We start from the raw sequence: 55,211 nt of genomic DNA on the forward strand, positions 1-55,211 counted from the left end.
AATTGTTCTACACTTAGGCAAGGCAGTAGCTTGGAGAGGACTCCGCACCTGCCGGTCTTTGCGCTCAGTGGTGGGCGTTTTGAAGGGATAGAGCCATGACAAATCACAAGCACCCCCAGGAAGAAGAGGAATCTCTGTCGATGGACAAGCTCGAACAGGCCTTTCTCGACAAAGTCGATTGGCTGCATGTTCAGGAGACAGTAAAACTGCTGCTGCTTTCTATGGCGCAGATTGAATTGACCCTCACCGATGGCGACTACAATGTCACCGGCCTTGGGCAGCAATTTACCGACATGGCGTCGCATCTTCGGCAGGTGAATCTGCATCTGGCCAATCAGCCCGACACCCCCAAAGACATCATCAAACACGGCATTATGCTCGAAACCGAAATTGATAAGGGTGTGGTGGCATTTCAGTTTTACGACCGCCTGAGTCAGCGCTTACAGCACGTGGTTACCGGGCTTGCGCTAACTGAAGAGCTGCTGTGCGATGAGCACAAACGCCTCGATGGTGAGGAATGGCTCAAAATCCAAAAGCAGATTAAATCCACATACTCACTTGATTGCGAACGTAAAATGTTTGATCTTGTGCTCCAGGGAATGCCTCTTCACCAAGCCTTGGCGCTGTATCGGGATGAACATCTTTACCGTAAAGACGATATCGAACTCTTTTAAATACCTGCTGCTGGCATGGTCGCTGCTGCTGCCTGCGGCGGCGACAGAGATGCCCTTTGCCGACTGGTGCCACGCCCTTGCGGGCAACTGGCAGGGCAGCGGCGCCCGCAGCGGCGAACTTCCCAAAGCCATTACCACCCAAGCCATCTGCAGCGCCGATGGCGCGCAGCTGATTATCAGTGTCAGTCAGGGCGTGCGTTATGCCAGCAGCGAAACCTGGTGGTTTCGCCGTCAGGGCGACAAGGTAATGCTGACCTTTTTTGATGGCGTGACCGAAGACAAGGGCCGCGAGTTCAGTCTGTATCGCCGTGGCGACAGCTATTCGCTGCTCGGTGAGGGCGTGATAACCGACAGACCTGCCCTTATCCAATTGCTGTTTGAGCCCAAAGACGGCGGCTGGCAATGGCTGCAGCAGTCACAGTTTTTGGACGACGAAGTCGAGCGTTATCAGCTTTATCGGGGCATGTCGCTGCTGCCGCTGAATGGCGGCGGATAATCCTCCTCAGCGGGCGCCGGCAAAGCCCTGCTGGCGCCAGGCTTCGTAGCTGATAATGGCTACCGCGTTGGATAGATTCAGGCTGCGGCTCGATTCCACCATGGGAATACGCAGGCGCTGCTCGGTCGGCACCGAGTTGATAATCTCCATCGGCAATCCACGGCTCTCGGGGCCAAACAAAAGCACGTCATCGGGGGCAAATTCAAGCTCAGTATGGGGGCGGCTGCCCTTGGTGGTGCAGGCGAGAATGCGCCGTCCAGCCATGGCTTCAAGAAAGCTCGGGTAGTCTTTATGGCGGGTCACACGGGTCATATCGCTGTAATCCAGCCCGGCGCGGCGCAGCTTTTTCTCTTCCAAATCAAACCCCAGCGGCTCAATCAGGTGCAGTTCGCAGCCATTGTTGGCGCACAGGCGAATAATATTGCCCGTGTTGGGGGCGATTTCGGGTTCATAGAGGGCGATATGGAACATAAAGCGCTTGTGGTTGTCCAAAAGAGCGACGAGTATAGCAAAACTCGGATTAATCAATCATTAGAATGGATTTTGATAATGAAAGCTCCCCTGTTGTTATTGGTGGTTCTGCTTCAAGGATGTAGCTCTGCGGGCTGGGTAGATCTGCCCAAAAGCTATGAGGATGAAAGAGATGGCAAGGCATCGGCCGCCGAGATTGCGGTGAATGTGCCCCGCGCCGTTGCCGGTGCCGATCCCTGTAAAAACGGCCACCCTGATGATATCGCCAAGTGCCGCGCCGAACGTCAGGCCGAGACCGATGCGCTGAACGAGAGTATTCGTAACCGCACCCAAAAGTAAGTTCTCTGGTGCGTCAAATTAAGCGAGGCGGTAAAGTGACAATCACTTTTCCGCCTCTTGTTTTTTGTGCTCAGCCGCCGCTTAAATTTTAAGATGCTTCGACAGCGGAAGGTCGCGGTAGCGCTTGCCGCCAGCGGCCACAATGGCGTTGGCAAGGGCCGGGGCGACCGGCGGCACGCCCGGTTCACCCACACCGCCCGGTACTGCGCTGGAGGCGATGATCTCAGTCGCAATGGGCGGACACTGCGGCAGCCTGAGCAGCGGGTAGTCGTGGAAGTTTGATTGGGTCACTGCGCCCTTATCGAAATCGATTTCACCAAAGAGTGCGAGGCTTAAGCCAAACATCACCGCGCCTTCCATCTGCGCGGCGACCCGGTCGGGGTTGACCACAGTGCCGGCGTCCATCAGCGCGATGGCATCCACCACAGTAAGCTTGTCACCGTCTAGCCGCACCTTGATGGCCACGGCGGCATAGGCAACAAAACTGCGGTGAATCGCAAAGCCCCAACCTTCGTTTTTACCCGCTGGTTTTTGTGCCATCAAGGCCTCGGCGCGGTCAATCAGCTTAAGGTAGCGGCCCACATCCACCGGATGACGGCTCTGATCTTCACCATAGTTGCCATATTCAAAGCCTTGATTGGCAAAGTTTTCAACCCGCGCCTTGCCGAGCAGTTCCCGCCACTGGGCGGTGCAGGATTTACCGTTGGCAATGGCGAGCTCATCCACAAAACTGCCGACGCCAAAGCCGTGCTGAATGTTGCTCACCGACCTTAACCAGCCGATGCGGGTATGGCTTTCGGCCTTGACGGCTTCGCAGCGCACCGCGCTGATATCCCAGGGAATATCGGTAAAGCCCAGGTCCAGCTCAAACGGCTGCGGGGTATCCACGGAACTGTCGAAGGTGCTGCCGATGGAGGGGAAGGCGGAGCGCGACAATATCGCCTGCACCTTGCCTTTATCATCGATGCATGCCTGATAGTACTGGGCGCTGATGGCGTGCAGGTAGCCGTTTCTCAGCTCGTCTTCCCGGCTCCATTGCAGCAGCACAGGTTTGTTGATTTTACTGGAAATAAACGCCACTTCGACACTGAAATCCGGCTTGGATTTCCGGCCGAAACCGCCGCCGAGCAGGGTCACGTTCACCTTGACCTTGCTCTCATCTATCCCAAGCATACCGGCCACATTTTCCTGGGTGCTTTGGGGCGTTTGGGTGCTGGCCCACAGCTCGCAGCCATTTTTATCGACGCTGGCAATCACCGCCGGAGGCTCCATCGGCGCATGGGCAAGGTAAGGCACGGTATAAGTGGCGCTGATAATTTTATCCTGCGGCCAATTTTGTGGCTGGCTGCCAAGCTCCCGGGCGACCTTACCGGGCTCCTGCACCCGTTGTTTGAGGGTGCCTAGGTACGTTTTGCTGTTATGGCTGTCGTTGGCGCTTTTGCTCCAGCTGAGCTTGAGCGCTTTTCGCCCTTCGAGCGCACTCCAGGTATTAGTGGCCACCACGGCAACGCCGCCAAGCGGCTGAAACGCCGGCGCGCCCTTGGGAATTGGCAGGGTGACAATATCCAGCACGCCTGCCACCTTGCGGGCGGCGCTGTCGTCGATGGACTCAAGTGCACTGCCAAACACAGGCGGACGGGCAATCACCGCGTACACCAAGCCTTCGGGGCGGTTGTCGGCGCCATAAATAGCGCGGCCGCCGAGCATATCGTCCATATCGACTATGGTGTGGCCCTTGCCGATTTGGGTGAATTGGTCAGGGGTTTTGAGGGTGAGGGTTTTTGCGTCCGGCAGCGGCAGTTTGGCGGCGGCCATGGCGAGTTCACCATAGCTTAAGCGCTTGTCGCCGCCTTTGTGATGCACCGCGTGGGCCTTGGCATAGACCTCAGTCACTGGCACCTGCCAGCGCTCGGCCGCGGCTTGCTCCAGCATCTGTCTTGCCATCGCGCCCATCTCGCGCATCTTGTCATAATCCTTGCGGATACTGCGGCTGCCGTCGGTGTTCTGGCTGCCGTAGCGCTTGTCGGCAAGGCCCTGCATCACCACCACTTTGTCCCAGTCGGCTTCGAGTTCGTCGGCCAGCACCTGCGGAATGCCGGTGCGTATGCCCTGGCCCATTTCCGAGCGGTGGCAGGTGAGGTAAACCTTGTTGTCTTCACCAATGGCGACAAAAAGATTGAGGCGCTGCTCTTCGCCAAAGGCGGCGGTTTGCGCGGCGAGCATGGGGCTCCAGCCGAGGCCTGAGGCGCCCAGCATCAGCGCGCCGCCCGAGGCGCCAAAGAGTTTGAGCACATCGCGGCGGCTGAAGTTTTCAACGGCGGTAAACTTGCTCATGACTTGGCCTCCTGCTTGCCCTGATAGTCCTTGATGGCGGCGCGGATGCGGGTGTAGGTGCCGCAGCGGCAAATGTTGCCCGCCATGGCTTCATCAATCTGGCTGTCGCTGGGCGCGGGATGCTTGCTCACCAGTGCTGCCGCCGACATAAGCTGGCCCGCCTGACAAAAACCGCACTGGGGCACCTTGTGGCGGCGCCAACTGTCTTTAAGCTTGTCGTCTGCAAGGCCTTCGATGGTGGTCACTGACTTGCCTTCGAGGCTTTGGATGCTGGTGAGGCAGGCGCGCATTGGCTCGCCGTCAACATGTACTGTGCAGGCACCGCAAAGCCCCGCGCCACAGCCATATTTGGTGCCGGTTAAGCCCATCAGATCCCTAAGTGCCCACAACAGTGGCATCCTGGGGTCGGCGTCCAGCGTAAACAAACGGCCGTTGATTTTAAGTGATGTCATGGGTCACTCGCTCCTTGTGCTCACAAAGCGCCCGAAATCGGCGCGGGTGTCTATATCGATGCTGGCGCCGGGCAGCGCCATCCATCCCAGTTGTTGTTGTTTTTGCAATGATTTCAAAAGCCCCTTGGCACCTTTGTCGCCGCTGAGGCGAGCCAGCTCACCAAAGTCGGCGCGATTGAAAATGGCCGGTGCGCCGGGGGCATCCAGATACCAGGCGGCGGTGGTTTTGCCCGACTCCTGCCAGCTTTGAATAAGGGATTCATAGTCTTGCGTGCAGAGCAGCGCATGATCCGCAAGCGCAAGCAGCAGGGCGTCGGCATCTGTGCTCTGCGCTGCGCTCGCGGCGGCGGCAATGCTGTGGCCAAGCCCCAGATGCCAATCGGGCGAAGGAATAATGGCGGTGCCTTTGGGCAGCAGCGGTTTTAAGGTGTCTGCATGGCCGCCAAGGCAAACCCTTAGCGGCAGAAGTTGGGTGTCGCAGCTGCCGCGCACTTTACTTAACGCATCGACACTGCGCCCAAGCAAGGTGTTGCCGCCCGGCAGCGGCATGGCGAGCTTAACCCCTTCGAAGCGGCGCGAGCCGCCTGCGGCCAGGAGCACGGGCAAGAGTTTCATTTAAGACCTCCGCTGCCGGGCATGAGAGCGGACGGCGTGAGCCTGCCATGCAGGCTTGCCTGGCAGGCGGCAAGGATAGACAGAGCTATGTCGGCGGGCAGCTCGCCGCCTAAATCGATTCCGGCTGGGCTTGCCGGTGGGCAGTAAAAATCGTCCCAACCCATACCGGTTGTGTTTAGCAGCTTCTCGCCCCGGTGACGCGGCCCAAGCAGTGCCAGATACTTAAGCGGCAATTGGCCAAGTTTGGGCAGAATGGCTGCATCGAGCTCGAGGCTGTGGTGCATTACCACCGCCATGTCGATGCTGGCAAGAAAGTCAGGCGTAAGCGTATCGGCCGGGGTTTTGATAAGCTCGCAGCCGTCAAAGTCGCAGGGGCGGGCATAGCTGGTGCGCGGGTCGACAATGGAGATTCGCCACTCAAGCTGGCGCGCCATGTGCGCCAGCGGCCGGGCATCCATGCCACCACCGAAAATCGCCAGATGTGGCCTCGGGCGCACCGGCACCACCAGCAGCTCAGATTGCTGACTGCCGCTTTGCGAATTGGGCGCAAAACGGCCGGGTCGGCTGAAATCAGCGGCAGGAAAGGGCGCTTCGGACTCAAGATAAAAATGAGCTGAGATGCTATCGGCAGCTGCGCGGTTTTGCGGCAGCTCCAGGCACCAAAAGCCGGGCTTGCCGCTGGCGATAGCCTCTGCCATGGCAGCAAACTGCAGGCGCTGATTGGCTGCAGTTAATGGCAGCAGCAGAATATCTACCAGGCCGCCGCAGCCTAAGCGGTAGCTGGCGTCGGTTTCGTCTCTGGCATCGTAGCGGCCATGCACGGCGCAGCCTTCGGCGAGCGCCTTTTGCGCCTGACGGCGAAGGTCAGCCTCAAGGCAGCCGCCGCTTAACATACCAAGGCTTGGTCCGGAGGGGTGAAACAGCATCATGGCGCCGGATTTGCGGTAGGCGCTGCCTTCTACCGAGGCTATCACCGCCAGCACCCAGTCGGCGCTGTCATCGCGCCGCCACGCATCCAGAAGTGAATCCAAACGGTTGACCATTTTTCCCTGCATCCTGTTGGGCTAAAAAAATAACCTAGCAAATGCGGCTGCAATTCAGAAAGAGCTTAAGTTTTGCCAAATGTTTCGCGAAATGAAAACCCCGGCCGCAGCCGGGGTGAGAGGGCGGGTTAAGATTAGAAGAAGCCGAGCGGATTGGTGTCGAAGCTTACCAGCAGGTTTTTGGTGTTCTGGTAATGGGACAGCATCATCTTGTGGGTTTCACGGCCGATGCCTGACTTTTTATAGCCTCCAAAGGCGGCGTGGGCAGGGTAGGCGTGGTAGCAGTTAATCCACACCCGCCCGGCCTGAATGCCACGACCCATGCGCTGGGCAAGGTTCATGTCGCGGGTCCAGACACCGGCACCGAGGCCATACTGGGTGTCGTTGGCGATGGCCAATGCTTCGGCTTCATCCTTGAAGGTGGTGACAGATACCACGGGGCCAAATATTTCTTCCTGGAACACCCGCATCTTGTTGTGGCCCTTGAGGATGGTTGGCTGGATGTAATAGCCGCCTTTTTCGCGCCCATCCTGCAGGCTGATTTGGCCGCCCATCAGCACCTTGGCGCCTTCGGTGCGGCCGATTTCAAGGTAGCCCAGAATCTTGTCGTATTGCTCACGGGATGCCTGGGCGCCAACCTGAGTGTCGGTGTCGAGCGGATTGCCCTGGCGTATGGTTTTGGCCCGTGCAATCACCTTTTCGATAAAGGCGTCGTAAATGGATTCCTGCACCAGCACCCGGCTTGGGCAGGTGCACACCTCGCCCTGATTGAAGAACGCCAGCAGCAGGCCTTCGACCGCCTTGTCGAGGTAGTTGTCTTCATGATTCATCACGTCGGCAAAGTAGATGTTGGGCGACTTGCCGCCAAGCTCGACAGTGGACGGGATAAGGTTTTCGGCGGCGCATTTGAGAATATGGTTACCCACTTCGGTGGAGCCGGTGAAGGCGAGTTTGGCGATGCGTTTGCTGGTGGCAAGGGCGGCGCCTGCCTCGGTGCCAAAACCATTGACCACGTTGAGTACGCCGGGTGGCAGCAAGTCTTCGATGGTCTCTAGCAGCACCATGATGGACGCCGGAGTTTGTTCGGCAGGTTTGAGCACAATGCAGTTACCCGCCGCCAGCGCCGGGGCGATTTTCCAGGCCGCCATCAGCAGCGGAAAGTTCCAGGGGATGATTTGGCCGACCACGCCCAAAGGCTCGGGGAAATGGTAACTCACGGTATTGGCATCAAGGTCTGCGGCGCTGCCTTCCTGGGCGCGGATACAACCGGCGAAATAACGGAAATGATCGACAAACAGCGGCAGATCGGCGTTCAGGGTTTCGCGCACCGCTTTGCCGTTTTCCCAGGTTTCGACCACGGCGAGGCGCTCGAGATGCTGCTCGACCCGGTCGGCGATTTTCAAAAGCAGATTACTGCGCTCGGTGACCGAGGTTTTGCCCCAGCTGTCTTTGGCGGCATGGGCGGCATCGAGGGCCCGTTCGATGTCGCGGTAGTCAGAGCGGGCGGCCTGACAAAACACCTGTCCATCCACCGGCGAGACGTTATCAAAGTACTCACCGCCCACAGGGGGCACCCATTTGCCGCCGATAAAGTTGTCGTATCTGACCTTGAATGAGGCGATGGCACCTGCGGTGCCCGGAGCGCTGTAGATCATCTGCTTGTCCTTTTTGCGATTGAGAATGTCTTGTTGATGCTGTTGTTGTTGCGACAGTTTTTTTGCCTGCCGCTGGAGGTGCTCTATCGCAAAGGGCGCGCCAGAATTGTTCAACTTGTCGCCACTTCGAGCTAACAGTATGATGAAAATCTTATTTTCGAATATACGCAGCTGCGGGTTGGCCGAGGGATTGGCGTGGCGACCCAGATAGTGCTGTTGCGTCCCGGCACAGTTGTTGTCTGGCTTGTGCCGAAACGGAACACAGGAGCACACAGATGAAATCTGCTATTCAGCCCTGGCTTGCCGATTCGTGGCGGCGCAGTGAAGGCGCCGGTCTTTGCGAAGCACGTCCCGGCTATGAGCTGAAACTGAGTCCGGTCGAGCTGGAAGAGCGCTGTGAGCGTCATCGGCAGCTTATCGCACTGGTTGAATCCGAAGCCCTGCCGCTGTTTACCCGTCTGATGGCCCACACCGAAAGCCGGCTGATTTTGTCTGATGCCGAGGGTTTTGTGCTGCGCCACTGGGGGCTGTCACGCTATTCCGACCGGCTCGCCAATGTGGCGCTGGACTGCGGCGTGAATTGGCTGGAAGAGCACAAGGGCACAAATGCCATAGGCACCGCGCTCAAGGCCAAAGAAGCCTTGTCGGTGGTGGGCGAGCAGCATTTTTGCCGTCCGCACCGCTTTATGAGCTGTACCGCCAGCCCGATTTTTTCGCCATCCGGCGAGCTGATTGGCGCGCTCGATATCACCTCCGAGCGGCTCAGGCACAACCAACAAACCTTATTGCTTATCTCCAGTTTGGCGCAGCAGGTGGAAACCGCACTCTTGTGCGCGCTGCCGGGCGGCCGTTTTCGGGTGGATGTGGCGGCGAGCCGCCAGCTATTGTGCTCCGGCTGGCAGGGCATTTTGATTGCCGATGATGATGGTCGGCTGCTTGGGCTTAACCCGATGGCGCGCCAGTATCTTGGGGCGGCAGCACCCGGCATGAAAGTGGGCGAGCTGTTGGGTGACGACTGGCAGGCGCAGCAGGCGCTTTGCTCCCGTGGTGAGCTGCATCTGTCAACCTGTGCAATCGGCACGATTACGCCGTCGCAAGCCGCTAAAAGCACAAATGCAGCCAGAGCGCCTGATGCCTCTAAAGCCTCGAATTCCCCTAAAACCCAAAGTGTCACCAGCACCTGGGGCGCGCATGGCATCAAGCCGTTGCACTTTCACGATCCGCAGCTCGAATCTGCCTGGCAGCAGGCGCGTAAGGTGATAAGCCGCAAGATCCCGCTGTTGGTGCAGGGCGAAACCGGCGTCGGTAAAGAGCACTTTGTGCGCCAGTTGTTTCAGGAAAGCCGCCTCAGCGGCGAGTTGGTGGCGGTCAACTGTGCCGCCTTGCCCGCCGAACTGATTGAAGCGGAACTCTTTGGCTATCAGGGCGGCGCCTTTACCGGTGCGGCGCGCCAGGGACACCTTGGCAAGGTGCGTCAGGCCGATGGCGGCTTTTTGTTTTTGGATGAAATCGGTGAGCTGCCATTGGCGGCTCAGGGCAGATTGCTACGGGTGCTGCAGGAGCGGGAAGTCACCCCAGTAGGCGGCCTAAAAAGCCACAGGGTGGATATTCAGGTGGTGGCGGCAACCCATATGGATTTGGCACACATGGTGCGCGATGGCCGCTTTCGTGAAGACTTGTATTTTCGCCTCAACGGCTTGCAGGTGGGCCTGCCGCCGCTAAGGCAGCGCGCCGACAGGTCGCGGCTCATTCACAAATTGCACCGGCAGTACCGGCTGAATGCCCCCGGGGATGAGCAGCAGCTGTGTCCGCAGCTTTTGAGCTTGCTTGAGGCTTATGGCTGGCCCGGCAATTTGCGCGAGCTGGATAATCTGATGCAGGTGGCCTGTCTGATGGCAGAAGGCGAGCGCGAGCTTGGTCTGACGCACCTGAGTGACGCGCACCGGCGGGCGCTGATGCAGGCCTGTGCGGTGCAATCAGCTTCTGAGCCGAGCCTTAAGGCCGGGCTTGATGGCCGTATTCAGGCAACGCTCGCCGAGTGCGACGGCAATATCAGTGAAGCGGCCCGCCGCCTTGGGGTAAGCCGCAACCTGATTTACCGCAGCCTTAAGCGCACGGTCAGCTAACGGAGCGCCGCTTGCAAAAATGGCAAGTCACTCACGCGGCAAACAAATGGTCACACACAGGCCGCCGCCGGTCTGGTTGCTGGCGCTGATGCTGCCACCCTGGGTCTCAATCGCCGCTGCTGTGATGGCAAGCCCTAAACCCCAGCCGCCGCTTTCGCGCTCGCGGGACTTATCGGTGCGATAAAAAGGCCTGAAGATGGCTTCAAGCTCGGCCTCATCGACGCCGGGGCCGTCGTCGCAAATGCGGATTTCCACCGAATCCGGCGTATCGGCGACCTTGAGGCTGAGCGCGCTATTGGCGTAACGGATGGCGTTTCGCAGCAAATTTTCCACCGCACGGGCCAGCAGTTTTGGGCTGTGACTCAGCCTTAAATGGTCGTCCATTTCAATGGTCAGGTGTTTGCCACACTGACTGGCTTCAAATTCGGCATCATCCAGCACCTGCCCCAAACTTTCGGCAAGCTCGCAGTCAATCCTGGCCTCGGTGGCGCCCATGGTCACCCGCGAGAGCGTCAACAGCTCGGCGATGAGCGCATCGAGCTGCCCTGCCTCATGGGCGATGCGACTTAGCTCGTTGCTGTCCTGACCGCGCTTGCGTGCCAGCGCCAGCGCCAGTTGCAGCCGGGTAAGCGGCGTGCGCAGCTCATGGCTGATATCGCCCATCAGTCGTTGCTGATTATTCACTTGCAGTTCAATAGCCTCGGCCATGGCGTTAAAGGCATGACCCAATTGCCCCAGCTCATCGCGCCGGTTAAGCGTCGCGGCATCGACCCGGCTGCCAAGGTGGCCCCGCGCAAGCGCATCGGCGCTTTGCTTGAGCATCTTGAGCGGCCGGCCAAGGTGCCAGGCAAGCAGGCCGCACAACAGCCCCGACACCAGCACCGCCAGGCCTAAGGTCAGCAGTTTGTGCTCGATAAAAAACAGGAACAGCGGCCTTGGGTGATGGCCGGGCAGGCGGCCGTAAATCCGATATTCTTCATGGCCTACGCGGAACTTGTAAGGGCCGAACACGGCTTCATCTTCAAACTGTTGCAGAATAGGGCGCTCGGCTTCTTCGGCCAGCAGGATGAATTTGCGCAGGGTGCGCGGCGCCCGGCCACCGAGAATACGGCCATCGTCGTTGGCGATAAAAAGCCGCATTGGCCGGTCGCTCTGGCGGGCGCGCTCGAAGCGGCGCAGGTGCTCGGGTTCGAGTAATTTCGGGTCTTTGACAATGGCGTCGGCGGCGGTGCTCAGCACCGTGATAAGCTCCGGCGGCACTGCGGCTTGCTCCTGACGTTTTTGCAGCAGTGGCAGGCTGCCTACGGCAACCAACACCAGCGAGCTGCACAGCCAAAAGCCGAGCAGCAACTTGATAAAGAGTCGATTTGGCAGGCTGGTGGTATTCATGTGAGCCAGATGTACCCCTTGCCACGAATGGTTTTGACCCGGGGGCGGCCGTCGCTGCGCTCAGGCAGTTTTTTACGCAGGTTTGACAGGTGCATGTCGAGGCTGCGATCGAAGGGCATCAGGCGCTTGCCGAGCACGGTTTCGCTCAAACTGTCTTTGCTGACGAGTTCACCCGCCTTGCCCGCCAGTTGCAGCAGCAGCGCAAATTCGGTGCCGGTCAGGCTTATCAGCTGCTCGTTGCACCAGGCTTCCTGACGGCTGGGGTCGAGGCGCAAATCGCCAAGATTCACCATGTCGCCGGGTGCCGATGGGCTGGCGGCAAGCTGGCTGCGGCGCAAAATGGCGCGGATGCGGGCAATCAGCTCGCGATCGTTAAATGGCTTGGGCAGATAGTCGTCGGCACCGATTTCGAGCCCGACCACGCGGTCTATGTCATCGCCGCGCGCGGTCAGCATCAGTACCGGGGTTTGTTTGCTGGTGCGCAGGTTTTTAAGTACCTCAAAACCGTTCATTTTCGGCAGCATTACGTCGAGCAGAATCAAATCAAACTCGCCCTGTTTGGCTTTGGCAAGGCCGTCGACGCCATCGTGGGCCAGCGTCAGGCGAAAGCCTTCGAGCTCCAGCAATTCTTTGAGTAATTCCGACAGACCCGGGTCGTCATCGACCAACAGCAAATGATTCATGCAACCTCCAGCTTAACTTTCCCCAGTATACCCGCGCGCGCGTCAAGCTGAGGCATGGCTTTGTAAGTCTGTGTAAAGATGGGCCTTAGCTCGATCTTTACACTTTTTTACCCGCCTTGCATCCTCCTTGACGTTGACATCTCTACACTGGAAAACGTCGAAACAGCGAGTTCCCATTTTTCACAGCGAGGTGAGTTATGAACAAATTTACACAACGTGGTTTGATTGCCCTGATGGTGTCCGGCGCCCTGTTCAGTGGCGTTGCCAGTGCCCAATCCCATGATGAAGGTCGCCATGGCGGGCGTCACGACGGCGGCCCCATGATGATGGAAAACATGCGCCACATGTTTAAAGACTTAAACCTGAGCGACGAGCAAAAAGTGCAGCTGCGTGAGCTGATGAAGGCTCATAAAGATGCCCGCAAAGCCGAGCGTGATGCCGATGGCGCTGAGCGTGACGCCAGCCGCGCCGCCCACCACGAAAAAATGCAGGCACTGATGAATGCGCCGACCTTTGATGAGGCTGCCGCCAAGGCGCTTATCGCCGAGCGTCAGGCCCGGGGTGAGGAGCGGGCACTGGAAGCGATGAAGCTGCAGCATCAGATGTTCCAGTTGCTGACGCCTGAGCAAAAAACGCAGCTGCAAGCCAAGATGGAGCAGAAGCGTCAGGAGCGTGAAGCCAAGCGTGCCGAGCGCGAAGAGCGCCGCAAAGAGCGGGCAGATGCCCTGTAATGGGGTTATCGCCATGGCAGGCATAGTGCCTGCCAAAGGTTGATTTACATTGGGTTTTCGGGCCACTTGCAGGCGTAAATACGAAAAGTTTGATATAAAAGAACCACCCGTGCCGAGTGGTTCTTTTTTTATGCAAAAGCCTGAGCAATCTGACTCTATCCGTGATGCGCATAGCCGTAATCAGCATAGCCGCGATGCTGAAGGCGGTGCCGTTGCTGAACGCGATTATGCCTTTTGGGTCAAAGCGGCGAGCCGCGCCGCCGTTGCCACGGCGTTTACCCTGATTTTGATTAAACTGGCCGCCTGGCTCTGGTCCGGCTCGGCCAGTATGCTCGCATCCCTTACCGACTCCTTTGCCGATGCGCTTGCCTCCATTATCAATTTTATCGCCATCCGCTATGCGCTGATGCCCGCCGACGATGAGCACAGACATGGTCACGGCAAGGCAGAGCCGCTGGCGTCGCTGGCGCAGTCTGCCTTTATTCTCGGCTCGGCCTTTTTGCTGCTGTTCCATGGCGGCGACAGGCTGCTTAATCCTGAGCCGCTGACCCACGCGGCGGTGGGCATTTGGGTATCGGCCATCGCCATAGTGCTGACCCTGGCGCTGGTGATGCTGCAAAAGCGGGCGCTGGCCGCCACCGGCAGCACTGTGGTCGAGGCCGACTCGCTGCACTATAAATCGGATTTATTCCTTAACGGCGCTGTGCTGCTGGCGCTGGTGCTGGCCCAGTATGGCCTGTGGTGGGCCGATGGCTTGTTTGCGCTCTTGATTGCGCTTTATATCGGGCAGCAGGCGTTTGGTCTTGGGTATCGCTCAATTCAGTCGCTGCTCGACCGAGAGCTGGACGAGCCGACCCGTGAGGCGATAGTGACACTCGCCACAGAAGATAAGCGGGTGCGCGGCGTGCACGACCTCAAGACCCGCCAGGCAGGCCAGACCATTTTTATCCAGCTGCATCTGGAGCTTGATGGCACCTTGCCGCTTCGGGATGCGCACACCCTGTCGGATGCCACCGCGGCCCGTATTCGCGCCGCCTTCCCTGAGTCGCAAATCATCATTCACCAGGACCCGGTATAGGCTTGAAAAAGGGGCGACCAAGCACAGCGCACGCAGCGCTATCGCTGCCCCCCCACCTTAGACGGCAAGGCTTGCGGCCATCCTGAGCCTCAAGTGGTAAACAGTTGATACATTCAGCCATTGTTCAGTGTGATTGGCACATAGTGCTCGGGTCGAAACAGCTTGCCTCTTTGTAAGGAACTCAGGATGAACAAATTGAAATTCGCGGCGCTGGCAGCGGTACTCGTCAGTGGCTCGGCGCTGGCGGAAGTGGATAAAACCGGTTTTTACGTTGGTGGCTCACTCAGCCAGGTAAAGGCTTCAGGTGACGGCGACGGTTCAAGCGACGGCGCGGGTTTTGGCGCCTATGGCGGCTACAACTTCAATGAATGGTTTGGTTTGGAATCCATCATGTTTGTCAGCGGCGATTTGGGTGAGGATGGTGTAGATGTGGGCGCCGGCGCGCTGACCTTTACCCCTAAATTTACCTATCATTTCAACGACACTTTCTCGGCCTATGCCAAGGTGGGTGTGGCGTCCATGGCGCTGGTCGTTGACTATGGCTCGTTTGATCAGGACTTTACCGGTGTAGGTCTGGCATGGGGCGTGGGTATCAACGCGGCACTGACTGAAAACCTGAACCTGCGTCTGAGCTACGATGAGACCCGCGGCGATCTGGACGAAGACAGCTTCTGGTTTGATAACGAGTACTACAATGGTGAAATCGACAACGTGAAGATTTCCCAGGTGGCTCTGGGTCTGCACTACCAGTTCTGATCCTGTTGATGCAGTACATGGCGCCACAGCGCCAATCGAGGGACGCCATGGCGTCCCTTGTTGTTTTTATGGCATAAAATATTGCAACTTTGGTTTCATCCCGCTGGCAACTGGCGTTAAGATAGCCGGACAAATTCAGGGATGTAGCAAGCAATTCAATGGTTTTTGACCCATGTAATGGGCCCTCTGCCAGCGGCTGCTTAGCCCCCAATCAATAAGGGAAGATGATGAAACGCAAAGCCATACTTTTTGCCGCGCTGCTTGCCAGCGTTGCTGCCCCCACATTCGCCGCCAAGGATCTTGGCTTTTACGCTGGCGGTTATGTTGCCAACACCAATCTGGATGACAAAATCGGCGACTTCAACGAGTCTGCCATCGGCCTTGGCGCTTATGGCGGTTACAACTTCAATCCAAGTTTTGGCCTTGAAGTCAGCGCCTTTGGCACCGACAGCTTTATCGACGAAGTGGATTTGCAGGTAGCGGGCTTCACCTTTGCCCCCACAGTGCGCCATGCCTTTACCGATGCGGTGACTGTATATCTCAAGGGCGGCGTGGTGTATCAGGTTATCAGCAGCGATGCCGGCCTTGATGACGATTATCAGGGCACCGGCTATCTGCTCGGCACCGGCGTGGATGTGACCCTGACCGAAAACCTGGCACTGCGGGTATTTTACGAGTTCAGCGAAATCGAGCCTGAGCACGATGAAATGACCAACTACTTCGCCAACACCCGTATGGATCATTACGGCGTGGGTCTGCACTGGCGCTTCTGAGCCAGTTTTTGCAGTAAAAAAGGACGCATGCAGCGTCCTTTTTAATGCCCAAATGGACTAGTCCATCTCCAGCTCTTTTAGCTTGCGGGTTAGAGTATTGCGGCCCCAGCCGAGGCGGCGGGCGGCTTCCTGTTTGTGGCCCTGGGTGTGTTTGAGGGCCACTTCCAGCATGATGCGCTCGAAGGTGGGCTGCATATCGGCGAGCAAATCCGACTCGCCTTCACCGAGGCGCCGGTCGACTATGTCTCTGAGTGCCGATTCCCAATCGCCATCTCCTGTGCTGACGGCGTGATTTATCACGGCGCTGGGTTCTTTCAGCAGCTCTGGCGGCAGATCCTGGGGCAGGATTTCCTGGCCTGAGGCCATCACAGTGAGCCAGCGGCAGGTGTTTTCGAGCTGACGCACGTTACCCGGCCAGGGCAGCTGCGCAAGCTTGATGGCGGTTTCTTTGGCAAGAATTTTGGCTTCGACGCCCATTTCCCGCGCGGCGGCGGCGAGAAAATGGCGCGCCAGTTGGGGGATGTCTTCGCGCCGCTCTTTCAGTGGCGGCAAATGTACCCTAATCACGTTGAGGCGATGGAACAGGTCTTCACGGAACTGGCCCAGCTGCACCAGCCGCTCCAGATCCTGATGGGTGGCGGCGATAATGCGCACATCCACCTGCACCGGCGAGTGGCCGCCCACCCGGTAAAACTGACCATCGGCCAGTACACGCAACAGGCGGGTTTGCACATCCAGCGGCATGTCGCCGATTTCATCCAAAAACAGGGTGCCGCCGTTGGCCTGCTCGAAGCGGCCCTGACGCACGTTGGCCGCGCCGGTAAAGGCGCCTTTTTCGTGGCCAAAGAGTTCGGATTCAATCAGATCCTTGGGGATGGCGGCCATGTTGAGCGCAATAAAAGGTTTGCCTTTGCGCGGGCTGTGTTTGTGCAGAGCGCCGGCGACCAGCTCTTTACCTGTGCCTGACTGGCCGTTGATGAGCACGCTGATGGACGAGCGCGACAGACGGCCGATGGCGCGAAATACTTCCTGCATCGCCGGGGCTTCGCCGATGATTTCCGGCGTTTTTACCGGCTCAGTGCTTGAGGCCTTGGGCGACTGCTCGCTGGCGTGGGCGAGGGAGCGCTCCACCAGTGCTATGGCTTCGTCTATGTCGAAGGGCTTGGGCAGATACTCAAAAGCGCCTGACTGATAGGCGGCCACGGCGCTGTCGAGATCCGAGTGCGCCGTCATGATGATCACCGGAATATGCGGATAGTGGGCGCCGATGCGCTCGAGCAGCGTCAGGCCGTCGGTGCCCGGCATGCGGATGTCGGACACTATCACCTGCGGCTGGCTCAGCTCCAGTGCCTGCCACAGCGACTCGGCAGCGGCAAAGCTGGCGCTGGTGATGTTGGCACTCTTGAGCGCCTTTTCCAGCACCCAGCGGATGGAGCTGTCATCATCGAGGATCCAGACCTGTTCGATATGGTTCATGCTGTCTCCTTCGCCTGTTTATCGGTGCGCAGTGGCAGGGTTATCACAAATTGGGTGTGGCCGGGGGCCGAGTCGCAGTCGATGCGACCGCCGTGCAGCCGGGCAATGTTGTGGGCAATAGACAGCCCAAGCCCAGAACCATGCTCGCGGCCGGTGACCATGGGGTAAAACAGGGTATCCATCAGCTCGGGCGGAATGCCGGGGCCATCGTCGGTGACCGACAGCAGCAGCACCAGCTTGTGGCGCTGGGAGCCAATAGTGACCTGATGGTCGGTGCGGGTGCGCACCGTGATGGTGCCGCCCCGCGGCTCAAGCGCCTGCACCGCGTTTTGCACTATGTTGAGCAGCGCCTGCTGCAGCTGATCCGCGTCCATGTCGATATCGGGGATGGACGGGTCATAATCGCGGCGGATACGGATATTGTCTGGTGTGGATAACTCCACCAGTTTCAGTACCTTCTGGGCGATTTCATGGATGTTGTGCGGCAGATGGGCGGTGGGTTTTTGCGGCCCCAGCAGTTTATCGACCAGCGAGCGCATCCGGTCGGCCTGCTCGATAATCAGGTTGGTAAATTCCTTGAGTGACGGGTCGTCGAGCTCGCGGGCTAGCAGCTGCGCCGCGCCGCGAAGACCGCCCAGGGGATTTTTGATTTCGTGGGCCAGGTTTCGCACCAGAAATTGCGCCGCCTGCTGCTGCGCATCCTGACTGAGCTGCTGGTGAATGCGGCGCTGCTGATCCACCTGGCGCAGTTCGAGCAGGCTCTGGCCCGGGGTATCTTCGAGCGGCACCAGGGTTAAATCCACCGTGTGCTGCTGGCCATCAAACACGATAAGCGTTGCGGTGTTTACCGTCAGGCCGTGGCCTTCGCGCACCGCGTGACTAAGGACATTGGCCGACACTTCCTGCAACTGAAACAGCTCGGTGAGTGGCTGTTCGGTCAGGCGATGGCTGCCCGTGCCAAGCAGCTGTTCGGCGGCGGCATTGGCAAAGCAGGGCCTGAGATTGGCATCGATGACCATGACAGCGGTCACCAGGTGATTGAGCAGGTTTTGTGTATCCATCGGGCCTTCCTGACAAGGTTTGCACCATAATGGTGCACCAATATGGTGCACTCTGCAAGCGTCAGCAAAGGCCCGTGGCGAGGCGAGGCAACTTATAAGTTTATGAAATTATTGTTATTAAAAATTAGTTGCCCGACAAAGGAACCGCCTTGGGTTGCTGCAGCACGCTGGTGCGGTGCAAAAACACAGTTCTGGGCTCACTGGATGCAATCACTTTGCCATTTCGGGCAATGAGTTGCACTTCGATGCTGTGCTCGCCCCGGTCTATGTTGTCGAGATCAAAGAGCGGCAATTCCAGCGGATCGCCCCAGACCTTGCCGTCGAGGCGCAGTACCCACAGGGAGTTGGCGGGGCGCTCAGGCAGGACTTCGGCCATTACCGAGAACTTGCCTTCGTTGCTGCGAATGGTCGCGTCCTTATCGGGTGCCAGAATATTGATTTGATATTCAATGGCCTCGGCCTTTTTGACCACAGGCAAGGTGCCAAGCGGCTTATCCATGGAGATTTGATTGGCTGAGGATTCCTGCAGCTCAACCACTTCGGCATTCGGGTGAGGTTTGTCACTGAAATGGACGTTGCCGTCTTTGTCGACCCACTTGTAGACGGTGGCGTGGCTGGCAAGGCTCAAGCTGAGCAGGCCAAGAAGGGTGAGGGTGCGCATGGTCCGGTTCCCTGTGGTGAATTCTTGGCTAAAGATAGCGCCTTTTGCGCGGAAAATCATGGGATTCTGATCTTCCGCGCGGCGTCATTGGATCAGAGGTAGCTGCACAGGTATTCGGAGACTTCGTCGGTGCGGATAGAGAAGCTGACATCGGCATCCAAATCGAAGGTTGTGCCTTCGCCATAGGGTTTCCACTCGCTTTGGCCGGGCAGCAGCACATCGAATTTACCGCTCAGCACCTGCATTTTTTCCGGTTGGCTGGTGGAAAATTCATACTCTCCGGGCAGCACCACACCTATGGTTTGTTTTTCGGCGCCGACATAAATGGCGCGGCTGGTGACCTTGCCGTCAAAATATACATTGGCCTTGAGAGCAACATTCACATTTTCCAGCGTTTTCATCGAAAGGATACTCCTGATTATGCGTTTTTTGTGAATATATAGTCATTTTTGGTCGAGGTCTACTGAAGTTTATTTGTGTTACTAAGGTTAACAGAATGACATAGCTTGCACAGAAGCCGGGCTTTTCTTAAGTTGTAATTCATCGCACCGGCTTAATATCGCGCGTTTAATTTTAAAAAGCGATGCAATCAGGGGAGCAGGCACATGAACACAAATCACACCGCCCAGGCGGGCGGGGTACTTGGCAAACTACTGAATGGGATAGAAAAGGCGGGCAATAAACTGCCGGATCCTGCGGTGATCTTTCTGCTCGCCATGATGCTTATCTGGGTGCTTTCAGCCATTTTCAGCCAGTTTCAGTTTTCTGCCATCGACCCGCGCACCGGCGAAGCGATAGTGGTGCATAACCTGCTGACCGGCGATGCGCTGGCAGGCTTCCTGTCCAACATGGTCAAGACCTTTACCACCTTTGCGCCGCTTGGTGTGGTGCTGGTGGCCATGCTCGGCGTGGGCGTGGCCGAGCATTCGGGTTTTATCAACACCGGCCTTAAGCTGATGCTCAAGGTGACGCCGGCCAAGCTTCTGACCCCGTCCATCATCCTGATTGCCATCGTCAGCCACACCGCCACCGACGCGGGTTACGTGCTGGTTATTCCGCTTGCCGGGGTGATTTTTTACGCCATGGGTCGCCATCCGCTCGCGGGTATTGCCGCGGCGTTTGCCGGGGTGTCCGGCGGCTTTGGAGCCAACTTTGTGCCCTCGGGGCTCGACCCCCTGCTGCAAAGCTTTACCCAGAGCGCGGCGCAGATCATCGACCCGAATATCTCGGTTAACCCGCTCAATAACTGGTTTTTTGCCTCGGCCTCGAGCCTGCTGATTGTGCTGCTGGGCTGGTATCTGACCGACAAGGTGATTGAGCCGCGCTTGGCTAACACCCCGATTGATGGGGATACCTCAAATCTGCCCAAGTTCGATGAAGTCGGCCGCCGTGAAAAGCAGGGCTTTTTCTTGGCCGTGAGTGTGATGGTGGCGGGGCTTGCGCTCCTGTATCTGGCGGCAAGCCCGGCCGATTCACCCCTTCGCGCTAAAAGTGGCGCGCTGTCGGATTTCAGCGCGCCGCTGATGCAATCGATAGTGCCACTGATTTTCCTGCTGTTCTGGATCCCGGGCGCCGTGTATGGCTTTTATGTTGGCAGCTTTAAGAAAAGCAAAGACATGATAGATGCAATGTCCAAGTCCATGGGCAGCATGGCCTATTACATCGTTATGGCCTTCTTCTGTGCCCTGTTTATTGCAGCGTTCAGCACGTCAAACCTTGGCGCGTTGCTCGCCATTGAAGGCGCCGAAGTGCTCAAGGCGCTGGCACTGCCAAGCGCGGTGACCATAGTCGGCATTATCTTCCTTACCGCCTTTGTGAACCTGTTTGTCGGTTCAAGTTCGGCCAAGTGGGCGCTGCTTGGCCCTATTTTTGTGCCCATGCTGATGCAGCTCAACATTTCCCCCGACCTGACTCAGGCGGCCTATCGTGTCGGTGATTCGGCATCGAATATCGTTACTCCGCTGATGCCTTACTTCCCGCTGGTGGTAGTGTATTGCCAGAAGTATGTGAAAAACACCGGTATCGGCACGCTTATCGCCATGATGCTGCCCTACTCACTGGTATTTTTGGTGGGCTGGACCGCCTTCCTGCTGCTGTACTGGAGCCTTGGCCTGCCGCTTGGGTTGCAGGCGAGCTACACCTACGGCCTGTAAGCGTCATCCTGAAAAAAACGCCCGCAATCGCGGGCGTTTTTGTTAGTTAGGGGCTTTGGTTCTCAGCCAGCCTGTGATGGCAAATCGTGGCGCTCGGGCAAAGGGCGCGATAAAGCTGACCGAGTGGGGATGATGCACATCAAACAGGGCCAGATTGTTGAAACTCGGCACCCAGGAATCCTTCATCTCTCCATCCTGATGAAAGAAGTGCAGTATGCCGCCCCAATCCGGATGCCACTGCGGCGTAAAGCCAAAGACATAGGCTATCCGTCGCCCTTCAGCTTCAACCACATCGTTGTGCCGGGTTAAAAAATTGCCCGGCACGTAGCGTGTGGCCTGGGCAGAGGCGTAAATAAGGTTTTGCTCACCGGTCAGCTCTCCAAGCAGGCTTAAGGTGGCCGGCTGATTCATAAACTGATGAAACTGCTTCAGCAGCGGCGCCGTCGGCATGCGGTTTTGTTTGTCGATGTAGTGGCTGCCGTACCAAAAGCCTATGCCTTGACTGGCGTTTTGCATCACGCTTTGTTGCATTGCCTTTTGCTCGGCCGGCGGCATGGCGCGGATGTCGGCATCCAGCAGCCGCACGGGGCGGCCTGCGTAATACAGGGCATTGTCAAACTCGGTTTGTTTTAGGGTTTCAAAGATAGTTGCGGCGGTATCTGCGTGCCAGACCGAAGCAATGTTGATGCGCCGGTCCTGGGCAAATTGCTCACGCAGCGAGTCCAATCGGGACTCAAGTTGCAGGGAAAGGGTAGGGTTCATGATTTGAGCCTCTTTTTTAGGATGAATCACCCTACCACATTCCATTTTCAGACCATTAACGTTTTCGCCAAATGCTCATTTCCGACAGGCTGTGCTGGAACTTGCGCTTGGTTTCGCGGATGACGAAGGGCACTTCTTTCACCGCCACCAGTTCAAAGTGCGGGATAAGGGTTTCGGTGAGGCCATCGAGGGTGGTGAAGTTCTCGCCGTTAACCTTGATGCCGCCGAGCCAGTTGGCCTTGGGGGTATAGTCTTCAAGCCAGGTGTACGGCGAGGCAATCACCAGATAGCCGCCCTGATTGATGCGCTGATGAATGTGAGCGAGGAAGGCCTTGGGTTCACTCAAACGGTCAATCAGATTGGAGGCGTACACCAAATCGTAGCCACTGAAGCGCGGCTTAAGGTTAAGCGCATCGCCCTGGAGGAAGTCGATTTTGTGTTTTACCTCGCTGTAACCCAGGGTTGCAAGCGATGCGGTGCGGTACTCCACCAGGTCGCCTTCGGTGCGGATGGTGTAGCGCTTCTCGCCCTGCTCTTTAAGGGCGTAAGCCTGCTGAATAAAGCGGGCGGAGAAATCGATGGCATCGACCGCATCAAAATGGCGTGCCAGCTCGAAGCTGGCGCGGCCCACCGAGCAGCCGATATCCAGCGCTTTGGTGTGGCGCTCGAGGTTGATTTCAGCCAGCGCGTCCTGCACCCCTTTAACGCAGAAATTGGCTACACCGAAGTATTCGCGGCCGTAATGGAATTCGAGGTACTGGGAAATCAGCTCATCGGTTTCATACACATTCACCTTGACGCCCTCGTCGGGTGACTGGCTGGATTCGACATAGCGAAAACCGGCGTGCTGATAGAAGTGGCGGCGAAAGGCATAGCGGGAGGCTGCAATCGCTTCATTGCCGGTAGAGATCCAACTGCCGCCCTTGATGAGGTTGTGCTTGCCATCAAAGGTGGGAGTGGAGAAGTCATCATACAGCGGGTGCACGGCAAAGCCGGGGAAGCCGTCGATGGGGGTTTCGGTCCATTGCCACACATTGCCGACCAGATCGAAAAAGCGTCCCTGGCGGAAACGGTTCACCGGGCAGGAAGAGGCGTAATGGGCGAGGTTAATGTTGCCCGGCACTTCACGCCAGGCAGGCGCTTTGCCGATGGCGGTCATATCGCCCTCAAGTTCTTGGCGCAGCATATACCACTCGGCCTCGGTGGGCAGGCGGATGCTGCGCTCCGTGGTTGCCGCTTTCCAATTGCAAAAGGCTTTGGCTTCGAGCTGATTCACTTCCACCGGCCAGTTCAGTGGCAGCGGAATTTCGCGGCACAGGTTACGCTGATACCAGCGGCCAGCATCAAAGCGCCAGAAGCGCGGCATTTGCGCCTTGGAAAATTCGCGCCAGGCGTTGCCTTCATCGCTCCACCATTTGCCGTCCTGATAACCGCCAGCTTCGACAAAGGCCATAAACTCGCCGTTGGAGACCAGCTTTTCGCTGGCGCGAAAATCACTGACCCGGCACAGCCTGTGGCCGTATTCGTTGTCCCAGCCATAGGTCTGGTCTTCTTCGGATTTACCAAGGCCGATATCGCCGCCTTTGACCTGAATAAGTGGGTTGTCAGGCGCTGCGCCCTGGTCATGGCATTCAGGCCAGGCGCCTGATGGGCTGACATCCTCAAGCGGCAACTGACGGATAATCACCGACGACGTTTCGAGGTGAATGCGCTCGTGCTCTATACCCATCAAAACCACCCAGGCAAGGCTCTGCTGGCTGATTGGCAGCTCCAGCGGCATGGTGTCGATAAGCTTATCCACCAGGTCGCGCACTGTGTCCCGATAGGCGCGAACCTCACTGACTTTGGGCCAGTCGTAGTGGGCCTCGTTTAAATCATCCCAGGACATTTCATCCACACCGATGGCAAACATCGACTCAAAATGATCGTTGATGCGCTCGTCTATGTATTTGCCCAGCTTGAGCTTATTGATAAAAAAGGTGGCGGTGTGGCCGAAGTAAAATATCAGCGGATGACGCAGTGGCTCGGCCTTTTTGTAATAGGCATCGTCATTGGCGATAAGGGAAAACAGCGACTCGTACTGCGCCCAGCTGTTGTGGAAATAGGCCTTGATTTCGGTGCGCTTGGCGTGAACATCCACACCTGTGAGGCTGGGGGTAGGCAAGGCGGTAAAAGGTTCCATTGTGTGTCTGTTCCCTCGTTAAGGCTGAAACTGTGCCGGGTGCGGCTCGGGTATGCAGGCATACGAGCGGGCTGGCGCGCAAGATCACCGGGCTTGAACTGTTTTAATGGCAGTCAAACTGTTTTGATGGCATGCAAACTGTAAAGACCCGTGCGCCCGGGCTTTGCTTTCAACCTGCCTCGGGTTTTGCGTTCAGCTCACGTTGCATGAGCTTGGCTTGCATGACATTGGCTTCGATCGCGTTGTCTTTGATGTCAGTCGTAAAAGGCCGCAGCGGGCGGCATCAGCCGGCTAAGTCGCCGACAATGACCACGCCTTCGCTGGCGCTGACCATGCCATCTTCAACGTCAATCGCATCGCCATCACCAAGCAGATACAGTTCGCCCTGGGTTTGGCTAAGCTTGATTTCATCCGCCATGGCGGCCTTGTTTTGCACATGCACCAGCAGCTGAAACGGCACCAGACCGAGGGCTGCTGTGGTTTGAAATGGCATCACGGCTTCATCGCCGCAGTAAACCGCAGTGGCTATGTCAGGCGTCATCAACATGGCGCCAGCACTCACGCCGACCAGATGGCCACCACCGGCGACAAAGGCCTGCAGCCGCGGGATCAGGCCGCTTGCACCAAGATTGTGCAGATATTCAAAGGTATTGCCGCCACAAAGATGGATGATGTCGCAGTCAAACAGCGGCTCGTACAGTTCGCAATCGGGGCCATGAATGGGCTCGGCAAAGGCAATGATTTCGGCTCCGAGCGAATCGTACAGCTCGACGATGGGCGCAAAATACTCCCGGGTTGGGTCGGCGGTGGCGGCCAGATAGCCAACACTTGGGCGCTTGCCGCGTTTGCCAAGCCAGCGTTTCAACGCCTCGAGGCTGGCGCTGTGGTGGGTATCATTCAGTAAAAGCAGAGACATGCAAACCTCCTCCTTAACGTGAATCTGTTGCTTGCCGTGGCCTGTTCAGCCCTTGATGCGGTACGGATCGTCGCTGAGCAAATATTGCCGTAATTCGGCACGATTCGGCTGCGTGGCAAGCCAGGCGCGAATGCGCTTAAGCTCCTGATAATTGGCGTCGCCGAATTTGCTGCGGTAATGGTCGGCGAAATTTAGCTCAGTCTGACTTTGTTTGAGCTTAAGTTGCCAGCCTTCGGTGACAAGCAGATTAAGGCAACTGGCAAGCCCGAGGGATTTGAGCAGCGGCCACTCGCCTTTATCAAGCCATACCCCGCCGACGGCGGCGCTGTAGTCGAGCCTGTGCTCGGTATCCGTGCTGATTTTAAGCTTGCGCATTAGGGTGTGGCTGACCGGGCAAAACAGCGCCATCGGGCTGTCTTCGCTTTCTTCCAGCGCGGTGATGGCGGCAAATTCCCGCTCTGGATGCGCCTGTTTCCAGCTGACAAAGTCGCTTATCAGCACCCAGTGGCCGCCGCAGTGATTACAGCGATGGGCGATAAAAAGATCATCGAGCCGGGTCGGAACCAGGCTGCCGCGTTTGCAGGCGCTACAGTGCATCATCAATCCTTGCTGAAATCATCCAAACCGCAAAAAGCTCGCGGGCGAGATCTCAGCCTAGGGGATTTTTATCCCGAGCTCAAGTTCAGTCACTGCGCTTTACAGTAAGGGTAAAGCACTGCGGCTAAAGGTTTGTTTCAGCACCACAGTCGATTCGATGGCGGCCACATAGGGCAGGCTGCCGAGGGATTTTTTGACAAAGCGTTCGTAGGCGAGCAGGTCGCGGGCGACGATTTTCAGCAGGTAATCGTGACCGCCGGTGATGACGGAGCACTCCATCACCTCGGGCAGCAGCTCAACCGCCTGCTCGAAGCGCTCGGCTGCGCTGAAGGAGTTTTCCGACAGCCGCAGCGAGGCATACACAATCACCTCAAAACCTGCCTTGCGGGGGTCGAGCTGCGCCGTGTAACCGCTGATATAGCCTTCCTGCTCGAGGCGGCGGATACGTCGAAGGCAGGGGGTATCCGACAGGCCTACCGAGGTGGCAAGGTCGGTTACGCTCTGGCGGCCATCGCGCTGCAATGCGCACAGGATAGCGAGATCTTTTTTATCCAGTTCTGACATGTGAGTGAAAATCACTAAAAAGAAATTAACTGGTATCGATTGTCACTCAAAGCGGCCGGTTTGTCCGCAGGCTTTGTTGAAAAAACCTCCATTGCCTGTGCTAGTCTGGTAGCAACCATGCCCGCCAACCGGCACAAGCAGCCTATCCTTCGCCGCAGGCAAAGTACTCGAGCGCGAATGGCAGGCGCCGACGGCGCGACATGACGGCGCATCAGGAGAATAACAATGAAACACATGACGCTGAACGTGGAAGCCTTCGATGACTGGCTTAGAACCCGTTTTGTTGAACTGAATAACGAGCTTGAGTCCCTCTATTGGCTGCAGACCGACCGCGCCAATGTGCAGGGCATAGGCGAAGCGACCAAAGCCGCACTGGTCGATGAGGGGCGGATGCTTATCAGCGCGCTGCTTGATGAGGGCAACACAGACGAAGGTTTTGATGCTGCGTTTGATTTGCTCGGCAACGTGGGGCTTTACATGGCGGCCTGTCGGCGCCACGAAATCACCGAGCCTTCGCGGGAAACCCACTCGCCGCTGGTGGAGGCCTCGGCGCTGGCGATGCACATAGGCGCGTCCATCGGTGTGACGCCGCGTTTTGCCACCGCGCACCTCACCACCCACAACATGGCCCGTGGCGGTAAGTACAAACGCTTTACCGACTTGCACGATGAGCGTTTGTTTGTGGATTACAACACCAAGGGCATTCTGGGCTACAAGCGCGCCGCAGATGCGCTGCTGAAAATCCTGCCGCTGGGGATTTCCCACCCAATCAGCGCCGAACTGCTGCGGGTGGCGCGTCAGGCGCTGCAGGATGTGATGGACTCCAATACTACCCTGTTCCATGAGCTCGACACCGACCGCTTTTTCTATTGTGTTCGCCCTTATTACAAGCCCTACCGGGTCGGCAGCCAGGTGTACCGCGGCGCCAATGCCGGCGACTTTGCCGGCATCAATGTCATCGATATGCTGCTGGGGCTGTGCTATGCCAACGAGCCCTCGTATTCCCAGATGCTGGTGGATAAGTTCCTGTATATGATGCCGGAAGATCAGGCGATTCTGCGCGATTGCATGCGTCGTACCAGCCTGATGGATTACTTTTTGCGGGCCACCGGCAGCCACAAGGAGAGCTGGTATCAGGAAAACCTGCGACTGTTCCTTGAGGTGTGCGAGCTCCACGGTCAGACCGCGATTCAGCATCACGATCAGCTGGTGCAAAAGTACATTTGTGAGCCCTCGGTCGATATCCAGCAGCAACACCTGGCCAAAGTCACCGCCAGCGGCCCACCGCTGCATGTGCTCATTGGTTCCCTCGAAAAACTGCGTGACCGCCGCGCGGCGGTGAAGCGCAGCGATATTCGTACCGCCTGGCAGGACATTGCCCGCCTTAAAGCCACTCTGGATTAACGCCACTCTGGATTAACACCATGGACTACAAATCGCAGTTTTATTTGCCCGAAGGTCGTTATCTGCTCAATCACTCGGTAGGAAGGCCGCTGTTATCGGCCAAAGCGGGTTTTGAAGCGGATTTCTGGCGGCCCTGGTGCGACAGCGGCCGTGAGCCATGGGGCCATTGGCTCAATGCGATAGAGGCATTTCGTGAGGCACTTGCAAGGCTGTTTGATGGCGATAAAGCCGATTTTTGCCCTCAGGTGAACCTGTCATCGGCACTGACCAAGCTGTTAATGTCGCACCCACGGCTTAATCGCGTCGGCGCGCGGGTGCTGATGTGTGAAGAAGATTTTCCCTCCATGGGCTTTGCGGTGCAAAAGGCGCTGCCAAAGGCGCAGATTCGCTTTATCCCGCAGGGGCAGGATTTGACCGATGCCAATGTGTGGCAGCAATACCTGGATGCAGAGCTGGATCTGGTGTTTATCAGCCATGCCTTTTCGAACCTTGGCGTGCTTGCGCCAGTGGCTGACATCGTCGGCCGCTGCCGTGAACTTGGGGTGCTGTCGCTGGTGGATGTGGCGCAGTCGGCTGGGGTGGTGCCACTGTCGCTCACTGAGCTTGCGCCCGACTTTCTGATTGGCTCCTCGGTCAAGTGGCTCTGCGGCGGCCCGGGGGCGGCGTATCTTTGGGTAAATCCAGTGCGGATAAATGAGTGCGAGCCGATAGATGTGGGCTGGTTTTCCCACGAAAATCCGTTTGAGTTCAATATTCATCACTTTCAAAGCCATCCGTCGGCGCTGAAGTTTTGGGGCGGCACACCGTCGGTGGCGCCCTTTGTGCTGGCATCCCACAGCATCAACTGGTTCGCCAACCTGGGTGAAAAATACGTTCGCGCTCATAATCAGGCTTTGGTATCAATGCTTTATGATTTAATGCACCAATATGGTGCGAGTGACTCGGCGGTAAGTTCGACGTCAAAGTTGATGGTAAGCACAGTGCCCGCCGAGCGGCGCAGTGGCACCGCCATCCTCGACTTTGGCGATGACAACGATGTGGTGATGGCAAGGCTCAGCGAAGCCAATATCAGCGTGGATAAGCGCCGTTACGGGCTTAGGGTGTCGCCGCACCTGTATAACGATGGGGCCGATATTGCCGCCTTTATCGACTGCGTGCAGGGCGCGCTTAAACGTTAGAGCTGATGCCGCCCTGCTGCAGCTGGCGTGTGTAACGCCCCAAAAATAAACGCCCCGGACCTGAGTCCGGGGCGTCTTTTTTATGCGCCGGTTGCCCGGCGCCCTGTAGGGTATTACAGGCTGTAATACATTTCGAACTCGAGTGGGTGAGTGGTGCGGTTCACGCGCTCGGCTTCAGCGGTCTTCAGTGCGATGTAGGCATCGATGAAGTCGTTGGTGAATACGCCACCCTTGGTCAGGAACTCGCGGTCAGCATCCAGTGCAGCCAGGGCTACGTCCAGAGACTCGGCAACCTGTGGGATCTCGGCCGCTTCTTCAGCTGGCAGGTCGTACAGATCTTTGTCCATGGCATCGCCAGGGTGGATCTTGTTCTGGATACCGTCCAGACCAGCCATCAGCAGAGCGGCGAAGCCCAGGTATGGGTTGGCAGTTGGGTCTGGGAAGCGGGTCTCGATACGACGGGCTTTCGGGCTTGGAACCACTGGGATACGGATAGAAGCAGAGCGGTTACGGGCAGAGTAGGCCAGCATAACTGGAGCTTCGAAGTGTGGCACCAGACGCTTGTAAGAGTTGGTGCTTGGGTTGGTGAACGCGTTCAGGGCACGGGCGTGCTTGATGATACCGCCGATGTAGTACAGGGCAGTTTCAGACAGACCGCCGTACTTGTCGCCGGCAAACAGGTTCACGCCATCTTTGGCCAGAGACTGGTGTACGTGCATACCAGAGCCGTTGTCACCAACGATTGGCTTTGGCATGAAGGTGGCAGTTTTGCCGTAAGCGTGGGCCATGTTGTGCACCACGTACTTCAGTACCTGGATTTCGTCAGCTTTCTTGGTCAGGGTGTTGAAACGGGTAGCGATTTCGTTCTGACCGGCAGTGGCCACTTCGTGGTGGTGAGCTTCAACCACCTGACCCATTTCTTCCAGCACCAGACACATGGCAGAGCGCAGGTCCTGAGAAGAGTCAACCGGAGCAACCGGGAAGTAACCGCCCTTCACGAATGGACGGTGACCTGTGTTGCCACCTTCGTATTCGGTACCTGAGTTCCAGGCAGCTTCTTTGGCGTCGATCTTCACGAAACAGCCGCTCATGTCGGTGCCGAAACGTACGTCGTCGAACAGGAAGAATTCTGGCTCTGGGCCTACCAGTACGGTGTCGGCGATGCCAGTGGCACGCAGGTATTCTTCAGCGCGCTTGGCGATAGAACGTGGGTCACGGTCGTAACCCTGCATGGTGCCTGGCTCGAGAACGTCACAGCGGATGATGGCAGTGGTTTCTTCGGTGAAGGGGTCCAGTACGAAAGTGCTTGGATCTGGCATCAGCACCATGTCGGATTCGTTAATGGTTTTCCAACCGGCGATAGAAGAACCGTCGAACATTTTGCCGTCTTCGAAGAAATCGGCATCTACCTGATGGGTAGGGATAGAAACGTGCTGCTCTTTACCCTTGGTATCGGTAAAACGCAGATCAACGAACTTTACTTCCAGGTCTTTCAACTGCTTCAACACATTTTCAAATGACATGCTCGAGTCTCCGGTAGGGTAAAGGGGCATCCCTTAATCAATAATTTTGTTGTCGTGCTGCCAGCGTGAGCGGCTTGCCCGAATCGTGGCACAGATAAAGCGAGTAGCGTGCCAAAGTTTCAACTTGTTGATTTTAAAGAAATGCAAAAGGATTGCTTGCCGAGAATAGGGCGGGGTTGCACTGGTCTGGTGCGGCATCTGCACCAAAATGGTGCTTGCACTTTGTTTGTGCGTTGATTTGGTGCAGCAGGGCAAGGCCAGGATCTCCCAAACGGCCAAAAAATAATCCTGTCCGAGAGGACGCTGCTAGAGTAGAATGGCACGCTTTTTAACGCAAGGGTCCCGGGAATAGTTCAGAAAACCGTCATATTCCCTCACCCCGCCGGTGTTAATCCGGCCGTTCCGCGGCTTGCCCGAATCGGAACAACGCACACTGAAACAAGATGGTAAGAGGCTAACCGTGTTAGAAAATTTGCGTAACATCGCCATTATTGCCCACGTTGACCATGGTAAAACTACCCTGGTTGACAAGCTGCTCTCCCAGTCCGGCACCCTTGAAAGCCGTGGCGAAGCCACCGAGCGCGTGATGGACTCCAACGACCTGGAAAAAGAGCGTGGCATCACCATTCTGGCGAAGAACACTGCCATCAAGTGGAATGACTATCGTATCAACATCGTGGACACCCCCGGCCACGCCGACTTCGGCGGTGAGGTTGAGCGCGTACTGTCCATGGTGGACTCAGTTCTCCTGCTGGTTGACGCCGTAGACGGCCCGATGCCACAGACCCGTTTCGTAACCAAGAAGGCATTCGCCCAGGGCCTCAAGCCTATCGTGGTTATCAACAAAATCGACCGTCCGGGCGCCCGTCCTGATTGGGTTATCGACCAGGTATTCGACCTGTTCGACAACCTCGGCGCGACCGACGAGCAGCTGGATTTCCCAATCGTTTACGCCTCTGCGCTGAACGGTTTTGCCACTCTGGATCCAGACGTACACAGCGACGACATGACCCCGCTGTTCCAGACCATCGTTGAGAAAGTATCTCCACCGGACGCTGACGGCGACGGCGCGTTCCAGATGCAGATTTCTCAGCTGGACTACAACAGCTACGTGGGCGTTATCGGTGTAGGCCGTATCAAGCGCGGCAGCGTGAAGACCAACCAGCAGGTAACTGTTGTTGGTGCCGACGGCAAGACCCGTAACGGTAAAATAGGTCAGGTGCTGGGCTACATGGGCCTGGAGCGTCATGAAGTGGCCGTGGCCAACGCCGGTGACATCGTTGCCGTGACTGGTCTGGGCGAGCTGAAAATCTCCGACACCATCTGCGCCGCCGGCAACGTTGAGGCCCTGCCTCCGCTGTCTGTTGACGAGCCAACCCTGACCATGACCTTCCAGGTAAACACCTCTCCGTTTGCCGGTAAAGAAGGTAAGTACGTGACTTCACGTAACATCCTTGAGCGTCTGCAACAGGAACTGGTTCACAACGTGGCCCTGCGTGTAGAAGAAACCGACAGCCCTGACCGTTTCCGCGTGTCTGGCCGTGGTGAACTGCACCTGTCTATCCTGATTGAAAACATGCGCCGCGAAGGTTACGAGCTGGCGGTATCCCGTCCAGAAGTAATCATCAAGACCATAGACGGTGAGAAATGTGAGCCGTTCGAAACCCTGACCGTAGACGTGGAAGAAGAGCATCAGGGCAGCATCATCGAGAAGCTGGGTACCCGTAAAGCTGACATGAAAGACATGCAGCTGGATGGCAAGGGTCGTGTGCGTATCGACTTCGTTATCCCAAGCCGTGGCCTGATTGGCTTCCAGACCGAGTTCATGACTGCGACCTCTGGTACTGGTCTGTTGTACCACACCTTCGACCACTACGGTCCATACAAGGGTGGTGACATCGGCCAGCGCGCCAACGGCGTACTGATCTCCAACGCCACCGGTAAGGCGCTGACCTTCGCCCTGTTCGGTCTGCAGGACCGCGGTCGTCTGCTCATCGGCCACGCCGCTGAAGTTTACGAAGGCCAGGTGATCGGTATCCACAGCCGTTCAAACGACCTGACTGTAAACTGCCTCAAGGGCAAGCAGCTGACCAACATGCGTGCCTCTGGTACTGACGAAGCTCAGGTACTGACGCCGCACATCCAGATGACCCTAGAACAGGCGCTTGAGTTCATCGATGACGACGAACTGGTAGAAGTAACTCCTCAGAGCATCCGCGTGCGTAAGAAGTTCCTCACTGAGAACGATCGTAAGCGCGCCAGCCGTCAGGGCTGATAGCGACTGAGTAATAAAAAACCCCGGCCTGCCGGGGTTTTTTATTGCCGCTTATTCAAGCGCTTATTCAAGCGCCGAACCATGAAGTTGTCGCTGCGGAATTTAACCGGCTGACGATAATGCGCGCTTTGTTCTGTGTTTTGAGCCGTGTTCACGCTTTCTTATTAAGGCTCTGTTTTACGGGCTTTATAGAAAACTTGGATTCAAACCGCAAAAGGCAGAAGCGCCAGTGCCGGCACAATTGCAACCGCCGCTGTGGGGAGCAATCTGGCTGACTTGCCAAGCAGCATCACCACGGTAAAGGCGGCCGGGATCCACAGGCAGATATACAAAATAATGCCGTAGCCACCCTGAAGATAAATTGCCGCCACGGCACCAATACAGAGCTGCAAAAGGCCGGCGTACTTAAGCGTTGCCGCGCGCTGCTCGGACGGGGCGCGTCCGAACGCGCTGCGGTAATGACCAAACTGGCACAGTGCCAGCAGCGCAAAGCTGCCAAGGGAGAGCAAAAAAAGGCACAGCGTACTCATGCGGTTTGCTCCCGAAGCGGTTTGCGTGGCTCAGGCACACCTTTTGGCAGATGATGGCGGGCAAACCAGCAGGCGGCGGCGGTGGCGATAAACAGCAGATCGGCGATAGCAAGTGACCACTGGCCGTGCTGAAGGTTGCTGAAAATATTGGCCGGTGTGCTGAGGGCATTGATAAGCGGCAGCGCCAGTGCCAGCAGGCCGGTCAGCCCAAGCAGTGCCCGCCAGGCGCGGCTGTCACGCCGTACCGTGGCTGTGAGCGCGCACAGGGCAATACCGGCAAAAAATGCCGCGACTTCCAGATTGGGGCGGCCCGCCAGCGCTTCGGGCAGCAGGCGGTTTGCGAGGAAAAACAGTACGGTTCCCAGCGGCAGGCCAACAATCATGGTCAGATTGAGCCCTTCAACCAGGCTTAGCCCGAAGCCCTGACGACGCTTTTCCCTCAGTCGCAGCGCCCACAACAGGCAGCCGCTGGCAATCATGGCGCAGCCAAGCAGCCCCATCACAAAGCCAAGGCTTCTGAGCGCCGGACCGGCAAAGCGGGCCGTGTGCAGCGCCATCAGGGTGTCATGCACAGCAACGGCGGCGCTGTGGTTGTCAGGCGACTGGTACAGCAGGGTGCCATCAACGGCGCTGAACACCAGCTGTGTGGTTTCGTCGGTGATTTGCTGGCCTGTGTCACGGTTGAAGCTGACGGTGGCCTGACTGTCGCCCGGATTGCGGATGCGGATGTCGTGGATCTGGGCCTCGTCGCCCCAGAGTTGCTGCACCCGTGGCAGCAAGGTATGCACATCCAACATGGGCGCGGCTTGGCCGCTTGGCGATGGCTGAGTGAAACGCGGCAGCATTTCATCAAACATGGCGTCGGCGTCCCCTTTCCAGATGCTTAATCCTGCCCATGGCATATACATAAACATCAGGGTAATCAGGCCGGTATAGGTGATAACCAGATGAAACGGCAGCGCAAATACGGCGCTGATGTTGTGGGCATCCAGCCAGGAGCGGCTGCCTTTGCCGCCGCGAAAGCTGAAAAAGTCTTTGAAAATCCGTTTGTGGATGATGATGCCGCTGATAAGCGCAATCAGCATAAACATGGTGCAAATGCCGACGAGGTAGCGCGCTGGCTGCACCGGCAGATAGTGCAAATCAAAGTGCAGTCGATAGAAGAAGTTACCGCCGAGGGTATCGCGGGGGCGCTCGGCTTCATTGCCGTTATGATCTATCGGTTGGCTGTGAAATTTAGGTCGGCGCTGGCCATCGATTTTCTCGCTCCAGCTGTATGAAAGATAAGGCTGGCGCGCACTCGGAAATTCAATCAGCCAATCGGGGGCATGCGGCGCTTTAGTGCTTAAAAATTGCTGCGCGTGCTGGACTGTCGCTGCCAAATCCGCAGGCGGAGCGCTGGTTATCACATTGGCGTGCAGCTCAGGTTTGGCGTAGAGCGAGATTTCGTGGCGAAAAAAGCTCAGGCTGCCAGCAAAAAATATCAGCAGCAGCACCCAGCACACCAGCAGGCCAGCCCAGGTATGCAGCCAGTTCATGCTGCGGTAAAACGAGTCTTTCATGGGGTGGGGATCTCAAACAAAAAGCCCAGCATTAAAGGGCCTGAGCAGATTGCCCAGCCGATACAGGCGCTGCGGCTGGATTTGGCGCTGTAGCTGTAAAGGATCCACAGGGCAAACACCAGAAACGACAGCATCATGGCGTACAGGCTGGCATCGGCGCGGGAAATGGTCGATACCTGTGGCAGCAGTCTTGGTAGGCTGGCGGTAAACAGCGCAGCCAGGCTGTAACCGCCAATCACGGCAATCAGACTTCTGAAAATGACCAGACGGGTATGCGCTAACACTGTATTGGGGCCCTTATCAGCACGATGAAGGATGGATCCTAAGCCATCCGCATTAAATGATAAACATTCTCAATTAAAATTTACAATGTCAATCACGTTTCCCTGTATTGCTGAAAATCTGCCGAATTTATCCCGCTTCGATTTTTCAACTTCGCCCGCAGTGCATATGCTTGAAGGTATCACCTGACAGAAAATCTCCCTTATGCAGGATTCGAGCGTCACCCTTACCCGAATTGGCATGTTGGTCTTCGGCCTGATTTTTGGTCTGCTTTCACTTATCACAGTGGAATATTTGCAGAGCATCTATGGCCGGGATTATCTGACGGAGGAGCGGCGTTTGCTGACGCAGCAGCTGGCGCTTATTCGCGCCAATATCGAGGCCAAAGTAAACGCCGACATTATGCTGGCCGATAATCTGGCCACCATGCTCAGCTTCAATCCCAATGCCGGCAAGGAAACCTGGCAGCAGATGGTGACCCATCTGGCGCTCAAGGGTGAGCACATCCGCAGTATCAGCATTGCCCCCAATGATGTGATTGCCTTTATTTACCCGCTTGAGGGCAACGAAGCGGCGATGGGGCTCGATTTCAGAGAGAGACCTGATCAGTTCAGCGTGGTGTCCAACGCGCGTTACTGGCGTCGCCTCGAGCTTGATGGGCCGGTTAATCTGGTGCAGGGCGGGGTGGGCTTGATTGCCCGGGCGCCGGTGTTTTTTGACCCGCCACACAACCAACAATATTGGGGCGTCTGCAGCGTGGTCATTGATTTGGATCTGCTGATTGAGCATCTGGGGGCGAAAGAGCTGCCCGAGGGGCTCAGCCTTGCGGTGCGGCGCATGGTGTCGGCCGATGTGCCCGCAGCGGTATTTGTCGGCAGTGCCGAGGATTTTGCGGACCCGAGTGCGAAAGAGCTTGTCTATCTGCAGGGCGGCTTGTGGCAGCTTGCGTTGGTGGATAAACGTCACTCGTCGGTCTTCAGTCCGGATCACCGGGTCCGAATAGTCGGGTATTCGATGGCGCTGCTGATTTTGATGAGTTTTTTGTTGGTGGTTAATGCCTATCGGATGGCGCACAAGGTGTCGTTGCATGATTCACTCACCGGCCTGCCCAATCGCCGCTTTGTATTGTCGCTGCTTGAGCGCCTCGCTTCTGCCAACAATAGCTGCTTTACCGTGGTGAATGTGGATCTAAACGATTTCAAGCAGATAAACGATCAGTATGGTCATGGGATTGGCGATCAGGCCCTCAGGCATGTTGCTTCGGCGATGTGCAGTGCGCTGCGTGGCAGTGACATGGTGTCGCGGATTGGTGGTGACGAGTTTTTGCTGGTGCTGCCAAGGCTGTCCGGCGCGGCCGAAATTGCCGCCGTGCTTGAAAAGCTGCGCCGCGAAGTCAACGCCAGGCCTATGACAGTGGAGGGGCAGACGGTTCCGCTCGCTCTCAGCATGGGCGTTGCCTGCTATCCTGAAGATGGGCGGGATATTTCCACACTGCTGCTTGCGGCAGATAAAGCCATGTATGCCGACAAGGCCAAAACTAAACAGGAGCGAGAGTGCGCGGTTTGATTTTGCTGTTGATAAGTACAATGTTTTTGCCTGCCTTTTCGAGCCTGGCTGAACCCGTTTTGCGGGTGCGTTACATCGACGCCAGCGATATGAAGCACAACCCCAACAACGATTACTTTGGTCAGCTGCTTAAGCTGGCTCTGGATAAAACCGCCGCCGACTATGGCCCTTACGAGCTTTCGCCGCTCGATATTGATATTTCCCAGCGGCGCCATTTTCTGGAAATCGGCAAGGGTAGGGTCGATGTATTCTGGACCATGACCACAGATGCGCGCGAGCAGCAGGCGCGGCCGGTGCGGGTGCCGCTGATGAAAGGCGTATATGGGCTCAGGCTGCTGGCCCTTAATCGCGCCGATGCGGGCTTGCTTGAGTCGGTAAAGGGGGATGAGGATCTGCGGGGCATCCGCTTTATTCAGGGGCGTGACTGGCCCGATACTCAGGTGCTCAGGCTGAACCGGCTCCGGGTCGAAACCGATATCGCCGAAGATGACCTATATGGTTTTTTGGCGCGCCATCGTGGTCTGGCATTCCCTCGGGCCATCACAGAGATTTTTGCTGAAACCGATAGCCGGGCTGCCGGCGTCGTTGCCGATGAGCACGTGCTGCTGCGCTACCCCGCCGCTATGTATTTTTTCGTGGCCAAAGACAATGAGGTACTGGCCACTCGGCTCGAAGCAGGCCTTCGCCGCGCCATGGGCGATGGCAGTTTTGATGCACTGTTTTATCAGTTTCCCGCTCACCGAGATGCCATCAGCCGCGCAAACCTCGGCGCGCGTATTCTGATTGAACTCGATAACCCGCTGCTGCCGGCCTCAGTCGATAAAGCCGAGATCCGTCGTCAGCAGGACCAAATCCTCGGCCATCAGTATCCTTAAGCCTTGGTGATTGTGAATTCAGCACAGCTGGCGTTTGGCCATAAAAAAGCCCCCGATGATTTCAGGGGCTAGCGTGAAAGCGGCTGTCAGTCTGGCTTTGGTTATTTTGCGGCTTCCATTGCGGCAATAAACTTGTTCGACTCGGCGATGGAGCGGTTCATCTCTTTAATCAGGCCGGAAATGTCGGTCTGCAGGCTGGAAAATTCACCCTTGATGGCACCAATAGTCTGGGCGTTAAGGTTATGCTTGAGGTACAGCATGTTGTCCTTCATCGAGGTGAGGATGGGCGGCATTTTGCTTTCGGCTTTGCGCATACTGCGGATCAGCGAGTCGTAATTGCGACGGGTTTCGCGCAGCTTGACCTGGCTTTTGGAGCGCAGATCTGCCTTGCTGATTTCACCGATTTCGGTTTGCCACTCATCGAACAGGGCTTCTGCTACGTCTTCGACCTTGTTGATGCGGCTCGATACATCATCCGCAGCCGATTGGGCGGCGTCATATTCATCTTTTGCCTTGTTGTAGGCCTTTTCCAGATCGCCGCCGTCGTGGTTCAGCAGCGCTTTCATTTCTTCGAGCGCCGAGCTGAACTGTTTCTGGGCGTCTTCCTGAGACTCTTTGGCGTCTTTCACCCGGTCGACCATGATGTCACGCTTGTGGTAGCCCACCTGCTCCATCGCGCCGTAATAGGCCGTCTGGCAGCCACTGAGCAGCAGTGCTGCACCCAACAAAGCCGGTGTCAGAAATTGTTTCATTGTTGCCATTCCCTGGTGTTGTTAATCCGCTTTAAAGCGAGCCGCGTCTATGATGGACCACAGGTGAGCGATAGCGCCAATGATGGCGGGCACCACCAAAAACCACAGGGCGTAGCCACCGACAGTTACCACGAAAAACAGTAACGCCGCCATAATCCGTCCCTGCAGCAACTGCCCCAGACCCGGAAAAAACAGGTTAACCCCAGCGGCAAGCACATTCCCGGCAGAACCCTGTTGTGACATCGAATCGCTCCTTAAAACTTGTAAAGCAGGTATTGTACGCTTTATTGTACGAACATAAACCGTTCCTGTTGCCTGTCGCAAGAGAAAAACAGTGAAAAATAAGATAGATGTGCGCCTGATAAAGGGATTTTTACAGGGTGTTTGGCGTTTTATGCTGCATCTGGGTTCCCGGCTTCGGGAAGATCAGATAAATGTACGCGCCGGCCACCTGGCTTATGTAACGCTGCTGTCGCTGGTGCCGCTGGTGGCGGTGACCATGTCGGTGCTGTCGGCCTTTCCGGTGTTTGAAGGTATTCGTGGCACCATCGAAAGTTACGTCTACGAAAACATGATCCCGGCGGCCGGAGATACGGTCAAAACCTATATCAATGAATTTGTGGGCAATGCTTCCAAGGGCACTGCGGTGGGGATTGGTTTTCTGGTGGTGGTCGCCATCATGCTGATTTCCGCCATCGACAAGGCGCTCAATGCCATCTGGCGTACCCAGGAAAAACGCCGTTTGGTGGTGGCCTTTTCCATGTACTGGATGGTGCTGACCTTGGGCCCGGTGCTGATGGGCGCGAGCATTGCCGTGACCTCTTACGTGGTGTCGCTCAAAATCCTCAGCGACGCCGATGTGTACGGCGTGGTGCCCATGCTGATGGAAAAGCTGCCGCTGTTTTTCTCTGTGGCGGCTTTTTTGCTGCTGTATCTGGTAGTGCCCAATCAAAAGGTGAAGTTTTTCCATGCCTTGCTCGGCGCTGTGGTCGCCGCGGTGCTGTTTGAAACCGGTAAAAAAGGCTTTGCCCTGTATGTGACTGAGTTTCCAAGCTACGAGGCCATTTACGGCGCGCTGGCGACCATTCCGATTCTGTTTGTTTGGGTGTACCTGTCGTGGACCATAGTGCTGTTTGGTGCTGTGATTGCCTCATCCCTGCCTGAATACCTGGATTACGATGACGGTGACGGGCCAGCAGCCTCGAAGGAGTCGGCCGCCTCAGCCCTTGAGCCCGAAAGCGGCGGCGGAAATACGGCAGGCAGCATAGCTATGTCATCTCAGAGCAACGCCAAGAGCTGACATGTACAGCGCACAAACCATGGAAGCCGAGCTTATCAAAAGCCACTGGATTGAGGTGGGCGACGGCCACAGCCTGCACCTTGGCGAATATGGCAATCCCGCAGGGCCTGTGGTGCTCTATCTTCATGGCGGACCCGGCGCGGGTTGCACTCCGGACGATGCGCTACTGTTTGATACCCGGCACTGGCGGGTGCTTTTGCTGGATCAGCGTGGCGCCGGACTCTCGCGGCCAAGGGGCAGTCTTACCGATAACAGCATTACCCATCTGCTTGGCGATCTTGAGCGGGTCAGAAAGGCGCTTGCTATCGAGCGTTGGTGCCTTGCCGGTGGCTCCTTTGGTGCCACCCTTGGGCTGATATACAGCGGCCTCTATCCCGAGCGGGTGGCGGCGCAAAGCTACTGGGGGCTGTTTATTCCGTCCCTTGAGGGCATGAGCTGGCTTTATGGCCCCGACGGCGCCGCAAAAATGTTCAGCGCCGAGTACAACGACTTCAGTGGCGGTATTCCTATTAAAGGCTGGTTGCCGCTGGTATTTGAGTATTTTCATAAGGGATTCAGCCATCCGCAGCAAACTCTTGCCGAGCGGGCATTTCGGCGCTGGCTCGATTGGGAGCTGTCACTGGCGTATCCCGGCAACCGCCTGATTGGTCCGCTGGATTGGCGCTCGCGGGTGCTGGCGATGATTGAACTGCATTATGCCCGCGCTCAGTATTTTGGTGCCGAGGCGCTGCTGCACAAAGCCTTGCCGAACATCAGCGCGCCAACGCGGATTATTCAGGGCGAATGCGACTGGGTTTGTCCTGCGCCTGTGCTTGAGGCTTTCGCGCCGCTCTCGGCGCGGCTCGGTGAGCAGATTGAGCTGGTGAGCGTTGGCGGCGGTTATCATTCGCTGGCGGATGCCCGTGTGCATCAGGCGGTCAGCCGCGCGGGCAACTGGATGCTCGCCATGGTGCATTCCTGATTGGGTTTGCCGCTGAGGCTGTGGCACAATCGCCCGGTTTTCCATTACAGGATTGAGTTGTGATTGCATTGATTCAGCGGGTCAGCCGCGCCAGCGTAACAGTGGACGGCGAAATCACCGGCGCCATCGGACAGGGTTTGTTGGTGCTCCTTGGTGTCGAGCAGCAGGACAATCGGGAAAAGCTCGAAAAGCTGGCACATAAGGTGATGAACTATCGCGTGTTTTCCGATGAAAACGGCAAGATGAACCTCAATGTCTCCCAGGTGGGCGGCAGTTTGCTGGTGGTGTCGCAGTTTACCCTTGCCGCCGATACCGGCAGAGGGCTGCGGCCAAGCTTTTCAGGTGCCGGCACCCCTGAACTTGCCGAGCGTTTGTATGAAGAATTCGTTGCCCATTGCCGTGCCCAGGGCGTGGCCACTGAAACCGGCCGTTTTGCCGCCGACATGAAGGTTGAGCTGCTGAACGATGGTCCGGTCACCTTTCATTTGCAGGTGTAGCCGCCGCTTTTCTTCCAACCGGAACTGATTATGACTCCAGAACAAAGCCTGCTGCAGGAGCTGATGGATACCTGGCATCAAACTATCCCGGTGACGGATTTTATGAAAATCTGCCCGCGCCGTTTTGATGGCACCCGCTTTGAAGCCAGTGCGCCGCTTGAGCCGAATATCAATCTGCATCAAACCATGTTTGCCGGCAGCATTTACACCCTGCTTACCCTTACCGGCTGGGGGCTGATGTGGCTTAAACAGCGCGAGGCCGGGGTGAGCGGTGCCATAGTGCTGGCCGAAGCCAATGTGCGCTATCTTGCGCCTGTTACCCAAACGCCGGTGGCGCGGGTTTGCTGGGAGGGCGGCGATTTGTCTCCGCTGGCCCGAGGCCGGCGGGTAAAGCAGCCGCTGAACGTTGAGCTTTACTCCGGCGATACCCTCTGCGCCCAATTCACGGGTACCTATGTCAGTCTGCCGGAATAAATAACGCCTGCGACTTTCGGTTTCAATATTGCTGTTGTCTGTGGCTTTCCATACAATCCGCAGGTTAAAAAAATGTAAATAAATGGATATTCATACGGTATCCATGACTGCATCATAAGGACAACAGCATGCGTCTTTTCTGTATGGCACTGGCCTTGGTGGTTTGTGCCAATCTTTCCGGGTGCGCCAATACCCGTCTAAACGCCAACAAGCTGCCCAAAGGGGTAGCGGTAAGCAAGTCCATCACTCTGCCGGTGGACGTAGCGGTGGCCTATTATCTGCCAAAACATGAACTTGATACCCGGGTGTATCTGGATAAGTGGAATCTGTGGGTTGAGCCGGGGGCGGCGCTTGGCGACGGTGCCCGCGATGCCTTTGGTGCCTATTTTGGCAATGCCAAATTGCTCGACCGCCAGTCCAGCGAACAGTATGGCCTGTTGGTGGATATGGATCCTGAATGGGAGTTCATTTCCGGCAAAGTCACTATGACCATGAAATACAAAGTCTTTAACGGCGGTGACAAGCCACTGCGTGAAGGCAGCAAGAGTTTCAGCGCTGACATAGGCTACATTGGTGATAACTCGGGCATGTATAACGCCGCCATGCGCGCGACTCAGCTGGTGATTGTGGATGTGCTCAACAGCCTCAAACCATCGGCCGCCACCTACCCGACGACGCTGGCCATGAAAGATGCAAATCCGTTACTGCTGGCGAATCTGGATAAGCCGGTTGCCAGCGGCACCGGGTTTTATATCAACCAGTCAGGCCAGTTGCTTACTGCCGCCCATGTGCTGAACGAGTGTCTGGTAACCAAGGTGCAGGCGGGCGATAAGTCGTTTAATGCCAAAGTGGATGCCAAGTCCACCCTGCTGGATCTGGCGGTGGTCAGCACTGAAAGCACCTCAGAGCGATTTTTACCGCTGCGTAAAGGCAGTGAAATCTTCCTTGGCGAATCAGTCACCAACGTTGGCTACCCGCTGCAGGGGCTGCTTGCAGCCTCGCCAAACCTGACCCGTGGCAACGTCAGCTCCCTCAATGCCCTAAAAGGTTCGGTGGGGCAGTTCCAGTTTTCTGCGCCGATCCAGCCGGGCTCCAGCGGCGGTCCTGTGGTGTCGGATGGCGGCGAACTCCTTGGGGTGACAGTGGCGACGCTCAATGCAGCCAAGCTGATTGAATCCGGCGCCTTGCCACAGAACGTGAACTTTGCCCTGGATGCAAAGTATGTGGCCAAGTTCCTCGATGCCAACCAAATCAAATATACCCAGGTAGAGCCCAACCTCAAGGGCGATATCCGCACCAGCAACGATGCGGCGCTGTCCACCGTTGTTCAGATGGCCTGCTTCCAGTAAGGAGATAAAAATGAAAAGATTTTCAATGGCATCACTTACTCTGCTGGCCGCGGTTTCATCGGTTTCTGCGGCCGAACTGGTGCTGCCGCCCGTGCTGTACCTGAGCACAATCGAGGGCAGTGAGCTGTTTGACAAGCTCAAGCAAAGCCCGTCGTTTGCCGCCATCGACAAAGAAAATATTGGCACGCCGCTGCGGTTAATTGTGAGTTACAAGCTGCAGCCAACGGCGGGCGGCACGGCAGCCGGTTTGACCTCGGCAATTCTGGCTGGCGGCTCGCTGGGCATCTTGCCTGTGGTGACCAATAACGATCTGGTGGTGACCTACGAGTTGCGGGTGCATGGCCAGCCCGTTGCCAAGCAGGAATACCGCGAGAACTTTACCCAGGCGCAAAACATGTACAGCAATCCGCAGGGCGGGCTGGATAAGGCATCCATGGCATGGGTGGTGTCGACGGCTGACCGCTTTGTGGTCGATATTGCCAGCGACAGCAAGGTCAGAGCTCTGGTGGACGAGTATCAGTTTTACTTCGGCAGCTGAGCCGTCGCCCCGCCATTCAAAAGCCAGTCTCTGACTGGCTTTTCTATTTTTTAGAAAGTTATGTCTGATTTTATCCGCTTTTATTCGTTTTTATGAGCCAATAAACTTGCAGTCATCAAATGAATTGGCGGGAACAGTTCCCGGTTTCGGAGGTTTTATGACAAAGGTATTGGTTCTTAAATCCAGCATTCTCGGTGACTTTTCCCAATCGGCCCGTCTGATTGACGAGTGGGTTGCCAAAGAGCGCAGTGCGGGTGTTGAGGTGACAGTGCGGGATCTGGCCGCCCAGCCGCTGCCGGTGCTCGACGGCGAAATCGCCTTTGGTCTGCGGGGCGGCGACAACCTGAGCCCACGTCAGGCCGAGGTGCTGGCTTTGTCCAACGCGCTTATCGATGAGCTCAAGGCCCACGACACCCTGGTGGTGGCAGCGCCCATGTATAACTTCAGCATTCCAACCCAGCTGAAAAACTGGATTGATTTGGTTGCCCGTGCCGGTGTTACCTTCAGCTACACCGAGCAAGGCCCGGTTGGACTTGTCACAGGTAAAAAAGCCCTGGTGGTAGCGACCCGCGGCGGTATGCACAAGGATGCATCGTCTGATCACGTGGTGCCTTATCTGAAGACGGTACTGGGCTTTATCGGGATTACTGAGGTGGAAGTCGTGTACGCCGAAGCGCTGAACATGGGCCCGGAAGCGGCCGAGAAAGGTTTGAGCGAGGCGCGCAGCCAACTGGTTATTCAGTAAGGCTGCCGGCCTGCCGGTTACATGGGCAGATCAATGGCTCGAGAGTAAAAACTGAAGCGGAATAGCCAGACGCTCCGCCCATGCCGTTTCGGTATGGTCAGCTCCCTTAAAATAGCGGCTCTCCCACAGTGTCTCAGGGTAGCCGCTTTTACGCATGCTGTTGTCCATTTGCGCCTGCAGTGGCGGATATAACGCATCGAGCGTGGCGTCGCCGTGATCGAAATAGAGCCGGGTTTTGCTGGTGGGCGAGAGTTTGCTGCCGAGGTAGTCGGCGAATGCCGCTGGCAGAGGATTATCCGGCTCACTGAAGACCCCCGGCCAGTGTGTCGACAGGCAGGCCGCCGCACCAAACACATCCGGATACTCAAGCGCCGCATACATGGAAATCAGTCCACCCATACTGGAGCCCATGATAAAGGTATGCTCTGCGGTGGTATTTACTCTGAAGTGCTGGTCTATATAGGGCTTTAGCCGCCGCACGATAAAATCAAGATACAGATCGGAATACAGTGGCGCCGCAAACAGTTTTACGCCGGCGCTGCGCTCGGCCTCGAGCAGCTTGGTCTGGGTCGCGTTCGGCAAAGATTTAAATGGCTTTTGCGGAAAATACTCGCTGTGCCGCAGCGCCTCGGTATTATGAATGGCCACCACAATGAAGGGGCGGACCTTGCCCGACTCCATCAGTTCAATGGCGGTATCATCGAGTTCCCATGCCTGTCGGTTCCAGCTGACAGAAGCATCAAACTGCATTTGACCATCGTGCACATAAAGCACATCGAAACGGGTGTTGGGTTGACTGAGATAATTGGGTGGAAGCCACACATCCACCGGTCGCGCCTGAATATCGCCAAAGTCCAGTTTATCCAGTCTGACAAGCTCACCTGCGGCGACCTTGGGCACCGGACTTGCGTTGCACAGGTGGCTGATAAGTGTGCCGCAAAGCAGCAGACACATGATGAGTTTGGTCTTGAGTCTGGCCGGTTGTGCCTTGATTTGCGTCATCATTCGACTGGGTTTTCTCCGGTAATTGTTCCTTGGAGGAAACCATCAGTTGCTTTGCATCACAAGCTGAATTCGTATGCATTCGGCACAGTCTGCAACCCTCAGCGCTGTGGCTGTATTCCACATAACGCACCTTGCGGCTTGCCTGCCCCCGGCCGGAACTGATCGCAAAGCCCGGGCGTGGCGTCTGCTTGTCTTGGCTCATCGCCGTGCAGGCCTCAGGCGCCCGCCAGTAAGTCTTTCAGTGAACCGCCGTTGATGATATGGCAGCAGCCGTTGGCGCTCAGAATATCGCAGCCTTTCTGGGCGCGGATACCGGCGCCGCAGTACAGCACCATGGGCGCGGCTTTGTCGGCATGGGTGGCAACCCAGGTTTCGAGGGTATCCAGCGGAATATTCACTGCGCCGGGTAAATGCCCCTGGGCAAATTCGGCCGGGGTGCGTACATCCACCAGGGTGGCGCCATTTTTAACCAGTTCCCAGCACTGTGCGGGCAGAGCACTGCCGGACAGGCCAGCGAGTATGGATTGCAACATCATTTCACCATCGAATTAGAAAATATTTATTGAGAATAATCTAATGGATGGTAAAAATCAAACCTTGAGATTGCTCAATATTTCGCCAATTTACACGCTGTTTGCCGTGTTTTGGCCTACACTAATCAGCGAAAGAGCGTCGTTTGGGGTGGGTAAGCATGTTCGATTCGACCAAGGTAATCCCGGCATATCTGTGGCAGCAGGGCAGCACGGCCAGCGAGAGGATTGGCCGTATTCACGACCGTTTGCTGGAAGCCTATCCGGATGTCGATCGTATCGCCTTTGCGCTTTACGATGCGCAAACCGATTTACTGAAAACCTTTATCAACAGTACCCGCCGCGGTGAGGCTATTCACGGTTATCAGTATCGTTTGAGTGACAGCCGCTCCTTAAGCCATATTGCCAATTCGGGCGAGTGTCGCGCCATCGACGACATACAGGCGGCCATCAGCGCCGACAACCAGCATTCGGCCTGGCTCCTGCAGCAGGGTTACCAGTCATCTTTTACCATCCCCTCTACGACAACGGACAGTTTATTGGCTTTTTATTTTTTGACTCGTCCCGGCAGGCGGCCTTTGACGCCAAAATGCAGCGGGACATGCTGCTGTACGCCAATCTGGTTAATATGTCGCTTTCCAACGAATTTGCGGCGGTGCGCACTATTCTGGCTTCGGCGCAGGTGGCGCGGGATTTTGCCCAGCTGCGGGATTTTGAAACCGGCGCGCACCTTGAGCGTATGTCGGCCTATTCCCGGCTGATTGCCAAACAGATTGCCGCCGAAGCCGGGCTCACCGACGAGCAGATTGAGCACATTGCCCTGTTTGCGCCGCTGCACGATGTGGGCAAAATTGGCATTCCAGACAGTGTGTTACTGAAGCCGGGCGGCCTGACGAGCGATGAGAGGCTGCTGATGCAAACCCACGTGGATAAAGGCGAGATTATTATCCGCAAAATCCTTGGCGACTTTGGCTTAAGTCATCTGCCGGACTCGCAAATCATGCTCAATATCGTCGCCTGTCATCATGAGTACCTCGATGGCAGCGGTTATCCCCGCGGGCTTTGCGGTGAGCAAATTCCCATTGAAGCGCGCATCGTTACCGTGGCCGATATCCTGGATGCACTGAGCTGCGCCCGCCCTTACAAGGAGCCCTGGCCGCTGGAGCGGTGTTTTGATGAGTTAAGACGCATGGCCGCATCAGGTAAGCTTGACAGCCGCTGTGTAGAGGCGCTGATTGAGGTGCGCGCCGAGGTTGAAGAGATTATCGGCCGCCTGAGTGACGCAGCCTAAAGTTAGCTTTATTAATGGCTTAGCTAACAATAGGCCGCCTGAAGGCCGCACGCTGCAGTCGCTCGGGCAATGAGTTGATGAATCGATGACTCAAAAAAGCCACGCAGTTTAAGTCTCATCTGATGCGAAATAAAAAACCGGAGCCTCAGTTGGCTCCGGTTTTTATTGGCAGACAGAGTGGCTTAGTCTTGCCAGCGCTTGAAAATCAGCGAGGTGTTGATACCGCCGAAGGCGAAGTTATTGCTCATCACATAATCGGTTTCAAGCTTGCGCAGGTCGCCGCGAATGTAGTCGAGCTCGCCGCAGTCGGGGTCGATTTCTTCAAGATTGATGGTGGGCGCGAACCAGCCTTCATTCATCATCATAATGCTGCACCAGGCTTCCAGTGCGCCGCAGGCGCCCAGGGTGTGGCCGGTATAACTCTTCAGCGACGAAATGGGCATACGGCTGCCAAACACGGCGGCGGTGGCGCGGGTTTCGGCCACGTCGCCTCTGTCGGTGGCGGTGCCGTGGGCGTTCACATAGCCGATGGCATCGGCGTCCAGTGAAGCATCTTTCAGCGCCAGACGGATAGCCCCTTCCATGGTGGTTGCATTGGGCTGGGTCACGTGCAGGCCGTCGCTGTTGGTGCCAAAGCCAATGAGTTCGGCATAAATATGGGCGCCGCGGGCCTTGGCGTGCTCCAGCTCTTCCAGCACCAGGGTGCAGGCACCTTCACCTATCACCAGGCCGTCTCTGTGTTTATCAAATGGCCGCGGCGTCAGCTCAGGGGTGGCGTTTTGGGTGCTGGTGGCAAACAGGGTGTCGAACACCACGGCTTCGCTGGCGCACAGCTCTTCGCCGCCACCGGCCAGCATGGCGGTTTGCATGCCGTACTTGATGGCTTCATAGGCGTAACCTATGCCCTGACTGCCGGAGGTGCAGGCACTGGAGGTGGTATGAATGCGGCCCTGAAGACCGAAATACACCCCCACGTTCACTGCCGTGGTGTGGGCCATCATGCGAATATAGCTGGTGGCATCGATGCCGGACATGTCGCCTGTATCCAGCATGCGGCCAAAGCCAACCAGGGGATCGGTGCTGCCGGTGGACGAGCCATAGGCTATGCCGACGTCGCCCGAGGTCAGAAAGTCGCTGCCAAGGAGGCCCGAATCTTCCAGCGCCAGTTCACTGGCCCGGGTTGCCATCAAAGATACCCGCCCCATGGAGCGGATTTTTTTGCGCGAATAGTGGGCGGGCACGGCAAAGTCGGTCACGGGCGCGGCCAGACGGGTGTTGAGGTTATCGAACCTGTCCCACTCATCCATGCGTACCACTTTGTTTTGCATGGCCTTAAGGCTTGCCGCAATCGATGGCCAGTCATGGCCGAGGCTGCTGATGCCGCCAAAGCCTGTGACCACAACCCGGCGGCTCACAGCATGCCTCCGTTCACCGAAATCACCTGACGGGTGATGTAGGCGGCATCATCGGACATCAAAAATCCCGCCAGTGCGGCGATTTCTTCCGGCTTGCCCATGCGGCGCATCGGCACCAACTGGTCGACCATGTCGGCGGGGAATTCGCTCACCATGTCGGTTTCAATCAGGCCGGGGGCGATGCAGTTAACGGTGATCTTGCGCTTGGCGAGCTCCAGCGACAGCGCCTTGGTGGCGCCGATGAGCCCGGCCTTGGAGGCGCTGTAGTTTACCTGACCGCGGTTTCCGGCAATGCCGGATACCGATGCCAAAGTGATGATGCGTCCGCCCTTACGGCTTTGGATCATCGGCATCACAGTGGGCTGCACCACGTTGTAAAAACCGTCGAGGTTGGTGTGGATTACGCTGTCCCACTCATCATCTGTCATGGCCGGGAAGGCGGTGTCGCGGTTGATGCCGGCATTGAGCACCACGCCATAGTAGGCGCCGTTGGCATCGATATCGGCTTCAATCGCGGCGCGCACGCCAGCGCGGTCGGCCACATCAAATTTAAGCAGGCTCACCTTAACGCCAAGGGCGGCAATCTCGCTGCATGTTGCTTCGGCGGCGGTCAGGTTTGAGTGGTAATGCACTGCAATATCATAGCCTTGAGATGCAAGGCGCAGGGCAATGGCTTTGCCAATGCCGCGGCTGGAACCTGTCACCAGGACTCTTTTAGTCATTGTTATGCTCCTGTGCTAGATACTGGTGGATGAGCCTTGGCTCTCACGAATATAGGCGTCTGTGTCTTGAGGCTGGAACACATTGACGTTGGCCTCGGCGACTTGCGTGGCGCCGTGGAAAATGCGGCAGTCGAATACCGCAAGGCCGGTGTCTTCCTGATAAAGGCGTTTCACTTCAGTGGTGTAGGTTTCGCCCTTGGCAAACACTGCAAGCGGCATGGACAGCTTGCGCGACCCCAGCAAAAAACCAACCTGAATGGGTTCGCCCCGCAGGGTGGCTTCGACCCCGGCGAGCGCCGCAATGCTCTGGGCCATGTACTCTATGCCCACATAGTTGGGCACGCCGCCGAGAGTCTCATCAAAATAGGGGCTCGCGTCGCTGATATGGGTGGCGGTGAGCAGGCTATCGTGGCCGTGCTCCAGCACCTCGTCAATCAGCACCATGGGGCGGCGATGGGGCAAAAAGGTTTCCACGTCTATGCTGGAAAGCGGCGCGCCATCCCAAAGCTTGTCAGTCATGCTGACCTCCACGGCTGAAAATCAAACTGGCATTGCTGCCGCCAAAGGCAAAGGAGTTGCTCATCACATGGCGGATGGGGCCTTGGTCAGCCTGGGTTTTGCTGGAAGGCATAGGCACCAGTGGCAGCTGTGGGTCGTTGGCGTCGGCTATGCCGTCCCACACCTGGGGTGGCAGGCTGCGATTGCCTTCGCTTAACAGCAGCACGCAAAAGGCGGCTTCAATGGCACCTGCGGCGCCGAGGGCATGGCCGGTAAGCGGCTTGGTGGAGCTGCAGGGGGGCAAATGGCCTTCAAATACGGCACAAACCGCGCGGCTCTCCATGGCATCGTTTTTCGGCGTAGCTGTGCCGTGCAGGTTAATGTAATCGATGTCAGATGGCTTAAGCCCTGCGTCTCTAAGTGCTGCGCCCATGGCATCGATGGCGCCGCGTCCTTCTGGATGAGGCGCTGAAATATGATGGGCATCGCCGGACTCGCCGCAGCCGCTGAGCAAAACCGGGCCGTCACCGCGAACCAGGGTAAACAGCGCCGCGCCTTCACCTATGTTGATACCATCACGATTGGCACTGAAGGGGTTGCAGTGGCCTTTGGAGACAGACTCCAGCGCATCGAAGCCGTTGACTGTAAGACGACAGAGGCTATCGACGCCGCCCACAATCACCATGTCGCACAGCTTGGCATTGAGTAATCGCTTGGCGCTGGCAAACACCTTGGCGCTGGATGAGCAGGCGGTAGAGAGTGTGTAGCAGGGGCCATCGAGTTCAAAGTACTGGCGCAGAAAGTCGCTGGTGCTGCCAAGCTCCTGCTGAAAGTAATGATAATCGGCGGGGAACTCACCGTGCTCGGCGTGGTAGGCCAGGGCCCCTTCGCCCTTGGCAATGCCGGAGGTGGAGGTGCCGAGCACCACGCCGATGCGATCTTTGCCGAAACTGGCGATAGCCCGGGCAACTGTGGGCGCGATCTGCTCGGCGGCGCTTAGCAGTAACTGATTGTTGCGACAGTCAAACTTGGCCATGTTGGTCGGAATGGCCGGCAGCGGGGTGCTGACTTCACCCACCAGGGTGGCGCCCAACGCCAGCAGATCGCCGCTTTGCACCATGGCAGAGCTGTCACCGGCGAGCAGCCTTGGCAGGATCTCAGTGGCAGCCGCACCCAGCGGCGTACAAAAACCTGTGTCGGTAATGGCTATCTTGGTCAATCTCTTGCTTCCTAAATCGTGCCCCATTCCCTCTGGTTCATCGAACCTCTTATGCAAGGGGCTTGCGTTACGCCAGCGGCGTGATTTTGAGCGTCAGTTTGGCCGCCGGAATATTCAGGGTGATCCGGGCGCGCCAGGGGTCTGGATGACTGTAACTGATATGCACCAGCTCGCCTTCCTCGGCGGAAATCAGGCTGCGACAGCGGCCCTGCTCGCAGGCTTGCTCCTGCACCTGACCACCAGCCAGTGCCGCATTGAGCTGACCCTCAGGCCAATAAATCAGTTGCAGCAGCGCCACTAAATATTCGGCGCGGAAATTATCGCCAAGCAGCACACTTTGCTCACTGGCAAGGCGGTTGCCATCAAAGCTGACATCAAACAGCGGCTGACCCAGCGGCGCCAGGCCCACCACAGACAGCTGCTGCTGGTTGAGCTCAAGCTCGCTCAAGAGTTCATGACGTTTGCCGTCAATATCAATGCTGACTTTCTGGGTTTGGCTGCGGCTCTCTGGGGCTGGCGTGTTTGGTGCCTTCGCTGCCCGCTGCGGCTTTGGGGCGTCGTTTGTCTCCCGCAGCGCTTTTGCCGGTACCGGCAGGGGCGCCAGGCAATAATTCACATTCTTTGACAGGCCAACACAGGTCTGGCGCAGCAGCAATTGGCTGCAACCCGTGGTGGCCAGCAGCAGTAACCCTGTCAGCAGCAATCTTGATGTCATCAACGCTGTCCTTAAGCCTTGGCCTCGCGGCACAATTCTACCACCATATTCAGCCGTCTTTGCGACTCTTTCACGAAGGGGTTTTCCGTATCCCATGCGTATCCGGCGAGGATGGAGCAGATCATTTGCTTGATGGTTGGATTGGGGTTTTCAAAGAAGATCACTTCCTGGAAAGTGCCGTCGTACCAGGCCTGCACATAGGTGCGGAAACAGTTCACGCCTGTCATCAGCGGCTCGGCGTAGTCGCGCTGCCAATCCACGGTTTCGCCATTTAGTTGCTTAAGCAGGGTGCGGGCGGCGAGTGAGGCCGACTGCATGGCAATGGTCACCCCGGAGGAGAACACCGGGTCGAGGAACTCGCCGGCATTACCCAAGAGGGCATATTTGTCGCTGGCAAGCTGGCTCACATTGGCCGAATAGCCTTTAAGTTCGGCGCACTGCTGCACCACCACCGCATCTTTAAGCAGCGCTTTAAGGCCCGGCTCTTCGCGCACCACCTGCAGCAGTTTGTCTTCGAGGCTCCCATCAAGGCGCGCCAGCAGATGTGGCTCGGCTACGACACCCAGCGAGCAGCGACCGTTGCTGAACGGAATGAGCCAATACCAGATGTCTTTGTGTTCGGGGTGGACGCTTATCAGAATCTTATTTCGGTCGAAATTTGCATCGCTGATATTGTCTTCAACGTGGGTAAAAATCGCCATCCGTGACGGCAAATTGGAGGGGCGCTCCAGATCCAAAAGCCGTGGCAGCACCCGGCCAAAACCACTGGCATCCAGCATAAATTCGGCGTCGACCTGATAGCTTTCGCCTGATTCAGTGCTGACAAAGAGGCTTGGCTTACCGCTGATGTCGATGCGCTCAACCGTGTGGCCGTAGCGAATTTCTACGCCCTGAGCCTCGGCTGTGTCGGCCAGCAGCTTATCGAAGTTGCCGCGCTGCACCTGAAAAGTGGTGCCATGGCCCGGGGTGAATTTATCGGTAAAGTCGAAGGTGGTGTAGGTGCCGTTACGGCGAAACGCCGCGCCATTCTTGAATTGGAAACCGGCGGCATTGACCGCCTCCAACATGCCGGCCTCTTCGATAAAGTTCATGCAGCAGGGCAGCAGGCTCTCACCGATGGAAAAGCGTGGGAAGTGCTGGCGTTCCAGCACCAATACCCGCTTTCCGGCTTTATGCAGCAGGCTGGCGGCAATGGCGCCAGAGGGGCCTGCGCCGATAATCACGACATCAACAACGTCAAGCTGTTCGCGGGTTCCATTGTGCATTTACTTCAGTGTCCTTTTGAACGTGTGAATAAGGGGCGAGAGCAGCAGGGTAAAGCCAATCCCGAGGGCCAAGGTGAGGCCAAAATAGTGAATTGCCGGTGTATTGCTGAGCGCCAGCAGCCCAAAGGCGAGGGTGGTCGACGCCGCCGACAGCAGCACGGCCAACATTACCCTCTGGCCGTCGTCGGCGCTGTGATGCGCCTCATCCTGTTTTATGTTTACTTCTCTTGCAAAAAACAGGCAGTAATCAATGCCTATGCCGAATACCAGCAGCAGCGCCAGCGCATGGAACAGGGTAAGTGGCGAGCCAAGGAGCCCCAGCAGCGACAGGCTGAGCAGCGCCGCCACAGCCGGTACCGCCACCATGGCTGCCGCAAGTTTCCACGGGTGACGCAGGGCAAACACCCCGAAGGCGATTAAGAGCGCCAGCGCCAGCAGCCACAGGGTGGTTTGGCGATATTCTCCCATCAGTTTGGAGATATCACCGACCTTATCTACCAAAGTTACCCCGGGCAGAGTCGCTACCACTTGGTTAAGTGCCGCTAAGTTTTGAATGCCGCCAAGCAGCACCACGGCGCCCCACTCCTGCGGCTTTGCCTGGGCTTTGGCATCTGTCCCCGTGGGCTCAAGCAGCAGCGGCTCGAGGCTTGCCCCCAGCGCAGTGGCAAAAAAGGCATCCGCTTCGATGGGTGCTTGTGCGCCGGCCTGGTATTTGGCTTGAAGCTTTGCTTCGAGCTCAGGTTCCAGCCCCAGGCGCGCAAGTATCTCGCCAAGCCTCGGGCCATAGATTTGCTGCTGCAGGTTATGGTTTTCCAGCTGCCGCACCCTGGATGGCAGGTAATTGGCAAGGGACACATGGCTTTGCAAGAGTTTGTCTTTTTCGGCCTTTGCGAGCACCGGCGAGAGGGCTTCGAGTCTTTCGAGCAGTGCCTGCATCGACTCGGCCCGTACCAGTAAAAACTGATTATCCACCCCGCCCGAGAGCAGGGTTCGAACTTTGGCTTCTTCTGCCATCAGCGCGTCTGAGCCTTGCTGCAGGCTGCGGATATCATCGCGGGTTTGCAGCTTGCCAAGCCCTGCGGCGCTCACAATAAGGATTAGCATGCCTGCCGCGGCCAGAGCCTTGGGGCCTGTGGCTTCGAACGGCGAAAGAAAACGAGAGGCCAGCTTGATGGCCGAACTTGAGCCCTGAATACGGCTACCTGCCAGGGCCGGATAGGCAAGATACAAAGTCAGATACGCACCGATAAGGCCGCCGCCGCAAAACGCCGCTACCTGCTGCATGCCCGGAAAGGGAGTAAAACCCAGTGCCATATAGGCGAGCACGCTGGTGGTCAGTGCCAGCGTCAGTGCTGGCAGAATGCGGCTCAGTGTTTGGCCTGCACGCTCATCGCGGCCGATGCGCTCGGCATAAAAATGGAAACTATAGTCGATGGCAATGCCTATCAGCGAGGTGCCAAACACCAGCGTCAGCAGGTGCAACTTGCCGAAAATGAGGATGGTAAACAGGCTCGCGCTCAGCATGGCGCTGGCAAGGGTAAGGCTTGCCAGCAGCAGCGGCATCAGCGAGCGGAAGCTCAGTAGCACCAGCAGCACCACGCCGGCCAGCGACAGTGAGCCAATCAAGGAGACTTCGGCCTTGGCGCTTTGGGTGGCTTCAAGGGCGTGGAACAGGGCGCCAGCCTTAAGCAGGCTTAGTTGGTTTGCCGGATTTACCTTATCAAAAGCGGCATTGATGACACTTAACTGCGCTTCCTGCGCCTTGGGGCTGAATACGCTGTCTTTGCCCTTGGCCATGATAATAGCGGCAGTTTGGCCGCCTGAGTTGCCAAGCAGTATCCCCTCTTCTTCAGCGAGGCGATGGCCCTTGCCGAAGCCCTGCATCAGACTGGGAAACAGCAACAGGGGATCTTCGCTGATAAGCTCGCTGCTGGCAAAGCCGAAGGCGCTGTAGAGGGCGATGTCGGCCTGCTTGATAAGCACATCGAGCTTGCCTTGTTCCAGCAGCGTGCGTTGTGAATCGGTCAGTAGATTAAAACGAGCCGGAAAGTAGAGCCGGTAAATTTCTTTGGGGTCGAGTTCGCTGCCGCTGCGTACTGATGCGAACGCGCTGGAAGCAGCAAGTTCGGCCATCATGGCCTTGGCGGCTTCGATGGTTGTGGCTTTGTCTTCGCCTGTCAGCACCAGATAGCTTTCGTTGGCTAGCCGGTTTTCAATACTCGCGAGCGCTCGGCTGGTGAGGGCATCCTGCTGCAAATGGGGCAGCATGGCGAGAATGTCGGTTTCGACCACATCCCTCTCTTTGAGGGTTTTAACGCCGAAAATGACGGCTGCGGCGAGCAGCAATAGCCAAAGGACGAGTCTCAGCCCTGCGCGGCCTGCAGTCTGTGACTTAACTGTGATTTTGCTTCCCCCAAGCGCCATCTAACTTATTGCCCCGACTCAATTTGCGGGCTAAAAGCCAGCCGCTCTTGCTCCGACAGCGGCCCGCTTTGCTGCTTGCTGAAGCGGATATCGCTGGCATCGCCATTGGGGCTGATAAGTTTGAGCCGGTCTGTGCTGGCGTTAGTGTTAGCACCTTCAGGGCTTGCCTCGCTGACAAAGTTGCCTTCAAGTTCAATGGCGGCAAACAGCGCCTTGATGTCACTGTCTTTTGGGGTGAGGCTAAGTTGCCAGCGATTGTCTGTCACGTTTAAGGTGAGCGAAAAATGCTGCTCCAGCGTGGCCACATCGCCGCCCATCATCGCCTTGAC

At 57.0% G+C, this 55,211-nt stretch carries 56 protein-coding genes (1 of these 56 cut by a window edge); 22 read left to right on the plus strand and 34 right to left on the minus strand.

What is annotated here, in order from left to right; all coding sequences use genetic code 11:
- Positions 1-95: 95 nt before the first annotated feature.
- Both KJI95_RS12000 and KJI95_RS12005 read left to right on the plus strand, forming a co-directional pair.
- Entirely contained in the window at positions 96-674 is a 579-nt protein-coding gene (locus tag KJI95_RS12000) for a hypothetical protein (protein WP_214507446.1), read from the plus strand.
- A complete protein-coding gene (locus tag KJI95_RS12005; protein ID WP_250885794.1) occupies positions 634-1,170 on the plus strand; it encodes a hypothetical protein in 537 nt (178 codons plus the stop codon). The genes KJI95_RS12000 and KJI95_RS12005 overlap by 41 nt, the downstream gene beginning before the upstream one ends.
- 6 nt (positions 1,171-1,176) lie before the next feature.
- On the opposite strand, the gene trmL is transcribed toward KJI95_RS12005, so the two are convergent.
- Entirely contained in the window at positions 1,177-1,641 is a 465-nt protein-coding gene (trmL, locus tag KJI95_RS12010) for a tRNA (uridine(34)/cytosine(34)/5-carboxymethylaminomethyluridine(34)-2'-O)-methyltransferase TrmL (protein ID WP_214507447.1), read from the minus strand.
- 78 nt (positions 1,642-1,719) lie between these two features.
- On the opposite strand from trmL, the gene KJI95_RS12015 reads away from it, so the two are divergent.
- Positions 1,720-1,980, plus strand: coding sequence for a hypothetical protein (locus KJI95_RS12015; protein WP_214507448.1), 261 nt, complete (start codon positions 1,720-1,722; stop codon positions 1,978-1,980).
- An 81-nt stretch (positions 1,981-2,061) separates the two neighbouring features.
- Here KJI95_RS12015 and KJI95_RS12020 read toward each other — a convergent pair whose 3' ends face one another.
- The 5 genes from KJI95_RS12020 to exaC all read right to left on the minus strand — a co-directional run bounded on the left by KJI95_RS12020 (position 2,062) and on the right by exaC (position 8,079).
- Positions 2,062-4,314, minus strand: coding sequence for a xanthine dehydrogenase family protein molybdopterin-binding subunit (locus KJI95_RS12020; RefSeq protein WP_214507449.1), 2,253 nt, complete (start codon positions 4,312-4,314; stop codon positions 2,062-2,064).
- Positions 4,311-4,766 (minus strand): (2Fe-2S)-binding protein, encoded by a 456-nt coding sequence (locus KJI95_RS12025; protein WP_214507450.1) that lies wholly within the window; start codon positions 4,764-4,766, stop codon positions 4,311-4,313. The genes KJI95_RS12020 and KJI95_RS12025 overlap by 4 nt, the downstream gene beginning before the upstream one ends.
- A gap of 3 nt (positions 4,767-4,769) precedes the next feature.
- Positions 4,770-5,381 (minus strand): NTP transferase domain-containing protein, encoded by a 612-nt coding sequence (locus KJI95_RS12030; RefSeq protein WP_214507451.1) that lies wholly within the window; start codon positions 5,379-5,381, stop codon positions 4,770-4,772.
- On the minus strand, positions 5,378-6,424 hold the full coding sequence (locus KJI95_RS12035; protein WP_214507452.1) for an XdhC family protein: 1,047 nt from the start codon (positions 6,422-6,424) through the stop codon (positions 5,378-5,380). The genes KJI95_RS12030 and KJI95_RS12035 overlap by 4 nt, the downstream gene beginning before the upstream one ends.
- A gap of 134 nt (positions 6,425-6,558) precedes the next feature.
- The gene (exaC, locus tag KJI95_RS12040; RefSeq protein ID WP_214507453.1) at positions 6,559-8,079 is read right to left on the minus strand and encodes an acetaldehyde dehydrogenase ExaC; all 1,521 of its coding nucleotides are present in this window, start codon (positions 8,077-8,079) and stop codon (positions 6,559-6,561) included.
- Positions 8,080-8,354: 275 nt separating this feature from the next.
- Here exaC and KJI95_RS12045 point away from each other — a divergent pair, with 275 nt between their 5' ends.
- On the plus strand, positions 8,355-10,205 hold the full coding sequence (locus KJI95_RS12045) for a sigma-54-dependent Fis family transcriptional regulator (RefSeq protein WP_214507454.1): 1,851 nt from the start codon (positions 8,355-8,357) through the stop codon (positions 10,203-10,205).
- A 27-nt stretch (positions 10,206-10,232) separates the two neighbouring features.
- Here KJI95_RS12045 and KJI95_RS12050 read toward each other — a convergent pair whose 3' ends face one another.
- Together KJI95_RS12050 and KJI95_RS12055 are read right to left on the minus strand one after the other, a co-directional pair.
- On the minus strand, positions 10,233-11,594 hold the full coding sequence (locus tag KJI95_RS12050; RefSeq protein ID WP_214507455.1) for an ATP-binding protein: 1,362 nt from the start codon (positions 11,592-11,594) through the stop codon (positions 10,233-10,235).
- Entirely contained in the window at positions 11,591-12,277 is a 687-nt protein-coding gene (locus tag KJI95_RS12055) for a response regulator (protein WP_214507456.1), read from the minus strand. The genes KJI95_RS12050 and KJI95_RS12055 overlap by 4 nt, the downstream gene beginning before the upstream one ends.
- 197 nt (positions 12,278-12,474) lie before the next feature.
- On the opposite strand from KJI95_RS12055, the gene KJI95_RS12060 reads away from it, so the two are divergent.
- From KJI95_RS12060 to KJI95_RS12075, 4 genes are all read left to right on the plus strand, one after another.
- Positions 12,475-13,008, plus strand: a complete 534-nt coding sequence (locus KJI95_RS12060) for a Spy/CpxP family protein refolding chaperone (protein WP_214507457.1) — start codon at positions 12,475-12,477, stop codon at positions 13,006-13,008.
- Positions 13,009-13,117: 109 nt separating this feature from the next.
- Positions 13,118-14,086, plus strand: a complete 969-nt coding sequence (gene fieF / locus KJI95_RS12065; RefSeq protein WP_349356733.1) for a cation efflux pump FieF — start codon at positions 13,118-13,120, stop codon at positions 14,084-14,086.
- A gap of 186 nt (positions 14,087-14,272) precedes the next feature.
- Complete coding sequence (locus KJI95_RS12070) at positions 14,273-14,842, plus strand: porin family protein (RefSeq protein ID WP_214507458.1); 570 nt, start codon at positions 14,273-14,275, stop codon at positions 14,840-14,842.
- Positions 14,843-15,066: 224 nt separating this feature from the next.
- Positions 15,067-15,615, plus strand: a complete 549-nt coding sequence (locus tag KJI95_RS12075; RefSeq protein WP_250885795.1) for a porin family protein — start codon at positions 15,067-15,069, stop codon at positions 15,613-15,615.
- A 57-nt stretch (positions 15,616-15,672) separates the two neighbouring features.
- On the opposite strand, the gene glnG is transcribed toward KJI95_RS12075, so the two are convergent.
- The 4 genes from glnG to ppnP form a co-directional block, all read right to left on the minus strand.
- The gene (glnG, locus tag KJI95_RS12080; RefSeq protein WP_214507459.1) at positions 15,673-17,091 is read right to left on the minus strand and encodes a nitrogen regulation protein NR(I); all 1,419 of its coding nucleotides are present in this window, start codon (positions 17,089-17,091) and stop codon (positions 15,673-15,675) included.
- Entirely contained in the window at positions 17,088-18,152 is a 1,065-nt protein-coding gene (gene glnL / locus KJI95_RS12085; RefSeq protein ID WP_214507460.1) for a nitrogen regulation protein NR(II), read from the minus strand. Before glnL ends, glnG begins: the two co-directional genes overlap by 4 nt.
- 124 nt (positions 18,153-18,276) lie before the next feature.
- The gene (locus tag KJI95_RS12090; RefSeq protein WP_214507461.1) at positions 18,277-18,813 is read right to left on the minus strand and encodes a DUF4124 domain-containing protein; all 537 of its coding nucleotides are present in this window, start codon (positions 18,811-18,813) and stop codon (positions 18,277-18,279) included.
- A 92-nt stretch (positions 18,814-18,905) separates the two neighbouring features.
- Positions 18,906-19,214: a pyrimidine/purine nucleoside phosphorylase gene (gene ppnP / locus KJI95_RS12095; RefSeq protein ID WP_214507462.1), complete on the minus strand. Its 309-nt coding sequence runs from the start codon at positions 19,212-19,214 to the stop codon at positions 18,906-18,908.
- 204 nt (positions 19,215-19,418) lie between these two features.
- Here ppnP and KJI95_RS12100 point away from each other — a divergent pair, with 204 nt between their 5' ends.
- Complete coding sequence (locus tag KJI95_RS12100; RefSeq protein ID WP_214507463.1) at positions 19,419-20,966, plus strand: AbgT family transporter; 1,548 nt, start codon at positions 19,419-19,421, stop codon at positions 20,964-20,966.
- A 42-nt stretch (positions 20,967-21,008) separates the two neighbouring features.
- Here KJI95_RS12100 and KJI95_RS12105 read toward each other — a convergent pair whose 3' ends face one another.
- From KJI95_RS12105 to KJI95_RS12125, 5 genes are all read right to left on the minus strand, one after another.
- On the minus strand, positions 21,009-21,728 hold the full coding sequence (locus KJI95_RS12105; protein WP_214507464.1) for a 2OG-Fe(II) oxygenase family protein: 720 nt from the start codon (positions 21,726-21,728) through the stop codon (positions 21,009-21,011).
- Between the two features lie 55 nt (positions 21,729-21,783).
- Positions 21,784-23,910, minus strand: a complete 2,127-nt coding sequence (ovoA, locus tag KJI95_RS12110) for a 5-histidylcysteine sulfoxide synthase (protein ID WP_214507465.1) — start codon at positions 23,908-23,910, stop codon at positions 21,784-21,786.
- A 283-nt stretch (positions 23,911-24,193) separates the two neighbouring features.
- Positions 24,194-24,826 (minus strand): Type 1 glutamine amidotransferase-like domain-containing protein, encoded by a 633-nt coding sequence (locus tag KJI95_RS12115; RefSeq protein ID WP_214507466.1) that lies wholly within the window; start codon positions 24,824-24,826, stop codon positions 24,194-24,196.
- A 45-nt stretch (positions 24,827-24,871) separates the two neighbouring features.
- The gene (locus KJI95_RS12120; RefSeq protein ID WP_250885796.1) at positions 24,872-25,426 is read right to left on the minus strand and encodes a TFIIB-type zinc ribbon-containing protein; all 555 of its coding nucleotides are present in this window, start codon (positions 25,424-25,426) and stop codon (positions 24,872-24,874) included.
- A gap of 96 nt (positions 25,427-25,522) precedes the next feature.
- Positions 25,523-25,987: an Lrp/AsnC family transcriptional regulator gene (locus tag KJI95_RS12125; RefSeq protein ID WP_214507467.1), complete on the minus strand. Its 465-nt coding sequence runs from the start codon at positions 25,985-25,987 to the stop codon at positions 25,523-25,525.
- Between the two features lie 225 nt (positions 25,988-26,212).
- On the opposite strand from KJI95_RS12125, the gene KJI95_RS12130 reads away from it, so the two are divergent.
- Both KJI95_RS12130 and KJI95_RS12135 read left to right on the plus strand, forming a co-directional pair.
- Complete coding sequence (locus KJI95_RS12130) at positions 26,213-27,391, plus strand: PrnB family protein (protein ID WP_214507468.1); 1,179 nt, start codon at positions 26,213-26,215, stop codon at positions 27,389-27,391.
- 20 nt (positions 27,392-27,411) lie between these two features.
- Positions 27,412-28,569, plus strand: coding sequence for an aminotransferase class V-fold PLP-dependent enzyme (locus KJI95_RS12135; protein WP_214507469.1), 1,158 nt, complete (start codon positions 27,412-27,414; stop codon positions 28,567-28,569).
- A gap of 113 nt (positions 28,570-28,682) precedes the next feature.
- Here the strand turns inward: KJI95_RS12135 and glnA are convergent, their stop codons facing one another.
- Together glnA and KJI95_RS12145 are read right to left on the minus strand one after the other, a co-directional pair.
- Complete coding sequence (gene glnA / locus KJI95_RS12140; RefSeq protein WP_214507470.1) at positions 28,683-30,092, minus strand: glutamate--ammonia ligase; 1,410 nt, start codon at positions 30,090-30,092, stop codon at positions 28,683-28,685.
- A 33-nt stretch (positions 30,093-30,125) separates the two neighbouring features.
- The gene (locus KJI95_RS12145) at positions 30,126-30,371 is read right to left on the minus strand and encodes a hypothetical protein (RefSeq protein WP_214507471.1); all 246 of its coding nucleotides are present in this window, start codon (positions 30,369-30,371) and stop codon (positions 30,126-30,128) included.
- A gap of 181 nt (positions 30,372-30,552) precedes the next feature.
- On the opposite strand from KJI95_RS12145, the gene typA reads away from it, so the two are divergent.
- A complete protein-coding gene (gene typA, locus KJI95_RS12150) occupies positions 30,553-32,367 on the plus strand; it encodes a translational GTPase TypA (RefSeq protein WP_214507472.1) in 1,815 nt (604 codons plus the stop codon).
- 203 nt (positions 32,368-32,570) lie between these two features.
- Here the strand turns inward: typA and KJI95_RS12155 are convergent, their stop codons facing one another.
- From KJI95_RS12155 to KJI95_RS12165, 3 genes are read right to left on the minus strand one after another with little or no spacing between them, the layout of a single operon-like run.
- Complete coding sequence (locus KJI95_RS12155; protein ID WP_214507473.1) at positions 32,571-32,897, minus strand: DUF3325 domain-containing protein; 327 nt, start codon at positions 32,895-32,897, stop codon at positions 32,571-32,573.
- A complete protein-coding gene (locus tag KJI95_RS12160; protein ID WP_214507474.1) occupies positions 32,894-34,459 on the minus strand; it encodes a PepSY-associated TM helix domain-containing protein in 1,566 nt (521 codons plus the stop codon). The genes KJI95_RS12155 and KJI95_RS12160 overlap by 4 nt, the downstream gene beginning before the upstream one ends.
- On the minus strand, positions 34,456-34,743 hold the full coding sequence (locus tag KJI95_RS12165) for a hypothetical protein (RefSeq protein ID WP_214507475.1): 288 nt from the start codon (positions 34,741-34,743) through the stop codon (positions 34,456-34,458). The genes KJI95_RS12160 and KJI95_RS12165 overlap by 4 nt, the downstream gene beginning before the upstream one ends.
- Positions 34,744-34,945: 202 nt before the next feature.
- Here KJI95_RS12165 and KJI95_RS12170 point away from each other — a divergent pair, with 202 nt between their 5' ends.
- Together KJI95_RS12170 and KJI95_RS12175 are read left to right on the plus strand one after the other, a co-directional pair.
- On the plus strand, positions 34,946-36,307 hold the full coding sequence (locus KJI95_RS12170; RefSeq protein WP_214507476.1) for a diguanylate cyclase domain-containing protein: 1,362 nt from the start codon (positions 34,946-34,948) through the stop codon (positions 36,305-36,307).
- Between the two features lie 20 nt (positions 36,308-36,327).
- Entirely contained in the window at positions 36,328-37,182 is an 855-nt protein-coding gene (locus KJI95_RS12175; RefSeq protein WP_214507477.1) for a hypothetical protein, read from the plus strand.
- 101 nt (positions 37,183-37,283) lie between these two features.
- Here the strand turns inward: KJI95_RS12175 and KJI95_RS12180 are convergent, their stop codons facing one another.
- Together KJI95_RS12180 and KJI95_RS12185 are read right to left on the minus strand one after the other, a co-directional pair.
- Positions 37,284-37,934, minus strand: coding sequence for a DUF2959 domain-containing protein (locus KJI95_RS12180; RefSeq protein WP_214507478.1), 651 nt, complete (start codon positions 37,932-37,934; stop codon positions 37,284-37,286).
- Between the two features lie 21 nt (positions 37,935-37,955).
- Positions 37,956-38,177 carry a hypothetical protein gene (locus tag KJI95_RS12185; RefSeq protein WP_214507479.1) on the minus strand — a complete coding sequence of 74 codons (222 nt, stop codon included), beginning with the start codon at positions 38,175-38,177 and terminating at the stop codon, positions 37,956-37,958.
- Positions 38,178-38,328: 151 nt separating this feature from the next.
- On the opposite strand from KJI95_RS12185, the gene KJI95_RS12190 reads away from it, so the two are divergent.
- The 7 genes from KJI95_RS12190 to KJI95_RS12220 all read left to right on the plus strand — a co-directional run bounded on the left by KJI95_RS12190 (position 38,329) and on the right by KJI95_RS12220 (position 43,798).
- Positions 38,329-39,234, plus strand: coding sequence for a virulence factor BrkB family protein (locus KJI95_RS12190; RefSeq protein WP_250885817.1), 906 nt, complete (start codon positions 38,329-38,331; stop codon positions 39,232-39,234).
- 1 nt (position 39,235) lies between these two features.
- Positions 39,236-40,195 carry an alpha/beta fold hydrolase gene (locus KJI95_RS12195; RefSeq protein ID WP_214507481.1) on the plus strand — a complete coding sequence of 320 codons (960 nt, stop codon included), beginning with the start codon at positions 39,236-39,238 and terminating at the stop codon, positions 40,193-40,195.
- 59 nt (positions 40,196-40,254) lie between these two features.
- Positions 40,255-40,692, plus strand: coding sequence for a D-aminoacyl-tRNA deacylase (dtd, locus tag KJI95_RS12200; RefSeq protein WP_214507482.1), 438 nt, complete (start codon positions 40,255-40,257; stop codon positions 40,690-40,692).
- 30 nt (positions 40,693-40,722) lie between these two features.
- Positions 40,723-41,166: a thioesterase domain-containing protein gene (locus KJI95_RS12205; RefSeq protein WP_214507483.1), complete on the plus strand. Its 444-nt coding sequence runs from the start codon at positions 40,723-40,725 to the stop codon at positions 41,164-41,166.
- A gap of 128 nt (positions 41,167-41,294) precedes the next feature.
- Positions 41,295-42,515 (plus strand): S1 family peptidase, encoded by a 1,221-nt coding sequence (locus tag KJI95_RS12210; RefSeq protein ID WP_214507484.1) that lies wholly within the window; start codon positions 41,295-41,297, stop codon positions 42,513-42,515.
- A 10-nt stretch (positions 42,516-42,525) separates the two neighbouring features.
- Positions 42,526-43,053 (plus strand): hypothetical protein, encoded by a 528-nt coding sequence (locus KJI95_RS12215; RefSeq protein WP_214507485.1) that lies wholly within the window; start codon positions 42,526-42,528, stop codon positions 43,051-43,053.
- A gap of 157 nt (positions 43,054-43,210) precedes the next feature.
- On the plus strand, positions 43,211-43,798 hold the full coding sequence (locus KJI95_RS12220) for an FMN-dependent NADH-azoreductase (protein WP_214507486.1): 588 nt from the start codon (positions 43,211-43,213) through the stop codon (positions 43,796-43,798).
- 30 nt (positions 43,799-43,828) lie between these two features.
- On the opposite strand, the gene KJI95_RS12225 is transcribed toward KJI95_RS12220, so the two are convergent.
- On the minus strand, positions 43,829-44,803 hold the full coding sequence (locus tag KJI95_RS12225) for an alpha/beta hydrolase (protein ID WP_250885797.1): 975 nt from the start codon (positions 44,801-44,803) through the stop codon (positions 43,829-43,831).
- Between the two features lie 215 nt (positions 44,804-45,018).
- Positions 45,019-45,336, minus strand: a complete 318-nt coding sequence (locus KJI95_RS12230) for a rhodanese-like domain-containing protein (RefSeq protein ID WP_214507487.1) — start codon at positions 45,334-45,336, stop codon at positions 45,019-45,021.
- Positions 45,337-45,922: 586 nt separating this feature from the next.
- Between KJI95_RS12230 and KJI95_RS12235 the strand changes: the two genes are divergently transcribed.
- On the plus strand, positions 45,923-46,624 hold the full coding sequence (locus tag KJI95_RS12235; RefSeq protein WP_214507488.1) for an HD-GYP domain-containing protein: 702 nt from the start codon (positions 45,923-45,925) through the stop codon (positions 46,622-46,624).
- A 182-nt stretch (positions 46,625-46,806) separates the two neighbouring features.
- Here KJI95_RS12235 and KJI95_RS12240 read toward each other — a convergent pair whose 3' ends face one another.
- The 8 genes in view from KJI95_RS12240 to KJI95_RS12275 are tightly spaced (at most 40 nt apart) and all read right to left on the minus strand, a layout consistent with a single transcriptional unit that may run on beyond the window.
- Positions 46,807-48,039 (minus strand): beta-ketoacyl-ACP synthase, encoded by a 1,233-nt coding sequence (locus tag KJI95_RS12240; RefSeq protein ID WP_214507489.1) that lies wholly within the window; start codon positions 48,037-48,039, stop codon positions 46,807-46,809.
- Entirely contained in the window at positions 48,036-48,761 is a 726-nt protein-coding gene (locus KJI95_RS12245; protein ID WP_126168569.1) for a 3-ketoacyl-ACP reductase FabG2, read from the minus strand. The genes KJI95_RS12240 and KJI95_RS12245 overlap by 4 nt, the downstream gene beginning before the upstream one ends.
- 15 nt (positions 48,762-48,776) lie before the next feature.
- Positions 48,777-49,280, minus strand: a complete 504-nt coding sequence (locus KJI95_RS12250) for a hotdog family protein (RefSeq protein ID WP_214507490.1) — start codon at positions 49,278-49,280, stop codon at positions 48,777-48,779.
- A complete protein-coding gene (locus KJI95_RS12255; RefSeq protein ID WP_214507491.1) occupies positions 49,273-50,505 on the minus strand; it encodes a beta-ketoacyl-[acyl-carrier-protein] synthase family protein in 1,233 nt (410 codons plus the stop codon). Before KJI95_RS12255 ends, KJI95_RS12250 begins: the two co-directional genes overlap by 8 nt.
- 40 nt (positions 50,506-50,545) lie before the next feature.
- Positions 50,546-51,193 (minus strand): DUF3261 domain-containing protein, encoded by a 648-nt coding sequence (locus KJI95_RS12260; RefSeq protein WP_214507492.1) that lies wholly within the window; start codon positions 51,191-51,193, stop codon positions 50,546-50,548.
- 11 nt (positions 51,194-51,204) lie between these two features.
- On the minus strand, positions 51,205-52,458 hold the full coding sequence (locus KJI95_RS12265; RefSeq protein ID WP_214507493.1) for an NAD(P)/FAD-dependent oxidoreductase: 1,254 nt from the start codon (positions 52,456-52,458) through the stop codon (positions 51,205-51,207).
- Positions 52,459-54,882, minus strand: a complete 2,424-nt coding sequence (locus tag KJI95_RS12270) for an MMPL family transporter (RefSeq protein ID WP_214507494.1) — start codon at positions 54,880-54,882, stop codon at positions 52,459-52,461. It lies immediately after the preceding gene.
- Positions 54,883-54,887: 5 nt separating this feature from the next.
- Positions 54,888-55,211, minus strand: the 3' end of a protein-coding gene (locus tag KJI95_RS12275; protein WP_214507495.1) for a LolA family protein. Its footprint extends 372 nt past the window's final position; 324 of the gene's 696 nt are visible here — the last part of the coding sequence; its start codon lies beyond the right edge, outside the window; it ends in the stop codon at positions 54,888-54,890.

It is taken from the genome of Shewanella jiangmenensis (genome assembly GCF_018596335.1).
Lineage (GTDB): Bacteria > Pseudomonadota > Gammaproteobacteria > Enterobacterales > Shewanellaceae > Shewanella > Shewanella jiangmenensis.

What these genes read in the sequence shown, in the direction of transcription:
- KJI95_RS12135 (WP_214507469.1), top strand. Translation starts at nt 27,412, where the DNA reads ATGGACTACAAATCGCAGTTTTATTTGCCCGAAGGTCGTTATCTGCTC.
- KJI95_RS12175 (WP_214507477.1), top strand. Translation starts at nt 36,328, where the DNA reads ATGTTTTTGCCTGCCTTTTCGAGCCTGGCTGAACCCGTTTTGCGGGTG.
- KJI95_RS12170 (WP_214507476.1), top strand. Translation starts at nt 34,946, where the DNA reads ATGCAGGATTCGAGCGTCACCCTTACCCGAATTGGCATGTTGGTCTTC.
- KJI95_RS12230 (WP_214507487.1), bottom strand. Translation starts at nt 45,336, where the DNA reads ATGTTGCAATCCATACTCGCTGGCCTGTCCGGCAGTGCTCTGCCCGCA.
- KJI95_RS12155 (WP_214507473.1), bottom strand. Translation starts at nt 32,897, where the DNA reads ATGAGTACGCTGTGCCTTTTTTTGCTCTCCCTTGGCAGCTTTGCGCTG.
- KJI95_RS12195 (WP_214507481.1), top strand. Translation starts at nt 39,236, where the DNA reads ATGTACAGCGCACAAACCATGGAAGCCGAGCTTATCAAAAGCCACTGG.
- KJI95_RS12020 (WP_214507449.1), bottom strand. Translation starts at nt 4,314, where the DNA reads ATGAGCAAGTTTACCGCCGTTGAAAACTTCAGCCGCCGCGATGTGCTC.
- KJI95_RS12220 (WP_214507486.1), top strand. Translation starts at nt 43,211, where the DNA reads ATGACAAAGGTATTGGTTCTTAAATCCAGCATTCTCGGTGACTTTTCC.
- KJI95_RS12015 (WP_214507448.1), top strand. Translation starts at nt 1,720, where the DNA reads ATGAAAGCTCCCCTGTTGTTATTGGTGGTTCTGCTTCAAGGATGTAGC.
- KJI95_RS12250 (WP_214507490.1), bottom strand. Translation starts at nt 49,280, where the DNA reads ATGACTGACAAGCTTTGGGATGGCGCGCCGCTTTCCAGCATAGACGTG.
- KJI95_RS12100 (WP_214507463.1), top strand. Translation starts at nt 19,419, where the DNA reads ATGAACACAAATCACACCGCCCAGGCGGGCGGGGTACTTGGCAAACTA.
- ovoA (WP_214507465.1), bottom strand. Translation starts at nt 23,910, where the DNA reads ATGGAACCTTTTACCGCCTTGCCTACCCCCAGCCTCACAGGTGTGGAT.
- ppnP (WP_214507462.1), bottom strand. Translation starts at nt 19,214, where the DNA reads ATGAAAACGCTGGAAAATGTGAATGTTGCTCTCAAGGCCAATGTATAT.
- KJI95_RS12210 (WP_214507484.1), top strand. Translation starts at nt 41,295, where the DNA reads ATGCGTCTTTTCTGTATGGCACTGGCCTTGGTGGTTTGTGCCAATCTT.
- KJI95_RS12000 (WP_214507446.1), top strand. Translation starts at nt 96, where the DNA reads ATGACAAATCACAAGCACCCCCAGGAAGAAGAGGAATCTCTGTCGATG.
- KJI95_RS12120 (WP_250885796.1), bottom strand. Translation starts at nt 25,426, where the DNA reads ATGATGCACTGTAGCGCCTGCAAACGCGGCAGCCTGGTTCCGACCCGG.
- KJI95_RS12180 (WP_214507478.1), bottom strand. Translation starts at nt 37,934, where the DNA reads ATGAAACAATTTCTGACACCGGCTTTGTTGGGTGCAGCACTGCTGCTC.
- KJI95_RS12125 (WP_214507467.1), bottom strand. Translation starts at nt 25,987, where the DNA reads ATGTCAGAACTGGATAAAAAAGATCTCGCTATCCTGTGCGCATTGCAG.
- KJI95_RS12245 (WP_126168569.1), bottom strand. Translation starts at nt 48,761, where the DNA reads ATGACTAAAAGAGTCCTGGTGACAGGTTCCAGCCGCGGCATTGGCAAA.
- glnA (WP_214507470.1), bottom strand. Translation starts at nt 30,092, where the DNA reads ATGTCATTTGAAAATGTGTTGAAGCAGTTGAAAGACCTGGAAGTAAAG.
- KJI95_RS12215 (WP_214507485.1), top strand. Translation starts at nt 42,526, where the DNA reads ATGAAAAGATTTTCAATGGCATCACTTACTCTGCTGGCCGCGGTTTCA.
- KJI95_RS12005 (WP_250885794.1), top strand. Translation starts at nt 634, where the DNA reads ATGAACATCTTTACCGTAAAGACGATATCGAACTCTTTTAAATACCTG.
- KJI95_RS12070 (WP_214507458.1), top strand. Translation starts at nt 14,273, where the DNA reads ATGAACAAATTGAAATTCGCGGCGCTGGCAGCGGTACTCGTCAGTGGC.
- KJI95_RS12050 (WP_214507455.1), bottom strand. Translation starts at nt 11,594, where the DNA reads ATGAATACCACCAGCCTGCCAAATCGACTCTTTATCAAGTTGCTGCTC.
- KJI95_RS12205 (WP_214507483.1), top strand. Translation starts at nt 40,723, where the DNA reads ATGACTCCAGAACAAAGCCTGCTGCAGGAGCTGATGGATACCTGGCAT.
- KJI95_RS12045 (WP_214507454.1), top strand. Translation starts at nt 8,355, where the DNA reads ATGAAATCTGCTATTCAGCCCTGGCTTGCCGATTCGTGGCGGCGCAGT.
- KJI95_RS12130 (WP_214507468.1), top strand. Translation starts at nt 26,213, where the DNA reads ATGAAACACATGACGCTGAACGTGGAAGCCTTCGATGACTGGCTTAGA.
- KJI95_RS12035 (WP_214507452.1), bottom strand. Translation starts at nt 6,424, where the DNA reads ATGGTCAACCGTTTGGATTCACTTCTGGATGCGTGGCGGCGCGATGAC.
- KJI95_RS12030 (WP_214507451.1), bottom strand. Translation starts at nt 5,381, where the DNA reads ATGAAACTCTTGCCCGTGCTCCTGGCCGCAGGCGGCTCGCGCCGCTTC.
- glnG (WP_214507459.1), bottom strand. Translation starts at nt 17,091, where the DNA reads ATGAACCATATCGAACAGGTCTGGATCCTCGATGATGACAGCTCCATC.
- KJI95_RS12025 (WP_214507450.1), bottom strand. Translation starts at nt 4,766, where the DNA reads ATGACATCACTTAAAATCAACGGCCGTTTGTTTACGCTGGACGCCGAC.
- KJI95_RS12260 (WP_214507492.1), bottom strand. Translation starts at nt 51,193, where the DNA reads ATGACATCAAGATTGCTGCTGACAGGGTTACTGCTGCTGGCCACCACG.
- exaC (WP_214507453.1), bottom strand. Translation starts at nt 8,079, where the DNA reads ATGATCTACAGCGCTCCGGGCACCGCAGGTGCCATCGCCTCATTCAAG.
- KJI95_RS12090 (WP_214507461.1), bottom strand. Translation starts at nt 18,813, where the DNA reads ATGCGCACCCTCACCCTTCTTGGCCTGCTCAGCTTGAGCCTTGCCAGC.
- KJI95_RS12060 (WP_214507457.1), top strand. Translation starts at nt 12,475, where the DNA reads ATGAACAAATTTACACAACGTGGTTTGATTGCCCTGATGGTGTCCGGC.
- KJI95_RS12115 (WP_214507466.1), bottom strand. Translation starts at nt 24,826, where the DNA reads ATGTCTCTGCTTTTACTGAATGATACCCACCACAGCGCCAGCCTCGAG.
- KJI95_RS12270 (WP_214507494.1), bottom strand. Translation starts at nt 54,882, where the DNA reads ATGGCGCTTGGGGGAAGCAAAATCACAGTTAAGTCACAGACTGCAGGC.
- glnL (WP_214507460.1), bottom strand. Translation starts at nt 18,152, where the DNA reads ATGGATACACAAAACCTGCTCAATCACCTGGTGACCGCTGTCATGGTC.
- KJI95_RS12055 (WP_214507456.1), bottom strand. Translation starts at nt 12,277, where the DNA reads ATGAATCATTTGCTGTTGGTCGATGACGACCCGGGTCTGTCGGAATTA.
- KJI95_RS12190 (WP_250885817.1), top strand. Translation starts at nt 38,329, where the DNA reads ATGCTGCATCTGGGTTCCCGGCTTCGGGAAGATCAGATAAATGTACGC.
- KJI95_RS12185 (WP_214507479.1), bottom strand. Translation starts at nt 38,177, where the DNA reads ATGTCACAACAGGGTTCTGCCGGGAATGTGCTTGCCGCTGGGGTTAAC.
- trmL (WP_214507447.1), bottom strand. Translation starts at nt 1,641, where the DNA reads ATGTTCCATATCGCCCTCTATGAACCCGAAATCGCCCCCAACACGGGC.
- KJI95_RS12075 (WP_250885795.1), top strand. Translation starts at nt 15,067, where the DNA reads ATGATGAAACGCAAAGCCATACTTTTTGCCGCGCTGCTTGCCAGCGTT.
- KJI95_RS12160 (WP_214507474.1), bottom strand. Translation starts at nt 34,459, where the DNA reads ATGAAAGACTCGTTTTACCGCAGCATGAACTGGCTGCATACCTGGGCT.
- KJI95_RS12225 (WP_250885797.1), bottom strand. Translation starts at nt 44,803, where the DNA reads ATGATGACGCAAATCAAGGCACAACCGGCCAGACTCAAGACCAAACTC.
- KJI95_RS12105 (WP_214507464.1), bottom strand. Translation starts at nt 21,728, where the DNA reads ATGAACCCTACCCTTTCCCTGCAACTTGAGTCCCGATTGGACTCGCTG.
- KJI95_RS12235 (WP_214507488.1), top strand. Translation starts at nt 45,923, where the DNA reads ATGCAGCGGGACATGCTGCTGTACGCCAATCTGGTTAATATGTCGCTT.
- KJI95_RS12265 (WP_214507493.1), bottom strand. Translation starts at nt 52,458, where the DNA reads ATGCACAATGGAACCCGCGAACAGCTTGACGTTGTTGATGTCGTGATT.
- KJI95_RS12255 (WP_214507491.1), bottom strand. Translation starts at nt 50,505, where the DNA reads ATGGGGCACGATTTAGGAAGCAAGAGATTGACCAAGATAGCCATTACC.